Source organism: Clostridium cavendishii DSM 21758 (genome assembly GCF_900141845.1).
GTDB lineage: Bacteria > Bacillota > Clostridia > Clostridiales > Clostridiaceae > Clostridium_AG > Clostridium_AG cavendishii.
This window is the reverse complement of sequence record NZ_FQZB01000008.1, coordinates 173,014-230,684: the sequence shown is the minus strand read 5'-3', so window position 1 is coordinate 230,684 and position 57,671 is coordinate 173,014. Positions and strand designations below refer to the sequence as shown.

The following is a 57,671-nucleotide window of genomic DNA, read 5'->3' as shown; positions in this document are numbered from 1 at the left end:
ATAAAACTCTACACCTAACCCACTGTAAATTATCTGAGTCTGTATATTTTCTAATTATCATGCTTTCTCCCCCTAAACTCTAGCTAGAATTAATTTATTACAACACCTTTAGTTATTTTAAATATATTTAAGTGTAAAATATTATATTATACATCATATCAATTAATTGTATATAATTCCATATTTTATGAACACTATATTTATTTTTCTTTAATTTTAAATAATATATTACATTATATTATTTCTCTTTTTTAAGAAGTTTACTTTGCAGAAAAAAAACTCTTTGCAAAAAATTAATTTTCTTATAAAAAACTTTAAGGGTATATATAAAATTTATAGTTTTATATATACCCTTGATTATAATCTTTATTATAAACTACTTATTACCTGAATATATTTTTGATTAATACTCATTAAATATATCTTCTATAAATCTTTCAAAATTTTCTCTTTGAGAATATCTATTTCCTTTATATACTTCATTTGAAGTTAGTACACTATTTAACATTTCAGCATCCAATGAATCCACTTTTTGAAATCTACCATTCTCATATAAATATCTTAATCCCTTTCCTATTTCTAAAAGAACGTTCTGATGCATTCCATTTGAAAAACCCCTAATAGTAGAACTATCTTCATACTTCCTAGAAAAAAATAATGATTTAGCAAGCCATCCTTCACTAGCCCTTCCCTTTCTTGTAGAATTCTCTAAGACATAATTTATATAGTCCGAAAACTCTGTAAAGCTTCCTGTATGAGTTTTTATTCCAACGATAGGATACCATAATCCTTTAATTTTCCCACTATTAGTTCCTGAAGATCTAAAATATGCTAATGTTACTCTTTCTGTTCCATAAGTATACTTAATACTTACATCTATTAGCCCAATCATTCTAAAATGCTCAATCGAATACACATTAGCTCTAAAACTTTCAGGATATATTGTTAATATATCAATTGAATTTGGCACAATGTAGACCTCCCATATTCAAATCTTTAGAAATAAACCATGTGATATTGGAGGGAAACTTTAGGATCACATGGTTTACTTTTAAGATCAGTTCATATTTTTTATCTTTTCAAGTTGACTTCTTATTTCTTCAATATTTTGATAACTACCTTCAACACCCATGAGCTTTTTTAGAAAAGTTTTTTCTTCTAAATTTAAATCTAGTTCTTCAAACCAAGGTTTTTCTTCTTCATCAGTTGCTTTATAAGATGAATAATACAGACGGATTAAAAAGTCAGCTATAAACCAATAATCTATCTCTTTTACATATTTTTTATTATCTATAATTCTAGCTAAACCGAAGTCAATTAAAGCTATCTCTTTATTCTTTTTTATTATTACATTAGGAAGCCTAATATCTCGGTGTACTATATTATTTTTTTGCAATATTTCTACTATCTCTAAAAGCTCATCAGCAACTTTATAAATTTCTTCTTTACTAAATTTATATCTATCTTTAACTAATAAATCTTCAAACACTTTTCCTTCTATATATTCTAATATATAGCCTTCTCTCTTCTTATCCTTAAAAGTTGATATAAATTTGGGAAACTTAGGATCATTTAAAGATTTTAATATCTTCTGTTCATAAAACAATTTTTCTCTAGTTTGTTTAAGCATCTTCCTTTTTAATTGCTTTATTACACACTTTTCATCTTTGTCATTTATGGCTAAATATGCAATTCCATATCGCCCCTGACCTATCATTTTAATAATAGAATATCCATTTACTATTTCCTTAGTTTTGTAATACTTATCCATATCACTAATCCCTATCTTTAAATTTAGCAAAAAGTTTTATTATCTACTATAGGATCTGCTTGAACTATATGAGCCACTTGAGCTACTATCAGATTCGCTATATGAGCTACTATATGATGATCCACTTGAACTACTATCTGATTCACTGTATGAGCTACTATATGAGCTACTTGAATTACTACTTGATTTACTTGAGCTACTATATGAGCTACTTGAGCTACTATTTGATTTACTTGAGCTACTATATGAGCTATTTGAACTACTATTTGATTTACTTGAGCTACTATATGAGCTACTTGAACTACTATTTGATTTACTTGAACTACTATTTGAGCTACTTGAATTGCTATTTGAGCTACTTGAATTGCTATTTGATTTACTTGAGCTGCTATATGAGTGACTTGAGCTGCTATTTGAGTGACTTGAACTACTATTTGATTTACTTGAGCTACTATTTGATTCACTTTCATTACTATATGATCTTTCTTTTACTTTATAATAATTATGACCTCTATATGATTCACTTCTATAAAAACCCATAAAAACACCTCTTATTATTTTTGTAGAAGTAATATAAATTAAGTTATATTACTCTTAATTCATATTATGAGACATGCCTATATTAGGTTACATAATCTTTTTAATAAAATAAAATTTATTTTTTATATCATTAAAGACCAGTTATACAGTTAATGGTAAATAATATACATAATATCAGTTCATTTGGATATTAATGTAATTTAATAAAAAAGCAAACTAGGAAATCTTAATATTAATAAAAGATTTCCTAGTTTGCTTTTTAACTCATAAAAGATTATAAAATTATTTATTTTTATTAAATAATAAAATCAAGATTTATTTTTGAATTATATAATCTATATAACCTTGTTTTATCATCTTGCCTTCGTATATTCTTTCTAAAATTCTATTTTCCTTAAATAATATCTTCATGTCCTTAAAATGTTTTTCTGCTTCACAGATATCATAATAAGTATGTATTACTTCTTCTCCTCTCTCTACTTGCAAAAATTCTCCTCTGCCTTGTTCTATACCACTTCCATAGTCTTCATCATTTATAGAAAGAAAATTTATAAGACAAATTCCACCTGGTTTTAACACTCTCTTTATTTCATTTATTGACTTTTCTATATCTATTTTCTTCATATGGAATATAGTATTATAGGAATAAACATAACTAAAAGCTTCATCTTCAAACGGAAGATTTCTTATATCACCTTTTAAAATATTAAGGTTAATATTATGTTCATCTTCAAATCTTTTAGCAGCCTCAATTTGCTCATCACTTAATTCCAACCCATATGTTTTATACCCTAAACTTGAAAATAAAGCTAGTGGCGGATAGTTTCCCCCTGCTCCACAATCTAGTACACTTTTTTCTAAATTACTTTCATTGCAAAGGTTTAGATACCTATATAATTGTGGTTGTCTAAATATAAAATTCATAAAATCCCCCCTAATTTAGTTAATTAAACTTATTATAAGAATTATATTTGTGCCTCTAATATTTTTCCCATTTTAATATCCTTTTAATTTAATTAAAGTAAAAATTTTAAATATCCTTAACTATATATAATAATACAATAATGATGAATATTTTACCATACTATAAAAATCCTTACTTCTACCTCATACTATCTGATATTTTTATGTTTAAACCAATTATACAATATAACTTATGAATGGACTTTAACCAAGTTCCTATAAAGGTTAACTATATTTAAAATATTATTTGTATTATAATATACATATTATAGGTTAATAGATGATATCAGATTGCCCTACCTCAATACCTTATTAATGAAAAAGGAAGTTATTATTAATGATAAAAAGAAATACATTATTAGAAAACTACAAAACTATAGTAAAAGATATAAAAAAGATTAATTTAACCTCATTAAGTAATAATGAATTATTAAATAAATCACAGGGATTAAAAGAACTAGCCTCTAAAGGAACAGACCTTAATAGCCTTATTGTTGAAGGTTTTGCTCTTGTTAAAGAAGCTGTAAAAAGAACTTTAGGCTTTGAAGTTTTTGATGTTCAATTATTAGCTGCATTAGCACTTAACGATAGAAAACTTATAGAAATGCAGACTGGTGAAGGCAAAACATTAACAGCAGTATTTCCTGCTTATTTAAATAGCTTATTAAAAAAAGGAGTTCATATACTTACCTTTAATGATTATTTAGCTAAAAGAGATGCTCTTTGGATGAAAGCAGTATATGAAATGCTTGGGGTAACTGTTGGGTTTATTCAAGAAAATATGGATAAAAATGAAAAGAAAAAGGCTTATGCTTGTGACATAACTTATGTTACTGCAAAAGAATCAGGCTTTGATTATCTTAGAGATTCTATTTGTTATAATAATGAAGATTTAATTCATAGAGGTTTCCACTTTGCTATTATAGATGAAGCTGATTCTATATTAATTGATGAAGCAAGAATTCCTATGGTAATAGCTACAAATACAGATGAAAAAGATAATGACCTTAAAAAAGTTAGAAAAGCCATAACTATGTTAGATTCATTAGTAGATTATACTACAGATGAATACTCTTTAAATGTATATTTAACAGATAAGGGTATAGACCATATTGAAAAGTTGCTTGGATGTAAAAATCTCTATTCTAGTGAAAACTTTAGTCTATTAAGACAAGTAAATAGCGCTCTTTATGCTGAAGTACTTCTCGAAAAAGATATAGATTACATAATAAAAAATAATAAGATTCAAATGGTAGATGAATTTACAGGTCGTATTGCAAAAAATAGACATTGGCCTGATGGACTTCAAGGTGCATTAGAAACAAAAGAAAACTTAGAAGTTCAATCAAGTGGAAAAATTATAGGTCAAATAACTCTTCAGCATTTTATTAGCTTATATGAAAATTTAGCTGGAATGACAGGTACAGCTATTGATTCAGAAGATGAATTTTTTGAATATTATGGTATGGAAATTGTTATAATACCACCTAACAAAAAATCTATTAGAAAAGATTTACCAAACTATGTATTTACTCATAAGGAAGCAAAATTTAATGCTCTAGCTAAAGAAATTAAAGAAGTACATACTACTGGTCAACCAATCCTTATTGGTACTAGTAGTATTAGAGAATCCTCGCTTCTAGCAGATAAACTCTTAAGTATGGGAGTTAACTGCCAAGTATTAAATGCTAAAAATGATGAGCTAGAAGCCAAGATTATCGAAAAAGCAGGAGTTTTAGGTGCAGTTACTGTTTCAACTAATATGGCTGGACGTGGTATTGATATATTGCTAGGTGGACCAAATGGTGAAAATAGAGAACAAATCAAAGAATTAGGTGGCCTATATGTTATAGGTACTAATCTTTATGAAAGCTTACGTATTGATAAGCAACTAAAAGGAAGAGCTGGTAGACAAGGTGACCCTGGAATGACTCGCTTTTTTGTAAGTTTAGAGGATGAACTTATTGTAAAATATGGAATCCAAAATATTATACCTGATAAATATATACCTAAATTACAAGATGAAGCTCTAGAAAATGGTGTATTTAACCAGAAAATAAACCAAATTCAAAGAATTGTTCAAGGTAAAAACTCTGATTTAAGAAAAGAATTATATAAGTTTTCAATTATATTAAATGATCAAAGGCAGTATATGTATAACATGCGTATAAAAATAATTACTAATAAATTTAATGATGAAGTTCTGAGCGAGTTTTTTCCAAACTTATATGAAAAATTTAATAGTATATATACTATTAATGAGATTGAGGAATTCAAAAAGAATCTTAGATTATTTTACATTAATAAATATTGGGCAGATTATCTTAATATAGTATCTAATATTAAAGAAGGAATTCATCTTAATATAATAAATGGAAGAAATCCTTTAGCTGTTTTTCATATGAGATTAATAGAAGAGTTTGAAACTTTACAGCAAGAAATAGACGCTGCTATAAAGGAAGACTATAGGAAGTTAGAAGTTTCAGAAATTTCCTTTGAAGAGATTAACAAAAGAAATACTCCTCCACTTTCAACTTGGACATATTTTGTAAATGATAACTCTCTTGATGGTTTTATAACCCTTATACCTATTGCTGCACTACTAGATGTAGCTAAAGTATTCAATTTAAAAATTTTAAGAGATTATATTTCTATATTTTCATTTGCTATGGAATCAGCATATTATAAGTTTTTTAAGAAAGATGCCTAATCAAAAACATAAGGCTATTGGTAAACTTAAATATACCAATAGCCTGCTTTAGTTTGTGCTCTAAATTACCATTTTACCAAAAATGATTTTGATACAAACTCAACTTATTATTAACTTATTTTTTTAGTTTTTTATATGCTAAAAATGAAATAAATATAAATGATGCTCCTATGAAAATTTCCCATGCATTTGTACCTTTAGTTATTGTTATAGGCTTTTCTGGCGCCCAATCAACATTAGTCAAAGGCTCGAACACCCCTGATTTAAGCATAAGCTTCACATCTCTATTTGCGCCATTAAGTCCAACATAATGAAGTGGTAACTTTATTTCAAATTCCTTACCATCCTTAGAAACACCTGCTACATTATCAAAAATAACAGTTGACCCGTGCTTTCCATCATCGAAACTTGCTTTTACATAAAAATTAGACTTAGGATAGTCATCTTTATAATATACAGTTATATCGTATTGCGGAGCTTTAAAGGATACATATTTAGTGTTATCAGGATTCGTACCTTGATTAGGATATCTATCACTTTTATTTGGATAATATTTATGATCAAATAGAGCCCCTTTCCTTCCATTTACTATTACAGCTTTTAAATTCCAATAAGTATACTTATCTTCACCTACCCTTTTTATGTGTAAATAAAGATCATTATTATCTGCTGCACACTGAACAAATTCAATATCTTCATGAGGTTTTGGAGTATCTCCTATATCATCCTTTATCATAGGATAACCTTTCCAATCATTAAAATTACCATCAATACTTATTTCCTTAAGGTTTCCTGGAGTTGCATAAGCCATAGTATTAAATAATAACAAACAAATTACAGTCCCAAAGAAAATTTTTATTTTTGCCATCTGTTTCCTCCTAATGTATCTTCAAAATACCTGTTTTATATACTGGTATAATTTAAATTGTTTTTTGTATGCTTATTATAAGATCTTATATTTAGCAAAACTGTTAAGCTTCTTAATACAGTTCTCATAACTTTCATCTTACTTGCCCCACCTTTTAGCTGATACTTAAGTATAAACGGAACCTCACCAATTTTATTTCCATTAATGTGTATCTTATATAATAATTCCATCATACAAGCAAAACCTGTTTCTACTACAATAGTATTTCCATATATATTATTTAAATCGATTATAGATTTCTTAGTATAAATTCTATATCCGCAAGTATAATCTCTTACATTAGGTATCCTTAATGCTAAAGTATATATAACTCTTGCACCATAGGATAAAAGTTTTCTAAATCTAGCTAAACCTTGTACTTCTGAACCATGTCTATATCTAGATGCAATTACACAATCTAGTTCATCTTTTCTCATTTTTTCTAACATTGCTTGTACATAGCTTGGACTATGGGTTAAATCTCCATCCATGGTACATATATATCCATCTTCCCTTTGATTTATTGCATATAATAAACCTGTATTAATGGCTTCCCCTAAGCCTTTATTTATATCATGATTTATAATAAATATATTATCATAACTTTTACTTAACTCTTCTGATATATTTAGTGTATTGTCTTTACTTCCGTCATTAACAATGATAATTCTTAAATCTAAATTTAACCCCTTTAATTTTTCTCTTTCTTTTTGCCATTCATTAACTAAGGGCTGTATATTTTCTTGTTCATTATAGCAAGGTAATAGCACCCAAAATTTTTTATCCATTGTTTATCCACCCTTTCACCCTATAAAATATAGAGAATTTCCTTTTAAAACCATTAGATAAAATTTCTTTTTCTTCAGTAAGTGTTTTAGTGTTCCATTTCGAATATTTTTCTATTGAGTTTATGATTCCTGCTACCCTCATGAAAAATATAACTAATCTATAAAAAGGTAATAATAAAATGCTGTATGCATGTTTATTCATATATTTTTTTACTTCTTTCTGATCCTTTAAATATAGCTTTGATACAAAAAAGGATAATGCTGAATTAAAAACATATGCTAAATACAATAATATATTAGCCATAATTACTAGCTCCAATGGATAATCTATGAAAACTAAATAAACCATAGCAAACATCCATATTAATCTTGGAAATACTAATGTATGATCTTTAATAACTGTTCTTTTAAGTACTTTCCTTGTATTTCTGTTTCTTCCACCAATGAATTTTCTAAATAGTGATGCTACTTCTATTTCTCCTCTTTGCCACCTTTGACGTTGTATATATAGCTTATCCATACTGTCTATTGGATCTACATAGAAAAATGCTTTCTCACATAAAGCTATTTTCCCATTTTGAAACTCTCTAATTTGAGAAGTTATATGAGTATCTTCTCCTAATGTTTCACTATTATATAGCTGAGTTTTTTGAATAACATCCTTTCTAAAGCAAGAAAAAGCACCAGCTAAAGTAAATAAACTATCTGTATAGGATTGAAAACCCCTTCCTACCAAAAAAGCCTCACTATATTCAAATAGCTCACATCTCCTAAATAATCTTAATAGTAAATTTGAATTAGTATTTATTAAACTACAATCCGTTAATACTACCCCTGTCATGGCATGAATATTAGTATTACTTTCAAACTTTTCTACTATTCTAAGCACAGCATTTTTATCAAGTATTCCATCCGAATCTATGTTTATAATATATTTACCCTCAGCTGCATAAATCCCCTTATTTAATGCCTTTGATTTACCTTGATTTGAATCAATCCACCAAATCTTTAAATTTGGATGCTGCTCTTGTATTTTACAATATATATCATAAACTCCATTCTTTTCTCCATTATTAATAAGTAAAACTTGAATATTTTTAATAGGATAATTTTGATCTAAAATTGACTGTATGCAATTAGCTAATGTTTTTTCTGAATTATATACAGGTATCAATATTGTTATATATGGCAGATATTCTAGCTCCACCTTTTCTTTCCTGAAGTACTCCTTCAAAATTACTATTAAACTAACTATTCCAGACAGTATATCAATTAATAAAGGAATAAGTAACCAGATACCCCAAAACAATAAATCTCTATATAAATCTTTATTCACTCATGTCACCTACCTTTTGTAACTTTAATTGCGTCGATGTAAATACAATATAGTAAAGTAATATAGTTAGGCCAAAAAATATAATTCTTGCAAAAATAGTATGAGCTAAATAAAATGAGCTAGCACCAAAAATTTTAACTACTACAATAATAAACATTAATCTTATAATATTTGCACCAAATAAAAATACATTTCCAAGTATTAACGATATTACTTTTCTCAAAAGGCTTCCAAAAGGAAAGAAAAGACACAATGCAGTGAATACCATAAGTTCAATTATTCCTGAACATTCATAATTTATAGCCATAGATATTATTCCAGATTTTGCTTCAATAACTATAATAGAAAATTGCTCATATACGTTAAAATATGAAGTTTTATCTGCTATTATTTTCAAGATATAACTTATTGCATCAATTAACTTTCCCTCTAAAGGAGTCATGAAAAATATCATTGATATAGTGAACAGTCCTAAACTACCTACTAGAAATTTTAAAAAATGCATTTTATTTTTATTTAAGCATAATAAAATTAATCCCCATATTAGCGTAATTATTATACATAGTATTTGATTGTTCATTGTTCTTCCCCCATATTTTTGCATCCATTAAATTCACTATTATTTTGATCTTCACTTTTACTTCTTGACTTCTTTGAGGTAATTTTAATAGTTAAAATTGCTACTATAAATATAATAAGATTTATTATTGATAATACAATTCCCGTTTTAAAATATGGATATATAACCTTAAGCTCAAGTTCCTTTGAAGATAACTTCAATAAATTATTCTCTTTTGAATAGTCTCCATTTACTATATGAAAAGCATCTATCGCAGCTATAGGCACTACTACACCAAGCTTTTCACTCTTTATATTTATAGAATTTCCCTTAACTTCTACATCTATTGGTTCAACTGTTTTTTCAGGTAAACTATATGATTTAATCCCTAAAGTATCCTCTAAAATTTTAATCATTTTATCGTCCTTAGTTAAGAATGTATAGTATGGTATATTTAATGAAATAACTTTAATCTTACCTAATTTACCTATATACTCTATCCCTCTGTTACCTAATTCTCCATAAGCACCACAACTCTCTAAACTAGTACCGTAACTAGTTTTCCAATCTTTGAGTTCTGAAGGGAAATCATCTAGCTCTATCTTTTCTTTCTTGTAATACATATTGGAATAATTATTTTTTACTGTAATTGGTTGAACATTAATATCTAATAAATCATTGCTTTCAAGTCCAGTTGTATCTACTACAACATTAGTAGTTGTGTTAGATAAATCTAATAAAAGCTTATTTGCCTTGTCTTTATCCTTATAATAAGCTCCAGAAATATATATAACCTTATATTTTTTCAGCTCCTCTAATGAATAGTCATCTATATAATCACTATTTCCTTCTTTTAAGCTCGGAAAAATATATACTAGATTATTAGAGTATTTTCCAATAGCTAGTCCATCATATTGAGTTATAGTTCCAAACTTATGGTTTACGGGATATTTCAAGATAATCGAAAATTCAAATTCATTAACCTTTTTATATCCTACAGCTTCATATGCTTTTTCACATTTGTTTAAATCTTTAATAAATGATTTTTTTAATATTAAAGTATCTGCCCCTAAGCTTAACGCTCTATCAAACATATACTCATAATATTCATTTTCAAGTGCTGTATTAAGTTCCATAATATTTTTACTAGTAGTAGCTCCCTGCCAAGCCCAACCAAAAACTTGATTTTTACAACCATCTTGTCCGTTATAACTAATATAATAACTAGGCACAGAACCCATAGAAGAGCTATCTAGCACTGCTACTCTTTGAGATGCTATCTTGCTTGCAAATTCTGCTTCTGTAGTTTTTGATATTGGTTTTATTGCATTATTTCCAACTAAATAAAATGATGCAAATGAATCTACTGTCATTATTAAAATTAAAAACATTATCATACTTGGTCTTAATTTTTCCCAAGTTATAATTCCTACAAATATAAGTCCTATTGATATTGCAGTAAATCTATTCATCCAAAATAATTGGTTTAAAGGTAAGTTCTTTAAGAATGAAACAGCTACAGTATTAGTTCCAATTAGAATTATTAAGGCAACTAAGAAATATGATCTGCTTCTTTTTAATGAAAATAACACTCCTATAATTATTACAATTGCAAAGGCCAATCCATAATAATATATTTCATAATTTTGAAATCTACAAAATGGGTTTAATGATATTGAAAATGGATGTGTCTGAGCCTTCATAACATTTTCAACAGCCCCTTTATCTTGACCAAGTAAGCCTCCTTTAAGTGCTGGATAAAGCCAGTATAATGAAGTCATTACCCCAAAAAAAGCTGAACCTAATGCCATAATATTTTTCTTTATTCTTTTATTAATTACAACATCCACAATAACTAATAAAAATAGTGATATTCCAAACATAGCTGAAAGCATAGCATGGGATATTGTCATTAGATGCATTACTATCCCTAAAAATATATAACTACTTATTTTTCCTTCTTTTACGCTTTTATAAAAGAATAATAGTCCATATGGAATTAATGAATTAATTAATGCAAATGGTAAATTCCCCTCTGAAAATAAAATTCTTAAATTATATGGTACGAAAAACCAAAGTATAGCTAAGGTCAATCCAACAAATTGCCTCTTAGTCTGCTTACCAAATAACAACCATCCTGTAGCACCTATTATATAAACAAAAAATACATATACATTAAATGTAGTTATTATATTATTCGTTACTAAATTAATTGCTGCAAGTATATAATAAGGTAGTGGCGCCCAATATCTAAATGGCTGAACCCCGTTATACCAGTATTCATTATAATTAACAAAATACTTACCCTCTTTTATAGAATCTGATAATATATTTCCTTTAAATAAATGTCCATAAGTATCTGAGCCCCATGGGAAATTACCAGTCTTATTTATAAAAACTAAAACCATAATTCCAATAAGAGCAATTAATATGAAACTATACACAGATATAGTGATATCTGAAATTTTTAATTTTATGGTTTTATATTTTTTATTATCTTTTTTCTCGTGTGAATTTTCCAAATTCCTTCCTCCTATATAGTTTCTATAATATATGTTCTCATTGGGTTTTCACTTATTTCAATCTTTTTTAATATTAAAACTTCATCATCTACTAACGCTTTTATATCTTCACAAAGTATCTTCCCCATATTCTCCATGGTAGGATTTATATCTATAAATTCATCTAATTCATTTAGATATTTTCCTTCATAATTTGAAAAATACTCTTCTAATTTTTTCTCAAAAATCGTAAAATTTACTTCCTCATCAAGTTTTGTCTTCATTATTAATACAACTTCCCAAGTATGAGGATGTATATTGGACTTATTAGTACCAAAGGTAACTGAATGCCTTCCATTTATATAGAATTTAAATTTATAATAAGTATTCATAATTAAAACTCCTAACTAAATTTTTTATATAATATTTTTCTCAGATAATACATAACAAAAAATGGAATCCCCATAGAAAATATTTTTGATATTAAAAATCCTAAATTATATTTATCAAAGCTAATCCACATAGTTATATTTGCTAAAATTAATCCTATGAAAAAGGTAATTATATATATACTAAAATTTTTGATATTGTTTTCCTTTTTAAATACAGCCTTTATAGAAGTAATATAATGAAATATAAGCCCTGCTATAATTCCTATATTACATGCTACTAAATAATTTACATTTAATATATTAAATAATACATAACCTATAATAATATCAATAACACTTGAACCACAGGACAATAAAAAATATACTATAAGTCCATTTTTGTTTTTTAACACTAAATTTCTCCCTTCTATTTTAGATAACCAAAATTTTCTTACTGCCCCTATATTTTTTTAATGAAAAATTATAAATATATATTTTCTTAAATTTATTTATTTTTAATTTTTACATTTTATGTAACGTAATTAGAATATAAAAGCGTTTTTCGACACAAAAAGACATTATGTTTTATTTTATCACATCTTATAAATTTTCGCACCTTAATATAACGTTTTTTCTAAAATTCCTTAATTCATAAATTAAAATGTACTCCAGGTTAAATATATTTTTTAGATTTTAAATATATAGTACATTTTCATTATTCATTTCTAAATCTACAATTTATATTAAATCTTCATATCATTATTTAACATTTTAAAAGGCTGAAAGCTAGATTAAATCTATACCTTCAGCCTTTTAAAATTATCTTATTTTGAAATTATTTTTTAATTAATTATATTTTTTGATCTTCATATATTAGATTTTCTCCACATCGTGGGCATTTTAAGATTACTTTTCCTTCAGTTAAAAACTCTTCTGAAACCCTATTAATATAAGTTTTCATTAATAAATGTTTCAATATCATTTTCTTTTAATTTAACCAATAGTTCCCTAGCCATTACCCTGCATTCACACCATTGAACCTCATCAAGTTTATCCCTTGCCCATATATCTTTATCATCACTCATTTTATCCAAATTATCATTAATCTTCATTATTAAGTCAAATTGCTCGCTAGTTATAATATTGGCTTTTAGGAAATTATTTGCATGAATTGTTACATCACTATCGAATGTTAATGCAATATCATCTACTGAGATTTTCCCTAAATATTTATTTTGTTCCTCTGAGCTCAGTTGCATTAGCTGTACTGCTTTTAACATTCTTTCATATAACAGTATGAAAGTTTCATTATCCACATATTATTACCTCATTTCACTAGAATCTATCGCATTTTCCCAGGCTTTCTTGGTGTAATATATTCGTAATTCCATATTCCATTATCATAATAGAATTTTACTTCTCCATTAGGTTCAGAAGATACTTTATAATATGGAATTTCTCCATGATGGCTACTTCCATGATGATTTATTTGCTAAATCTGCTAACTTATTAAGCTTTAATCTAGTTATCAAACTTGGAGTATCTATGATATCCGCCATTGAATTAACAGCAGTTTCCCATTAAACATTTTCTGCACCATAAGCTTCTCTAAAATAGTTGTTCCACTCAGAGCCATTTAATAATTGTCTTTCAGCTTTAGACGCCCCCTGAGGCAGGGTCTGTCTTTTCTATCACCCTAGTATTTTCAATACTTCACATCACTTTTTAACTTTTTTCTATTCACTTATCATTTTTAATGTTCTGTAGCTATTTTTTAACCTTTTTAATTTCTACATTAATTAATGTATGTAAACAAAAAAATACCGTTATAATTGAAGTATTTATATTTCACTCTTCTCCATTTGCCCATATTCACTGCATTATTAATATTATGCAGTAAAATATTTTTTAGCATTGATTGATATTTATACATATTATAAGATTTATTATTATGCAGTTACTGTCGCTAATAATATGCATTTAGATTTATTTTTCATTTTGTTCAATTTCTTGTATTATGCCCCAATCAACTCCATCTTCCAATTCATTTTCAATTTCCCTTAATAACTTAAATCCTTCTTGTTCTATACCAGCATCATATCCAACTACTTCAAAGTACCTTTGTTTATACTTGGTATACCAATAATATTTACTATACATTATACTGATTTTATCTTCTTCCAATACTAATTTTTCAATATTATTACTTATAAAATCATAATACACTAAAGTTTTTTTAAGTTCTTCATCACTTATATCAATAATATTCATATTATAATCTTTTTCCAATTTAATTATTTTTTCTAACTCAATCTCATTAATTATTTCCACTTTACTCTCCTCCTCTATTCAAGGTAATATCTTACCGTTATATCAATATTTTCTTTTTTAAACAACCTAGTTAACTGTTCGACTGCTTTTTCATCTGATACTAGCCACTCTACTTTATAACCTGCTACACTAGATGACTCAATTTGTCTCATTGCTTCTATGTTATTAATTTCCCATTTTATTGTAGTCGTATATTCAGGGTTAGTCGCCCCCTGGTAGATTCTGTCTTATTACATTATATTGCTACAAGCTAGTATTTCCAATTCTTATCTCCGAAAAAGCAGAAACTAGCTTACTTTATTTTGTAGCTAGTTCCTCTGACTTAATCACACTGCATTAATACAATTATGCAGTAAATTTTAATTGTATTTATATAGCTAGAACTATATATATTAGTAATTTCACATTTATGCTAGTATATTACCGCTTGTTTTGCAGTCAGCTTTATTATAGTTTTGCAGTTAATATAATAATTCTAAATTAGTCTTAGTAATGTAATTCTCTAAAATGCTTTGCAAGTAGTACAACTTCGTTGTCAATATTAGGATTAACCATAACACCCTCTAACACATTTATAAAATATTCTTTGCTATCTCCTTGAGAACCATTAATAATTCTATTTAACATCCATACTGTATGTTTAGTAGGAAATCTTTTAAGTGATTCAACAAGTTTTTCTTCATATCCGTTTTTATAAAATTTTTCTGCGAAATGTACTAATGGTCCGGGTTTACCAAAATCAATATTAGGATTTTTTTCAATTAACATAAGGATAGGTTGTATAGCTTCAAAAGCATCTTCTCTTTCCTCTATTTCTTCTACAACATCATAACTAATATCAATAAAATCGTCATTTGTAATATACGCTTCTAACTTACTTATTAATTCATTCAATTCTTTTTCCATTTAATCCACTCCTATTTTAATGTATTTTTCAGTTATTTATTCAATTGAATTATTTTATTATTTATTAATTGATTGGTTATTTAATAAATTTTTGTTCATTGATTAGGTTTTCTTTAACTGATACATCTATTACTTCTTCTTAATCAATTCCATTAACTTTTAAGTGGAGTTATTGAGCCTAGGATTTTCTAGCTTATCAAGCTACACATCTCTTATATGCTAGTTTTACTGGCATATAAAGTCACTAGACTTAATTAGCTAGGAAGTCCTTAATCAGATACTTATATATAACTTCTTAAAAAAAAATAATGAAACAGCCTACTTAAATTTCAGCTGATTCATTTCATCTTCTCACTGCTTTATTAATATTATGCAGCAGATTTCTCTTTATCGACAACTTACTTTTGCTTAATTTACTATTGCAGCTAACTGACTCATTGTTATGCATCTAGTAATACGTAAGTTTTGTAGTTAGCCTATTATTAAATTTGATATTCAAATGACTCTATATTCTCCAAGTTAAACCAGGGTTGAAATTTCTCATTATCATTTCCAATCCATCCACCATATTCTTTTAATACATTTTTTATGTGAGGCATAATTATCTTTAAATTCCTTGGATGATGTGAAATGCAAAAAACTGCTTCTATCTTATTATCATTTAGAAATTTTTCATCCTCTGGTTCCTGAAACTCACATAGACTCATATTAAACCAACTTGCAGTAATACCATCACAATACTCTATCTCTAAAACATCTAATGTTTTAGGTATAAACGTACTCTTAACATTTACTTTTTCAGCAATTTTATTAATGTCTTTTACGTTAATCTTTTTAGTACTCAAATAGAAAATATCTTCCATTTCACTTCTCCCTTATTATTTGTCTGGCTTAATCAACTCTAAAATTAAGTCTATATCATTTGACATCAATCCACCAGCATTTTCAACATCCCTTTGTGCAAATCTACTCATTTTTGAACCTGGAACACCTATTACAACTTTTCCATTTGGATTAATTTTGGGGTCTAATCTGTCAGTAATTTGTCTTGTAAGTCCCCTACCATTTCCTCTCTTGGATTCTAATATTGCATTATCTGTTTCAAAATCAATCTCAATATTGTTTCTGCCATCAGAGTGTTCAAGCTTATGACCAGATTTGTACTCTCTCCCTGGATATTTCTCTTTAAACTTTTCTATGAAACTCTGTACTTCGGGTTCTGGTGCACCATCAACAGCTTTAGTCTCCCCCTTAAGAAAGTTACCCCTATTGTCTCCAGCAACTCCACCCTCAGGTATTTCGAACATATTCCTACTCATTTTACCTTCAAGTGTTCCAAAAACTTCTGAGCTTTCTTTTGAGAAGACTGATTTCAATGGATTTCTAAGTGGTTGGATAACCGACATGAAATAATTCATACCACCAAACATGACACCTGATTTTAAAGATGTTTTTGCTAAATCGTATCCACTTTCTCCCTTTGAATATCCATCTATTCCTCCTACTACCATTCCTAGTATTCCATCTAGTGCTGTTTGTTTAACAAATGCCTTTGATCCAAAGTTTATTCCTGATGTAGCACCTTTAAGTGCTGCTCCTCCAGCATACTTAAACATAACCTCAACAGCAAAAAATGAACCAGCCTACTTAAATTTCAACTGATTCATTTCATCTTCTCACTGCATTATTACAATTATGCATTGAAATATTTAAATTAAACCTATTAATTTGCTCAATTTATTACATTTCGTATTTTATGAAGTCAGTTAATTTATAATTTTGCATTTAACTTATCTCTTTAATTATCTTTAGTGTTTTAAAAAATGATGTTGGATTAGCCTTTGATGCATAAATTAATGGTGATTCATATCTATCCATTTCATATATTTCTCCATGTCCATTATCAACATATTTGCTTAACAGTTGTAATAATTTTTGTTCATCTATTTTATTAAAATCACCTTTATTAACTGTTAATGTTGTAAACTGAGAATTCTTCACTATCATTACATCATAATCAAAAGAAGCACTTTGAAAATCTTCTGGTAATGAAAACATTGAAATGTATTTAATTTCTTGACCACTTTGAATTTCATTAAGAACCTTTTTTTCATTTCTACTCAATTTCATTACTTTTCCTGAATTAAGTTTTTGAGTTCTTATACCTACATAATTATAATCATATCCTAATGATTCAATTATTTTTTTAGCGTCTTCATACCAGTCTTCCCACTTAAAATCATTATCAATGTTCTCTCCATATATTGTAATTGATATTGTTTCTTTCTCCATATTCATATTCTCCTTATTATTTTATAGGTTTCACTTTTATTGTACCAGCTCTATCTCCAATTATTCTTTGATTGTCAATCATTCTCTCAAGTAAATCTGCTGGGTCATCTGTTTTACTCGGAACTTCAACTTGGTCTATTATACCATCATGTCTTACACCCATTACATCTGGTCTTCTGTTAGGTTTTGCTCCTGGAATTTCATTGCTAAGACCTTTATTTACATATACCTTTTTATAATCACCACTATTTTTCATGACATCTACTTCATCAAGTATTGTTTCCCAATGACCTTGAGTTCCATTTGTATGTGTTTTACTTGGCAATACAATTTTAGGTTCTCCTACCCCCTCACCAACACTACTAACAAACCCGTTTCCAGCCCCATTTACCTCTCTAAGTTCTTCAGAAATTGTCTTAACATTATTTTTAATACTTGCCTTAGAGATAGTTTCTGATGCTGTATTCTCTGGCATTATTACTTCAAATAATCTACCTAATGTTGAATAACCATTACCTTCATATGCAAAATTAAGCCTTGGTCCAAAATTGAATCCTTTTGCAATATTATTTGAGACTTTTTCAAAACTACTTGTTACTTTTTTGCTTATAGATGCAGTCTTTTCTGCTAATTACTTAGGTAGATTCTTTAATTTTGTTACTGCTTTATTTATAGTATTGTTAAATAGATTATCTGATTTAAATATTTTACCTATCGCACCATGTGTTATTCCTGTAAATAGTCCAGCTATGGATGCTTCTTTGAAATCAACTCGCCCTTTACTTATATATTGATTTGCAGAATTTCCAATAAAACCTGCCCCTGCCATAATAAGTGCTTGTGCACCTAGTGACATTCGTCCTGTAGCTGCTGCTATTGCTCCTGTTATTGCACCTTCTACTGCTGCACCAATAGCTATGTGTAGCCAGTGCCCTGTAGGATCATCATATATTAAAGGATTATTTTCGCAATAACTATAAAGATTTAAACTTAGTGGGTCTTCTATTTTCCCTCTATAGCTATCTTCCTGCATAAAGCTTGCTGTACTTGGATTGTACATTCTACACATTAAGTAGTAAGTCTTTGTTTCTTTGTCATATTGATAACCTGCATATCTATATGGGTTATCAAACTTTTCTTTTTCTTCGGTTATATTTCCAAATGCATCGTAGTAATATGAATTTAATTCTTCTCCTATTTTGGATATTAGCTTTGTTACATTTCCATGTCCATTATATAAATAGTAATCTATTTCTCCATTTATAGTTTTTGAAATTAAATTTGTTCCATATACATTTCTTGCTTTTACATTACCATTTTCATCTAGTTCTAATATGACTTTATCTTTTTCATAAAGATATTTAGTTATAGCTCCATTTACAGCTTTGGCTACCCTTAAGCCTTCCCCGTTATAAATATGATTTATCTTTAATCCATAAGCATTTGTAGTTTCTATTAATTGATTGAAATGATCATATTTATTTGTTGTTGCCTTTTGTGTTTGCTCTTTTCCTTGAGTATAAATAATTTCTGTAGAAGATATCTGATTTCCATTATTATCATAGCTATAAACTATCTTATCTACTACATCTCCGTTTACGCTAGTTAATAGATTATTATAATAATTACAGATATCAGAAATGTCCTAATTATATACCACCATTAGAGCATAGAGAATATTTACTGAAATCTGTAGTATAAAATATAGCCAACCACAAGAGTGATTGGCTATATAAAATATTTTTATTTTTTAATTGTCTACTTGACAGGAAGCAGTTTATTCTTTAGTTATGAAGTGATAATTTAATTTTATAATTCTAAAAAACTATCATTATCATCATAGTAATTAACTGCTTCCATTAATTCTTCATTTGATGCATTCTCTTTTCTTTTTAATGCTGAAACCACAACATCTTGTAATAGTTCATCTCTAAATACAAGTTCTAACTCTTTTTTAAAAATAAATTCTGGTAGCTTCTCTTCATAAGTATCATCATCAATTTCTGGATATTCATCTATATAACAATTAGAATTCAAGTAAATATCATCATTCTTTGCATATACACACCAATTATTATCTTTATATAATTCTTTCTCTCCAATTTCAATATATTTTTCTCTTAACTCATTTATTACTTCATAAAATTTATACTCCCTATTTTTTTCTAACATATTACCAACCTTCCTCACTATTTTGTATTTCCATACTTATCCAACTTACCTTTTCTTCCTAAATTTCCACCTCCCCAGAGTCTTCTGCATGATGCCATGTAAAACCTGTTGGACTATTAGATAAATTAGGTTTACTATCTAGCCATGTTTTTAATTCAGGATTTCTTTTAAACATATCCTTTCTAAATTTAGCATCGCTATTTAGCCTATCTATTAATGACTTATTAGCCTGCCTAAATTGAACTGCGTCACTAGCATATAAGAAATCACTATCTAAATTAAATTCATGGAATGTATGATATTGCCCTGAACTTCTAGTGTTACTTCCCCCCTTTAGAAAGTTACCCCTATTGTCCCCAGCAACTCCACCTTCAGGTATTTCCAACATACTCCTACTCATTTTACCTTCAAGTGTTCCAAAAGCTTCTGAACTTTCTTTTGAAAATACTGATTTTAATGGATTCCTAAGTGGCTTAATATCTGACATGAAATAATTCATACCACAGAACATAACACCTGATTTTAACAATGTTTTTGCTAAATCATATCCACTTTCCCCATTTGAATATCCATCTATTCCTCCTACTGCCATTCCCAGTATTCCCTCTAATGCTGTTTGTTTAACAAATGCCTTTGAACCAAAGTTTATTCCTTCTGTGGCACCTTTAAGTCCAACTCCTCAAATACATAAACATAAGGTCGCCAGCTAAAAATAAGCTAGCATACCTACATTCCAGCTGATTCATTTCATCTTCTCACTACATTATTACAATTATGCAGTTATTCACCAATAATATTTTCAACTATACATTTACTGATTATGGTATAATCTTCTGATTTAAATGGTAATTTAGTTAAACATTCAGTAATTACCTTAAAAACTTCATCAATTTCATTATCTTGAATAAATACCATTGGTAATATCATAAATAACTTAAATTCCTTATACTCCACATTTAACAATAATTTTTTCAACTCATTCCAAGATATTTTATGCAATTCAAAATGTGGTCCTGTACAGCCAATGTTTTCTTTATTTAAGTAAAATATGGTATCCCCAGGGTGAAATTCTATCTCCAACAGATTATTATTTGCAAAATCAACAATAACCTTTCTAGGATTTTTTACATATCCATCTTCTTCATCAAATACTCCAGCATAATATTTTGTAAAATCATCAACCCACTCTATAGGTAAACAATATTTTCCTCTAATATACTCTGCTAATTCAATATCCTCTTTCTCAAAATAACCATTAGGATAGCATTTACTGAAAAAGAATGGCCAAAATGTTTCACATTCATTAAATAAATCATCTAAAGTCAATATATTGTTCATTTTTCTACCTCTTTCATATCCTTTAATTTTTCCAGAACATTCTATATGGTGTTTTATCAGCCCTTCCTCTAAATTCAAGTCCACCTAATTGCATACCTTTGCCTTCAATCAATGGCTGGCAAATACCTTTGCAGACATTTCTAGAACTTCCACCTTCTATAAGTGTGTATCTGTCTCCAGCATTTTTAATAATTGTTTCCTCAGCGTGTCCCTTTCCTCCAATATAGATTTCATTTCCCATTAAATTACCTTTAAAATCTGATATAATTGTCTTTTTCGGACTATTTGTAGCTACTAATAATACCTCCTCACCTGTTTCATTATCAATAGCTCTCATTACTGCTGTAGTTCCATTTCGTCTATCCCAATCATTTCTTAATCCCTGTAATTCTTGTGACCTATTGTATAACTCTTCTGAAGTTGTTAGTGAGCCTTTTAGTTCAGGTTGTGTAACCCCCTGGTATGATAAGCTTATAAAGATTAGACAATAACTTATCAAAAACTCTAATTATTTTTCTTAATAATCTCTTGAGTTATTTATTCTATTTTTATTGTTTAATCCCTCTAATTTTGAGACAATATTCTCGTATAGATAGAGGTTTACGTCCGCCCCCTTGAGGCATCTTTGACCTCGTGCCTAAGACTGTTACCTCATCTCTGCGAGATATTGCGTATAAGCTGGATGTTGATTATATTATTATAATTCTTCGTACATCTAACCAGGATGTAGCTTGCATTGTATAGAGGATTCTATCTAGTATTTAAAGGAGATGTTTTTAATGTATATTGTTGGTATTGATATTGGTAAAAATAATCATGAAGCTACTATAATCGATAAAACTGGGGTCATTATAGGTAGGTCCATTAAATTTACCAATTCACATGATGGAGCTAATAAACTTATTGAACAAATTAAAAAAAGCATTGGTGATTCAAATGTTATTTTTGGTCTTGAAGCTACTGGTCATTACTGGCTTTCCCTTTATTCTTTTCTCTTAGAAAAAGGATATGTAATTAATGTTATAAATCCTATACAATCTGATAGTTTTAGAAACTTATATATTCGTCAAACTAAAAATGATACTAAAGATTCTTTTATTATAGCTGAAGTTATTAGATTTGGGAGATTTACAACTACTCAATTAGCTGATGAAAAAATTCTTTCTTTACGTCAATTATGTAGATATAGACTGTCTTTAGTCGATAGTGTTTCTGAACTTAAATGTAGGATTATTACTGTACTTGATCAAGTTTTCCCTGAATATGAAAAGCTTTTTTCTGATACATGGGGTATAAGTTCTAAAAAGCTTTTAGAAAAATATTCAACACCTGAAGATATTCTTAGGATTGATATTAATAACCTTGCTGAATTTCTAAAAGAACATAGCCGTGGTCAGCTTGGCCTTGCTAAAGCCGAGAAAATACAAAATGCTGCTAAAAATACTTTCGGTATAAAATTTGCTCAGAATGCTTTTAAATTTCAACTTAAACAACTTATAAATCAAGTATTATTTATAGAAAGTCAGATTAGTGATTTAGATGATGAAATAGAATTTTACTATTCCCAATTCGATAGTCATCTTGAATCTATTCCTGGAATAGGTAAAGTGACTGCTGCTATTATACTTAGCGAAATTGGTGATGTTAAGAGGTTTAAAAGTGCTTATGCCGGAATTGATCCAACAGTTAAACAATCAGGCCAATTTTTAGCTAATAACAATAAAATGTCCAAGCGTGGTTCTCCATATCTTAGAAGAGCTTTATTTCTATGTGCTTCAACTTGTACTTTACATGAAAGTCCACTTAATGATTACTACATAAAAAAACGTAATGAAGGTAAGCACCACCTCACTGCCGTTGGAGCGGTAGCTCATAAGCTTACACATATTGTTTATGCTATTTTGAGAGATAATAAGGACTATGAATCTATATCCTAATCCTTATAACACCAACTGTTAATTTTTATCAATTTAACAGTTTATTTATTGTGCCTTTAAATAGTTACACTACCCATTTGAAAATTTAGAATATCTTTTATTAAAACTATTGACTTCACATAGCTGGTCTTAGGGCAGAGAGTCTGTCTTATTACATTATATTGCTACAAGCTAGTATTTCCAATTCTTATCTCAGAATAAAAAAAGTGAATTCGAAACTGAATTCACTGTATATATCTTTTATTCAATAATAATTCCACATTCTTTCATAGGCTCTAAAACTTTTTCATCTGCCATGCTTATATAATCTACAGATTTTAAATTTTTAATATGTTCAAAACCCTTTACTGAGTTAATATCAAAAAATGAACCTTCTCCATCCCAATCTGGCTTAATATAAAAATAAATTTCATTTCCCCCATCAAAACATAACTCTGTAACCTTTTCTAAATCTTTTTGTTCAATATTTAATTCTGAAAAGAACTCTAACATCTCTTTAATAGGCTCTTTTCCACTATACCACTCATAATTTTTTGTATACTTTTCAGATAAATCTTCTAACTGGCTTTTAAAGGAAGGCTCTTTATCTAATAAAGCATCTATTACTACTAATTTAAAATTAAAATCTTCAAAAAGACCCGTTTTATCAATATGCTTATCCATTTTTTACTCCTTATTATATTCTTTTAAATAATCTTTCAATAACTTAATAGCTATGCTTGCGTCTTTTAGATTCACTAAAGCTTCATCAATGGAAAACCATTGTGCTTCATCTACTTCACTAGATATATTAAAGCTATCCTTTTTCACCTTTGACACAAAGCCTAACATTAACATGTCCTTTTTTTCATAATAGTAGCTTTTTATATATCTAGCATTAACCACATCTAAGCCTAATTCTTCTTTCACTTCCCTAATAACTGTATTTTCAGCATCTTCACCTGGCTTAATATGACCTGCAACACAAACATAATTTGTTTTAGATATATACTCTTGTCGTATTAATGCTATTTCATTAAATTCATTTATAACTAATGTTAAAATACAGGTATACATTAAATCAAAAATTGGCATTTCGCAGTTATTACAATAAGGTACCACTCCCTCATCACCAATACTTTTTTTATCTAACTTTTCTCCACAATATGGACAATGAATAAATTTCATATTTTTCTTCTTCCTTTATATATACTTTTTAAAAAATTATTAAATTACACCCTCTGTTTCATCTTTAAACTTCCCTATTATCTTATGTTTTTCAGTATGATATATAGGCTCTACAAGCTTCGCCCTATACCCTAAATCTATAGTCTTTAAATTAGGGAAACTTTTATAATCACTTAAATGCTGAGCTTCATGCTTTAAAAACCATACCTGAAAATCAATAGAATTTGTATCTATTTCCTTATTTTCATTGTTAACATAATATAATCCTTCTGGCTTAGCCCATCCCCCTGGATAATGTTTTCCCATTGTAGCAAAATGTAACCATCCTAACATCAAAAAATCAGAAATAAAATATACAACTACATTTTGCCTATTATTAGATATTGATACTTTAAACTCTTTTTTTATTGTAGTCTTCCAAATATATGGGCCCCTATATGGAGTAGTTACTCCACCTAAAAATGAATATCCCTTTTCTTTAAATATACCTTCTAGTTTTTCTTATATCTCATCTAAAGTAGAAAGCCTTTTATCTCCAACTAATTTTAAAAGCTTTAAAAATAAATCTTCCTCAGCTTTTTCCACCGAATTACTAGTTAAAACATAGCGAAAATAATCAAAATAGCAACTTATTATGTCTTTAATCCAATGATCCTCCGTTGCAATTTTATACTTTTCACTTGCATCTATAAAACGCTTTTTATACTTTTTTTCTAGAGTAATAAGCTCATCATCTTTATTAAGGCTTTCACTTAAATACTCTATAGCTTTAAGCAAATTTCCATTCTATATTTTACTTATAATTTGTCAATTTTTATTATTCTTTTATGTATAATTTTATCACATTTTTACTTATTGTTATATATATTATATTTTCTACTACAGTTGAAAAAAAACTAAAAATAGATAAAGCATATCTACTTTTAGTTTTTATAATTATTTTACTTCATATCTTATTTTATTTGGCTTTATTCAAATCAATATTATAAGTAACATTCCCTTTTAGCCACGAATTAACATCATTATTTACAACTCTTTGTCCCCCAATATAAACCAAAGCCTTTTTAAGCTTTAAATCATCACCCATATATTTTTGTTTACGAATATAAACTTTTTCAATATCAGATACGATTAAATTAGGATCTTCTATATCAAATTGATAAGAACCAGTAGTTCCTGTCTTAAAGTCGTTTCCTGGTAGATTACATTCAAACTCTACATTTTTACCATTTTTAAAGTTGATACCAAAATAAACATAATCATCTGTTCCAGAATCTTTTTCGGAATCTGTAGTTAAAACTACATGGAATTTACCTATTTTATTATTTACAACAGATGTTGTATTCTTAGATACTTCTTCTAAGAATCTATACACCATAACCGCCATACCTTTTTGGGCGTTACTTAAAGATATACTTGCAGCATCTTCCCATTCAGTATAGGAATTTTTCATAGAAACCTTAGGAGCTAAACTCTTAGAAAGTCTAGCATACTTATTAGCTTGAATAGTTAAAAATTCTAATATAGGCTTATCATTGTTTAAAGTATACTCTGATTTATCATTACCAATAGTATTTATTTTAAATTTATCTTTTACACTTTCAATATAACCTTCAAAATTTGTGTGTGCGGTTCCAGGACCGCCTGTCCAATTTAATGCATGATGTGGTTGATTAATGTCTCCAAAATAGTGTATAGCTTTTCCTAATAAATAAGATGCTTGTGCATAATCTCCATCTTTCCAAGTTGCTAAAGCTTGGCTAAAATAATTTCTAATTTGAGATTCTGCAGTATCCGGAACTTTGTAAAATGGATAAGTTATATTAGCTGTAAAATTATCACCACTATCTGGATCATAAAAATGATCTTGATATAACTCATAATCCCTATCAACACCAACAACTCCAAAGTCTGGAGCTATTGCTCCCTTTTGATAACTCAGGATATTCTTTTTAAGCAATTCCAAATTAGCATTTACTTTTGTATCCGCTTTCATATCATTTTCAATAAGTTTTAAAGCTTGTACCGCAATCATCTTATGTGTATCCATAACTGTTGCATCTTCCCTACTATCCCATGCATTAACAATAGTACTACAATTAAGCATTGAAATAGTAGTTAATGATAAAGTTAAAAGTTTTAGTTTTTTGTTCATAATTACATCCCCCTCGTTTTTTAAATATTTATAATTAGTTAATGAATCTTAAAAATATCTTATAAAAAAAAACTATAAAAATCGATAAATATATAATAAACGCTCGATTTTTTGTAATAAACGCTTATTTGTAAATTCCTTACACAACATAATAAGTATTATAAATATCTAATATCAAAAATAAACCACTGTATTTTTCATACACTGGTTTAAAAATAATTATGAGTAAGTTCGCATTAACCAAATCTAAGATTTGGATGTATACCTAAAGGAAACTCCTTCTCATATTCATTCGAATGAGTAAGTTCGAATACCCAAATTAAAATTTGGATTCTCACTTAAAGCGTTTCTACTACAAGTACCTCATATCCGGCATTATCAATAGCAAACTCTATTTCTCCATCCCTTACATTATCCGCTGCTTCAATAATTGCAAAATTCCCTTTTAAGTTTACCTCTATTTTTGTGACTCCTTCAAGTTTTTGCAATACCTTCCTAACATGATTGACACAATGCTCACAGCTCATACCCTCAATTAAGATTCTTTTTTTAATCAAAATATTTCACCTTCTCATTAAATATTTAAGATTCAATAACTACATATAAACTTTAATAATTCCTATCTATTATATTTTATTTTAACAATTCACAATTAGTACATATTAAATTGCATTTAAACTTAGATAGCTATAACATCTTGCGATGAAATATTTTTTATTGAGGTGCATTATAAAGAAAAAGGTTCTTCCTATATCTCTAACTGATAGATTAAATATCTATTAACTTAAATGTCTATTTTTTTAATTTTATATAATCTCTAAACTAAATTTTTTACTAATCCTACAACAATAATAATCATCAGTCCAATAAATACACCTATTAAAACTTTTTGTACTGTTGGATATTTATATTTATGATCCTTGTTTGCTATCTTATTTTCAACTTCTTTAATAGCTTGAATACTTTTTTCTTCTTGTTTTACTTCTAAAGTATAGTATTTACCATCATTTAACTCAATAATTATGTTTTTTGGTGTATCTTCTCTATCTACTTTTATAGCTTTAATTTCGTTATAATCTATAATAGTAATCCCTGTTAATAAATTCAAATATCCAACTTCACCAACTAAAATAACTCTTTTATTTGTTAAAATAATTCTGTACTCAAGAGCTGTACCATCATAGCTTGTCATAACTCCAGTTAATAATCCTATAGCAGTAGCCGCTCCCCTTGCTCCCATATTCCTTGCAAAAATATCATTTGTAATTACTTCTTCCTTTTCTAAAACACTTTCTACAACAGCCTTTACATCTGCAATATGCATATCCTTTTCAATTTCTATCTTTTCCATCTTTATCCTCCCCAAATTATCCCTTTATATATAGTATATAACAATCCATTTTATTGTTTAATATGTTTCTTTTAAATACATATATTTATCTTTTAAAATGTCATTTTTAATATACGAACTGTCACTTAGTTTTTTATATTTTAATTAAATCAATAAAGGCAATTATATTAGCACATATTTTTAATATAAACATATCAATATAATTTTCAAAAATAATTTATTAATATATTTATATTAAAACGTATTGAAATAATATAAATATATTATTATAATATATTTATATTAAGGGGGTGTATTAATATGGAAACCAATAAAACTTTATTTACTGAACAATTATCTAATTCAAATAATGAAACTGCAAAAAATAATACTAATATGGTGCAAAATTCTCCTAATAAGGATATACTTAAAGAAAGAGATTCTGTAAAAAAGGATTTAGATTATTCTGGTCCTATATTTATTAATAACTTAGATACTATATCCTTAGCTTGGATTACCTTCCCAGGTTATAGGCTTTAGAATCCTAATACCTACTCTTTTTGTAATTATTATAGGAAACATTAACGCTTTAAATGATATTGTTTTTATTTATATCATTTTTGTATTATCTTTAAAATGTAAAAATATTTATATATAATATTTAATATATAAATTAAAATTCTATAGATAGGATGTGGCATTATATGAAATATGAATTTTATTATGAAAGTAGTAAAATTTATGACTTTTTAAACTTTCCTAAACTTTCATTATATACTAAAAAAGATTTTGACGACTGTAATCTTGAACTCCTAGAAGATGCCCTAGAAAGTAATTTAATCTTAAATATTCAAAATCAACTTGAAAAATATAAAAAAGATATAGAAAAATTTTATATGAATGACTTTCCCTTTAGCTTATGCTTAATTAAAACCTATGATATTTTAAATTATAAAAATATTGATGACTATATAAAGCTATTAGAAAGCCTAAATGATAACCAGATAGTTACGTCTCTTATTTACCATATATTAATAAGTGAAAATCAAAGTTATTACGATGAAAAATTAATGGCTTCTGCCTTAGATATCTCACAAGATAAAAATAGTGTTATAGAAGTTATAAACTCATCTTCTCTTAATGGTGAAACAAAGTGGAATTTATTTTGTATAGTTCAAGAACCTATAAAAAAACTAAAATCTTATATAAACTTAATGAGAAATATAGAACCAATTTTTAATGAATTTTATAAGCAATATGAAGCTAATGTAAAAACTTGTGGCGAAAGACTTATAGAAATTCTTGAAACACAAGGAATAGATGGCTTAATTAGTATTACTAATGGGGTTTTAGGAAAGAATTTATTAGATAAAAATGAAATCAATCTAGTAGTAAGTGCCTTTTTTAAGTATCAAATCTGTTTAATTGGAAGTTCAAAAATTCCATATTTAGCTTGGGGACTAAATTCAGAAGAGATATGTAAAAAATTAAAAGAAGAAGATGAAAATAAATTAAAACAAAGAATAGCTATATTTAAAAACCTTGGTGATGAAACAAGATATAAAGTTTTAATTCATATAATAAATGGAACTAAATCTTTAAAAGAAATATCAGAAAAAACTAACGTTTCAATAAATACAGTATCTTATCATGTAAAAAACTTATTAGCCTGTGACATCATTAAATTAAATAAAATAAATAATTCTCTTGTATATGAACTTAACACAGAATTATTACAAGATTCTATTGATAGCTTAAAGTTAGATTTGAACTTTTCTACTGAAAACAATACACTTAAATAGAGTCCAAATTTAAGTTTGGCCAATTTGAACTTAAGTGAAATTCTAAAGCTTTGATTTTAAGTGAAAATCTAAATTTTAAATTTAGTAATTTGAACTTACTCCTATGAACGTTAGTGAATAGGAGTTCCCTTAATAAATAAGCACTTAAGTCATTCTTTACACAACTTAAGTGCTCATTAAATAAATTTATTTATTCTTCATTTCTAATATTATCAACTATACTAAAATTTTTAAGTTTTCTAATTGGATGAATAGTGCTTAAAATACATATAATTATTGCAGCAATTATAGTTAAAGGTATAATTATCGCAAATATAACATGAGTGTTTTTATTTAAATTTTTCATGCTCATTTGAGAAAGATAAGCTGGTAATGCTCCAAGTACTAATCCAAATCCTGATGCTGTTAATGCCAAAAATACAGTTTCTAATAATAGCATCTTATCGAGCTGCTTCTGAGTAGTTCCTATAGCTCTTAACGCTCCTAATTCTTTCCTCCTTACTAAAATATTAGCATTAAATGTATTTATAATATTAATAATAACTATGATTAATATATTTATTTCAAAATTAATATCCCAACATAAAGATTTATTAGTATCCTCTTTGAACTTTACTTTTTTAGCATAAAAATCAGTATATCTATCATAATTACTAGCTGCATACTCCCTTATAGAATTTACTGTTTTTTCTCTATCTCCACTAGCATTAGTTTTAATATCAATCTCATTTGATCCATTAACGTTATTTTTCAAAAAAGCCTCATTTGCTGTTATAAATGTTAACTGTTCTCTGGTTAAATTCTCTACATCTTTATCATTAATTGCATCTAGTAACGAGTCTTTATTTACTATACCAACTACAGTAAACTCCTTAAACTTTGATGTATAAACCTCACCACTATTAAAATAACGACTCATATCATCACCACTAGTAAATTTTTCTCTTAATGGTATTCTTACTTTATCTCCTACTTTTACGTCTACTACTTTTTCTACGTCATTAAACATATACTCTATTCCAGTCGCCCCTCTATTTATAGCAACTTTTGAAGTACCTGAACTTACAAGAATTATTCCATCTTCTTTAAGCTTACTATAATTAAGTTCTCCAACCTTCAAATTATCTTTATATGCATTTAATGTATTTTCATCTACTGACCTAAATAAAGTTTTCAATATACAATAGTTTTTATATTCACTTTTAGGAAAGCCTAAAGTTTCACTAAAACTTTTAATCCCAGCTAATATTTCATTGTTAATCTTATTCTTTTCCATTGGTAGTCCGATTGAAATTATTCTATCAGTATATACATTCTCAACCCCAGAAATACTTTTCAAATTAGAAATATCTTTATCAAGGATTGGTTTATTAAACTTTGAATATTTAATATCCCAATTATTTGATGGCATAATATTATTTTCTTGAATTTTATAAAATGACATTTGTCCAAAAAAGAACATTATTAATATCATACTTATAGCTATTGATTTTAAACATGTCTTATTTCTTATTCTATTTCTTGAAAGATTTTTATAAGATAATTCTCCTTCAATGTTAAATATCTTATTTATCCTATTTATTTTTTTATTATTTTCTATACTAGTTATTTGTGCAGTATCTAACAATATACCTTCATTCATAGATTGTATTGGTGATAATTTTATATCTTTAAATAAGGCTCTATACGCTGCTAACATTACAATAATTAGCATTGTTAGTAAAATAAAAATTATTTTATAAAAATCCAACCCTACTTTTATATAAGAAAAATCTAGTTTAAACACTTTCTCAAATATCGCTAGTAATACTTTTGTATTTATTAAACCCAAAGTTACACCTAATATAATTCCTATTATATACTCTACAATTGCCTCATAAAAAATAATTACACCTATTTGTGATCTTTTAGCACCTATAGCCCTAAGCATACCAAATTGTTTTAATCTTTCAGCTATAGATATGTTAAATGCATTGTATATAATTCCAAACACAAATATTAAAACAATAGACATTACAAGAATTCCACCCAAAATACCTATACTTCCATCTATTTTAGCACCATCAGTATTAATAAATTTAACTTGAGACTTTATATATCCTTGAGGTAATGGTGTAAACATGGTTTTAGCACCATATCTAATTCCTAAATCGTTAGCTACAGATCCTTCTATACCTGTAATTTTAACCGAAGCAAATAAATCTAATTTACTCATAGACTTAATATCTTCATCATTTAATTTGGTAAACATATTAGTAGCTTGATACTTATATTCTTCTGATGATTGAAAAATCCCTACTACCTTATAGGTTTTCTTTTCTCTTTTTTCTATAATAGATTGCATTTTATAAGGAATTGGATTTGTCTTATACTCATTAACAAAATTTAAATCATCTACATCAACTTGTCCAGACATAACATCAATATCAATATTATCACCTATTCGTATATTACCCTTAATCGTTGTGATAACAGAACTATCAACAAGAATTTCATTACCATTTTCAGGTATTCTTCCAAGTATGATGTCTAATTTAAATACATTTTTATACGCATCATCACTTAAAGCTAATACGTTATAGCATTTCTTACCACCACTTTCTGTATGCATTTCAGAAACTCCTATTTGCTTATAAAGAGCAGTATTGCTAAGCCTTCCATCATGTTTTAATTTTTCAACTTGATCTTTATTAAGATCTACAAATTTAATGTCATAAAGACCTATAGCACTTTTTAGAGTATCTGAAAATGTATTCCTTTCAGCATTATAGATTATACTAGTAGTTGTCATAATTATTGCACCTATCATTATTCCTATAATGCATACTAAAGTATTTTTCTTATGCCTTATTAAATTTCTATTAGCTAACCCCAAATATCCCTTCATTCTTTCATCTCCCTCTAAAGATACTGAATATTGTAAAAAACTAAATGATTACAATACCTCCTCTACATAGTTATATTCATCACTAAAGATTTTCCCATCTGATATTTTTATTATTCTATCTGCCTGTTTTGCTAGATTTAAATCATGTGTTATAATCACTAAAGTTTGATTAAATTTCTTTACTGACAATTTTAAAAGTTCTAATATTTCCTTAGAATTCTTTGAATCTAAATTTCCTGTAGGCTCGTCCGCTAATATTATTGAAGGTTTATTTGCAAGTGCTCTACCTATTGCAACTCTTTGCTGTTGTCCTCCTGAAAGTTGAGAAGGAAGGTGATTTTTTCTATCCTGAAGTCCTAGTACTTCCATAAGTTCTTCTATGTATTCTGCATCCTCTTTCTTATGATCTAACAAAACAGGTATCAATATATTTTCCTTTGCATTTAAAACTGGTATAAGATTGTAATATTGAAAAATAAATCCTATCTTTCTTCTTCTAAGTACAGATAATTCATTTTCTTTTAATCCATATATATCTATACCATCAATATAAACCTTACCTTTAGTTGGGTTATCAACTCCACCTAATAAATGCAAAAGAGTACTTTTACCAGAACCACTAGGGCCTACTATAGCTACAAATTCTCCTTTATTTATAGTTAGATTGATTCCATTTACGGCGTTTACCTTCGCCTCATTCTTTCCATAACTTTTAATTAGATTTTCTGCTCTCAACACTTCCATATTATACTCTCCATTCTTTTTTATAGTTTTTCAAATATTCTGTATAGTTTCTCAATTAATCTATGTGTCTTTTTTTACTTTTCATTTCTATCCCCAAAGTTATTTTTTAATATATATGTTGTAATATGCTTTCTATAAATTAAATTTAATATCAGCTTTATTTTTGTGCTTAATAAGGTATTAATATAAATGTAGATTTTAAATTGCAATATATATGTAAATGATAACATAATTATACTATATTAAAAGCTTTGTTTTCAAAATAATACATTTTTTCCACTAATATGTCGTTTTTATCTCATAAATTGTCATTATTAAATTTTATATGTATTATTCAATATTTTCACCAATATGATTCAAGTTTTATTTATATATGTTACAAAATTTAAAATTAATTCCTCTACCTAAAACTATACAAATCTAAATTTGAAATAGATAACCACATTTTTTATTGTTTATTACAAATAATTATGTAAAATAGAATCATAGGTAATAAAAAGTTTTAGGTGTATCAAAATTTGATACACCTAAAACTTTTTATTCTATTTAATTAGATTATTATAGATACTTTTTAATCTCTTCTGTTGTTAGAACCCTTCCATAAGATTTAACCTTTTCATCAATTACAAGTGCTGGAGTTCTCATAACTCCATATTTCATAATATCCTTAATATCTGTAACCTTCTCAATAGTGGCATCTATATTTAATTCTTCTACTGCCTTTTTTGTATTCTCCTCTAATCTCTTACAATTTGTACATCCTGATCCTAATACTTTAATTATCATATTTACACAACTCCTTATATCATTATATTTTATTCTTATTATTGCTCTTTAGATTTATATAAGTAAATATCCAAAAGCATTAAATAAATATCCTATTATCATTATTCCTACTGCTACAATTGCAACAAATATTCCTAGTAGTTTTGGTTTTACAACCTTACTAAGCATTATAATTGATGGAAGTGAAAGTGCTGTTACAGCCATCATAAAGGATAATACTGTACCAATTCCTACACCTTTGTTAAATAATGCTTCTGCTATTGGGAGTGTACCAAATATATCTGCATACATTGGTATTCCAACTAAAGTTGCAATAAGCACTGAAAATGGATTGTTTATGCCAATAGAATTTTCAATTATAGATTGTGGTATCCAATTGTGTATTGCTGCACCTATTCCTACGCCTATAAATACATATAGCCATACCTTCTTAACTATTTGACTTACTTGATCCTTTGCATAGGATATTCTTTCTTCTCTAGTTAATTCTATTATCTCAGCATCTACATTTTCTATTTCTTTTACATAGCCTTCTACATACTTTTCAAGTTTTAACTTATCAATAATAGTTCCACCTATAACTGCAAGTATTAAACCTACAATTACATAAGCAGTAGCAATCTTTGCACCAAAGAAAGACATTAATAAAAGAAAAGAAGCTAAATCAACTAAAGGTGAAGAAATCAAAAATGAGAAAGTTATTCCAATAGGTAACCCAGCTGATGTAAAACCTATAAACAAAGGAATACTTGAACAACTACAAAATGGTGTGATTGTACCAAGTAATGCACCTAATATATTTCCTTTTATCCCCTTTATGTTGCCTAGGATTTTCTTGGTTCTCTCTGGAGGAAAATAGCTTTGGATATAAGATATTATAAGAATAAGTACCGATAATAATATAAATATCTTTATAGTATCATATATGAAAAAATGTATGCTTCCCCCTAGTCTTTCTTTAATCGATAGACCAAAAACATCTTCTACTAACTTTCTTACTAATTCCGATAACCAATTCATCTTCAATAATTGATTATTAAGAGCTTCAAATATATTTGATATAACCTCCATTATTAATCACATCCTTACTATTTTTTATCTCATATTTATAAAAGAAAGTGTTTAATGTATATTTCTTTATAAAATATTTGTTGTTCTTCAATTAATTATTTACTAAAATATTTCTTTCTCCAATGCAATGCTACATTTACAAGCCCTATCATGACAGGAACTTCTACTAAAGGTCCTATTACTGCTGCAAATGCTTCTTTTGACTCTATTCCAAATACAGCTACTGCTACCGCTATTGCAAGTTCAAAGTTATTACTTGCAGCTGTAAAAGCTAAAGTTACTGTTTTGTTATAATCAATATTAGATTTATAGCTTATATAAAAGGATACTGAAAACATTATTATAAAGTAAATTAATAATGGAATAGCTACCTTTATAACTTCTAATGGAAGCTCTATTATATATTGTCCTTTATAAGTAAACATTACTACTATAGTAAATAATAATGCTATTAAAGCTAAAGGACTTATTTTAGGTATAAATTTTTCCTTATACCACTCTTTTCCCATTTTAGGCTCTAAAAATAATCTAGTAAGCATTCCTAAGAAAAATGGAATTCCTAAATATATTGCTACTGACAAGGCCACATCAGCCATAGATATATTAACCTTATAGCCTGTTAATCCAAATATAGGTGGCAGTACTGTTATGAAAATATAAGCAAATATAGAGTAAAATACAACCTGGAATATTGAATTAAAGGCAACTAAAGCTGCTGCATATTCACTATCTCCATCTGCTAAGCTATTCCAGACTATAACCATAGCTATACATCTAGCAAGACCTATAAGTATAAGTCCTGTCATTAAGGCTGAATCCGCTCTTAAGAAAACCATAGCTAATATAAACATAAGTACTGGTCCTATAAGCCAGTTTTGAATTAAGGATAAGCCTAAAATCTTAGGATTTTTAAAAACCTTATGAAGCTCTCTATAATTTACCTTCGCAAGGGGTGGATACATCATAACTATTAAGCCAATAGCTATTGGAATTGAAGTAGTACCTATAGATAACTTTGATAAAAGCGTTGCTGTTTGAGGTACTAAGTATCCAATCCCTATGCCTAAAGCCATAGCTATAAATATCCAAAGTGTTAGATACCTATCTAAAAAGGATAGTCTTGAATGTCTATTTCCCAAGCATACTCCCTCCTTGTTTGTTTAATATTTTTATTTTAAATTAATCTTATTATTTTGTATTCTCATTGCTAAATCTTTAAGCTTTTCTTCAATTGTTCTTGCAGTTTTTATAAACTCTTTATCATCTTTTCCTGTAGGGTCTTCTAATCCCCAGTCTTCTATATGCCTTGCAGGTAAAAATGGACATATTACGTTACAGCCCATTTTTATAACTATATCTACCTCTGGAATTTCTGTTAAAAGCTTTGATTTATGAGTTTCATTCATATCTATCTTATATAGCTCTTTTATTATTCTAGCAGCATCTTGATTTATAGTATCTCTAAGCTCCGTTCCAGCTGAATAACTTTCAAAAATCTCACTATAAAAAAGCTTTCCTAGTGCTTCTGCCATTTGAGATCTACAAGAATTATGAACACATATAAATGCAACCTTTGGCTTCATAAAATATCTTCCTCTCTAATCCTTAATTTTCTTTTGTTATTTTACTAAATCTAAAAGTTTTTCACCCTTAATGTCTTCTGCTTTCCACTCAACTAAGGCAAAATTTCCTTTAGATATTTCATTAACCTTATTAATCCACTTAACTTCATTACTAGCTTTAGCTTTTAATATTTCATTAGTAGTATTTGCTGCATACATGCTTGAATTTATTATCCACCATTTGCTACTAATACCTGCTCTTTTTAAATCAGCTTCTAATCTCATAGCTTCATATACTGGTGTAGCCTCTGCTAAAGTTACGATTATTACTTCTGTAGAATTTTCATCCCTTAACTTTGGAAGTAATTTTCTAACTGACTCTGGAATATCACCTTGAGAACGTGATATTTCTCTATGGTAGCTTTCAGTAGAATCTAACAACAGTAAGGTATGCCCTGTAGGCGCTGTATCTATAACCACTATTTCATTTTCTGACCTTTCAACTATTTTAGAAAAAGCTCTAAACACTGCTATTTCTTGAGTACATGGTGATCTTAAATCTTCTTTCACATATTCAATATCTTCTTCTGTCATAGTCATCCTAGCTTTACTTAAAACTTCTTCTTTATAGTTTTCTAGCTCTTTCTTTTCATCTATATGACTGAAACTAATCCCCAAGCTTTCATCTAAAACAAATTTTAAATGTGCTGCTGGGTCTGTAGTTGTAAGATGAACCTTTTTCCCTTTTTTAGATAATCCTAACGCTATGCTAGCAGCAATAGTAGTTTTACCAACTCCACCTTTTCCCATTGTAAATATAACTTTTTTATTTGTATTATATAAGTCATCTACTATATCTTTAAATTCAGGTATTATTTCTATCTCTAATTTTTCATCACTGAGTATAATATTATCTTCCTTCAAAAATGCTCTTACATTTTCAAGTCCTGTTATATTATAAGGTCTTAATGGAATAGTAAACTGTTCTAAAGCTTTTAACCCCTGTGGCATCTCTGAAAGAGCCTTTTTTTGCTTTTCATATAAAGCAGTTGATAAGCTATCGTTAACTTCTTTAAGAACTCCATTAATAACTAAAATTTGATTATCTATTCCTAAATCTTGTAGTTCCTTAGAAGCCCTTTCTGCCTCATTTAAAGGAGTAAGCTCTGGTCTAGAAACTAATATTAGTGTAGTCATAGCACTATCTGCTAAAGCTTTTACTGCATTTTTATAAACTTCTTTTCTCTCCTCAAGCCCTGAAAGTTGCCCTAAACAAGATGCTCCATGGGTACTTTCACTAATAAAATTACTCCAAGCTGATGGAAGTTGTAGCATTCTAAGAGTATGACCTGTAGGTGCTGTATCAAAAATTATATAATCAAATTCATTTTTTATCTTTTCATCAGTTATAAAGGTTGAAAATTCATTAAATGCAGCTATTTCAACAGTGCAAGAACCTGAAAGCTGTTCTTCCATATTATTTATAACTACCTTTGGAAGTTTTCCTCTAAAGGGTCCTACTACGCTTTCCCTATACTCTTTTGCTGCATCTTCTGGATTAAAATTTGCAACTACAAGATTTGGAACTTCTTCTATTTGAACCCCTTTATTATTAAGAGTTCTATTAAAAACATCTTGTAAATTTGAAGCTGGATCCGTACTAACAAGCATTACCCTTTTCCCAACATCTGCTAAGTTTATAGCAGTCGCACAAGCTGTTGAAGTTTTTCCAACTCCACCTTTTCCAGTAAAAAATAAATACTTTGTTAAATCTATATCCTTAGTATTAAATAACCTTTCCATAAAATCTCACTCTCCTAACAGCATCCGTCTTTACAGCAACATTGCTTCTTTTTTATTTCTATAGTTGTTTTTAAATAAGTTTCAGGAACTTCTAAAGCTTCACAAAACTCTTTATTAGTTAGATAAGCTTTAGTCTTTATTACCTTTCCATCTACTATAGTTACAGGTAATATATCTATACCTTCTGAATTAAGTAACTCATTTATAATCTTATTATCTACAAACATTTGAGGATTACTTGTTAAATTGTATCTTTCAATACTCATCCCATGTTTCTTTAAACTGTTTAAAACGGTAGCTACTCTCAATAATTCAGTGTCTATACTAGGCCCACATACTCCTGTAGAACAACACATAGCCGGATCAAATATAATCATTTTTTTCATAATCTTAAATCTCTCCTTTTATATCTTAATATTTTTAAGCTTTGTTACAATTACCTTTAGACTTATCCTTACATATACAGTCATCAGTTTCCGTCATAAGATTCATAATAGACAAGACTAATTTATTACAGTTAGAGCTATTTAAAGAATAATGACTCCATTGACCTTCTTTTCTAGAATTTACAAGTCCACATTCCATAAGCACCTTCATATGATGTGAAAGTGTTGGTTGCGTAAAATCAAAATATTCCAAAATATCACAAGCACATCTTTCACCACAAGATAGTATATCTATTATTTTTAGCCTATTACTATCAGAAAGTGCTTTAATTATTTTTGCCATATACTCATAATTAGTTTTCATTTAACCACCTCTTATATAGATATTCATCTATATATAATATAGACCATTGTCTATATAAAGTCAATAAAACAAACCATCTTTATTATTTAAGTGTATTAATACATACACAAATTTCTATATATTAATATTATGAAGTTTATCGTTTATTGTTACAATAAATAATATTAATATACCCAAATTATTAATATCTATAATTCAAGAAGAACACAAAACTATAAATAATTTATTAATTTTAGGCTAAATAACAAAATATTAATTTAAAATTTTATCCCAAAATTATTTTCCATATATTTACATTTATTTATTTTTATGAAATAATTATGTTATCTATTATTGGGGAGGATAACAAAATAGATTATGAAACCTTTTATTATTATTTTATCCATTATTATAATATTGATCTAGGAGGAGTATTTTATGAAAAGAATTACTAAATTGTTGTCTGTTATTACGCTTTCATTTTTAACAACTAGTATGCTTGTTCCAGCAAGTACTGCAAAAGCAGCTGGAAATGTCACCAGTAATTTATCTAGTCCGTATTTTTCAACAAAACAGTTACCTAATGAACAGTATATAGTAACTAATGACTTAAATCCTTATAATAATAACCAATATAAAATTATAGCATATGATATCAATTTCGGTGCTAGCCCAAAAGGTTTTCTTGTTGATATAGGTGATTCTAGCACTAATGATGGGTATGGGGGAGACTCTGGGACTCAATCAAATGACTCTGAACTTCAGATTGAAAATGGAACATTAAATATATATGCTAGTGATGCTGGCCAGAGACAACTTCTTTTCTCTGAGCCAAATTGTGCTCCTGCAAATGGAAAAATAAGAATTGAAATTTCAAATAATACAGTAACTTATTTTAATTATACTACTAAAGTAAGTAAAACTTGGACATCACCTTATATCTTTGCATTAAATGGACAAGCTGACAGTGAAGGGCCTGTTAACTATAAAATTTATGCTGGAATAAATAGAGTTGTAAATGAATATTCTAATCGTACTGGAGTTGGTGTAACAAATACAAAAGTAACCTTTATACCATCATCCGGTGTAACTAGCAATATTGGTTCTCCTTATTTCTCAACAAATCAAAATTTATCTACTACTGACTTATATCCAACAGGTGGTACTAAATTTACTAAAGCATCCTATGAGTTTGCCTTTGGCGCAAATCCTACAGGTTTTCTTGTTAATATAGGTGATTCTAGTACTAACAACGGATATGGTGGAGATGCTGGCACTCAATCAAATGACTCTGAACTTCAAATTGAAAACGGAACATTATCTATATATGCAAGCGATGCAGGTGGTGGAAAACTACTTTTCTCTGAGCCAAATTGTGCTCCTGCAAATGGAAGAATAAGAATTGAAATATATAATAATACAGTGACTTATTTTAACTATACTACAGGAGTAGTTAAAACGTGGACTTCCCCTTATATCTTTGCATTAAACGGCCAAGCAGACAGTGAAGGACCTATAAACTACAAAGTATACACTGCTACAAATAATGTAATTTCTGGTGGTCGTCCTGGAAGTGGTGTTATTTCTTCAAATGTTGTTGTTTATTAATTAAGTATACTACAGAAATTTATCCTCCCTAAATATTCAAATAAATTTACCCTATAATAAAAAGGCCTTGTTCTCACAAGGTCTTTAATTATACTATCTTAAAACATATTTTATTTCTTTATTAAAATTATTACTTTATGTATTTATTCTACTATGATATTTTTTAATTTTTATAAGTAATTATGCTTTTTATTCTTTGTCAATATCATAAAAATGTTAAGCAAAATATTTAACAACGTTTTTATTATTCCATATACTGTATTAAGGACGAAAGTTCATGTATACAAAGGAGAGCTTAATATGTTTAAGAAACTAGAGCTTTGTGATAAAAACGTTTTTGACTCTTTTTTGACCGATTATCCCTTTTTCATTTATGACTATTCATTTACAAATTTGTACCTTTGGAAAGATTTATGCGGAATAGAATATAATATAATTTACGACTGTTTAGTTATAAAAGTAACTAATTCTGAAATTGGTCCTTGTTTTATGGCTCCCGTTTCCAAAGAACCCTTAGATGACTTAGCCTTAAAAAAGATAGTTACCTTTCTAGCTTCTATAAATTCTAACCCTTATCTTTTTGTAACTATAGATACCAATTTTTCAGAAAGACTCAAAAAAATATTTAAAGAAGAACTTCATATTGAAGCCGATCTTGATAATTTTGATTATATTTATAACGGAAATAAACTTAAAACCTTAAAAGGTAAAAAACTAAGCAAAAAAAGAAACCATTATAATAAGTTTAAAACTTCCTATAACTATGAGCTTAAATCTATAGATGATCAACTTACTATTTGCGATGTTTTAGCCTTTTCAGATACTTGGTATAATAAAAAATCAAATAAAACAAAAGAATTAGTATATGAAAACAATGCCATAGGTAATCTCTTAATAAATAAAAACGCTTTAAATTTAGATGCATTAGCTCTTTACGTAGATAATAAGGTAGTAGGTTTTACAATTGGTGAAAAAGTCTCAAAGGATATGGCTATAATCCATGTTGAAAAATGTGATATTGAATATGACGGTAGCTATACATTTTTAAACAAGAACTTTATAGAAATGTTTTATCCTGATATACCTTATATAAATAGGGAAGAAGACATGGGCTTACCAGGTTTAAGAAAAGCTAAACTATCTTACTACCCTGAAAGACTTGAAAAAAAATATTTTGCAAGCTTAAAGATTTAGAATGAATTGTAAATTTAAAATTTCATAGATATAAAAATAACCTTCCTTTTCTTTGAAGTTAAGATATAGGAAGGTTATTTAAAACTTTTTATATTTTGCCTTCTATTAGAATACTTATACTTTTTACCAAATTACAATCATCAGTTAATCTAAAAAATATATTTTGAACTTTAATTTCCAAATTAATGGCTTCTCCCTCTTTATATTCTTCTGGAAGTATTACGAATGTGGAAAAACTCTCCTCTGTATTAAAAAGGTGTATTGACTCAAAATCATTATTTGCTATATACTCTATTTTTTCTTTTAATACACCCCTAACCATTAGCTTATAGCCTGTTAAACTTTCGTTAGAATATGAAGTGTTTTTTATTGTATTTACTATATAATAATTACTTATTTCGGGTTCTACATAAAAATTTGAAATTTCCTTAATAGCTGGTTTTATACCTGATACATCTATAATTTCTTCTATTGAAAAATCTTTAAATGTACTTATTTTAGCTTCTAAGCTTACAATATTTGAAGACTTTTTCTTTAATATATTAGATTTAAAGTTATCCCTGTAATAACCATAGGTTATTATAGCTTGGTTTTCTATATTGACGCTATTATAAACTCTTTTATAGCTGTATCTAGTAGTTATGCACATAAACTCACCAGGCTTCAGTATTCCAGCGTTAAACCCTATACTTGGCTCTACTTCTTTAATACAATTACCATTTATCTTTACTGAATCATTTATAAATATTAGCCCTTGGGGATTTTTATCTTGATAGAAGATTGTTAATGGTAGTGTCCCTTCATTTAAAATATTAACCGAATAAGTTATTACATCATTCTTTAATATATATTCCTTATCCGCGCTCATCATAGGTTCTATCTTCACTTCTTCAACATTTATACTATCGCTTTCTTTTAAAAAGCTTTTAGTAACAAGGATATCATCTATTAAAAAATCAGCTATAGCTTTTACTTTAAAGCTAAAATTCTCATAACTTCCTACTTTGTTTTTAACAAATGCATATCTTAATACTTTAGCTCTATGAGGTTTAATATTACCAAAATCTATTACATCCTCTAAAGCATTACTTTTAATCTTATCTCCATCTAATATTAGAGACTCCCTTATTACAGATATATCATCCCCTATATATTCATTTAACTTTACATTAAAAGCTTCTGTATTTCCTTTATTTTTAATAATAATACTCATATAAGATTTCTCTGAAACTAAAATTGTAGTATCTTCAGGCTTAAAACTTATGTCTAAATAACTTAGAATAAGCTTTAAACTAAGTTCATTTAGTTCATATTCTTTTTCTATAGATATACTATTATTTTGTAAAAAGTAAGAACCTATTATTTTAGATGTCAAATTTACCACATTACTATTTTCTAATGATGTAGCTATTATATAAAAGCTTAGAAAGTTCTCTTCCCCCGCCTTTATACTTGAAAGCTCTATAATATTATTAAATGTAACTTTTATATTTTTACCATTTAAAGTTGCAGTATTTTTTAATATACTAACATTTTTAGGTAAATTTAAATATAACTTTGCTTCATTTAAATCTAAATTTCCAGTATTCCTTATACTAAAACTTACTAATTTTTTTTCTGAAACCTCTAAATACTCCTTATCTATAAAGCACTCTCCCTCTATTAAAGGTACTTTTATACTAACTCCATCCATAATAAAGTTTTTTTCTTCTCTTTGAGGTTCTAACTTTTCTGATACTTTATATTCATAAGAATTATCTAATGAAACCTTAAGTTCTTTATCAGAAATTTTTATAGGTTTAAGCTTAAAACTTATATCTAATTTCTTATTTGGTTCTAATTTATTTATATTTATTATATTCCCTGAAATATAATAGTCTTCTGTACTAACATTAAATTTATCATTTATAAGTAAAAGCTCCTCTGGTATATTTACTCTTAATGCTATATTATAGGCATCTATATTTCCACTATTTAAAATAACAAATCTGCAATTTATAATATCAGAAAGTGATACTATACTTTGAGATACTTTACTTGCCACTTCTAAAACAGCTGTATTGACTCTAGTTATTGCTTCCTTTGAAATTTCAGTTTTTGTGATTTTAGCCCTATTATGATCTACAAAATAGCTATAGCTAATTTTAGATAAACTTCTTATAGGATTTGAACTTGGAAAATCTGTAATCTTTACCTTATATGAAAATACCACACTTTCATTTACTTCAAGATCCCCTATATAGATTCTATCTTCTAAATTTATATCACCATATCTTTCACCATTTATAAGAACACTATATTTAACAAGTTGTACTCCATCAATATAGTTTTCTTTTAAAAACACATCAAAAGCCTTAGCGTTACCTCTATTAGTTATAGTAACTCTATAGCATAAAATATCATTAATTTTTGCAGACTCCTTATCAACAAACTTTTCAAAAGACGATTCTAATAGTGGACTTATTAAAGCTGCTGATATTTTAGTTTTATCATTTCTAAAACTACTAACATTTTTTACTTCTTCTATATACTCATCTAATTTATATGAATATTTTAAATAACACTTAGACGTTTTTATAGGTTCCTCTAATGATAGAACCTTCACTTGATAACTTACTTCTACTTCATTTGAATTATCTAATAAACCTAAAAAAACTCCATCCTTAGGATTTTCTCTATCCTTTATAATACCATTTATCCTGAAACTATCTTTTACAAAATTTGTTCCTGGAGGCAGTTCATCTCTGAAAAAAATATTATACGCTTTAGTATTTCCAACGTTTTTAAGCTTTATATTATAAGTTAATATGTCATTAATAGTTGCTATAGCCTTATCTACTGTTTTAACTATTCCTTCAGAATTTGATTGTATAACAGCACTTATTATATTTAAGTTAATATCATTACTTCTTAAAAAAACTCTTTCATTCTCATCAGAATTAACAAATCCAAACTCATAGGATAATGTAGATGAATTACAAAATGAAATATCCTTTGGAAGACTTATAACCTTAGCTTTATAAGATATTTTAATCTCACCATTTTCCTCTATATCAGGAAGCCTAATCTCTCTTACATCGGTTAAACCTAATTGTAAATCACCATTTATACTAAATGTACCTTTTACAAACTCTAAATCTTGCGGTAGATTCTCGCTAATATAAACTTTAGAAGCTTTTAAATTTCCCATGTTTTTTATATAAACGCGAATTGTTACTGTATCCCCTAATTTCAAACTACTATTTTCTACAGTTTTTACAAAGCTTCCATCTAAAGCATTTATAATCGGAGAATATATATTAGTCACTACTTTTTTACTTAAAATAGTTTGCTCCTTAGCTTTTACACCTTCTCTATCCTTGTACTTATAATATAAAACGGCTTGATTTTCTATTTTTGAAAACCTAGGTATACTTATAGCTTTAACTTTATAAGTTATATTTATATTTTCATTTGGTACTATACTCTCAAAATGTATACCTGACCTTACTAGGTTATTCTTAGCTTTTTCTCCATTTATAAACAAGCTATTTTTTTCAAATACAGTATTATATGGTATAGGGATAATTAACTTAGCATCCAAAGCTCCTATATTACCTCTATTTTTTAGTGTTAATTTATAAGTTATAGTATCATTAAGTTTTATATTAGTATTAGATGTTGTAACTATAAAATTTTCTCCAGCTTCTCCAAAAAAGTCTACTGTCTCTACCTTAACTACATTGCATTTTGCATCTATAGAAGTTATTTTTGAATCTTCATTACTAAATTTAATTCTTCCTAACATATTGATACTGCTATTATAGACATTTTTAATAAGTCTTATTGAAATATTTATTGTAATTTTTTCAGATGCTTCTATATTATTAAGTGCTATGACATCATTGCATACTAAATTTTCTTGATTATCGCCATTTATAAGTAATGAGCCTGAAACAAAACTAAGCTCCTCACCAAATATAGGCTGAAAGTTAACATTTTTAATAGTCTTGTCTGTATTATTTTTTATTTCAAAATAATAATCAATTACCCCACCTATACTTACAAAATTGCACTCTGTTTTTCCAGTAAAGGATATTTGTTCTAAGGCACTCATACTAGACCCCCTTACCCTAAATTAATTAAATTATGCGTTCTTTACATATCATTTAATTAATTTTATGTTTCAAATACTAGCTTTATTAATTAAATAACTAAAAATATTAGGTTTTAAGAAAATTTATATCTAATAGTATACATAATTGTAATAAGTGTAATAATAATCATGAAAGATTCTGATAATATTCTTCCTATGTTAAATTTTATTTTCTCTCTATTTAATTTATTACTTTGTTAATTTTCTTAAATAAATTTCTTCACAAAAAAAACTATGCTTTTAAATTTAAGCATAGTTTTTTAAGGTTTCCTTTTTTCTCGTGACAATTTATAAAATACTAGACTAAGTATCGAGAAACTTATAAAAACAAATATTTTTACATATATATCTATTGGAGTTAACAAAGCTAATACAGCCATAAATGATGTAGTTATACTCATTAATATAGATGCATCTTTCATAAATTTAGATTTCCTCCTAATATGATTTCGATGTCATAATAATAACAAAAAATCTAAAAATAATAACGCATTTTGTAATAAACGCTCGTTTTTTAGTACTAAACGCTTTATTTAAAATATTTAAATGCCCTAGTTGCTAAAAAACAAGTTTGTCCATCCTCCATATGTATTAATCTATTACTCTTGTCTACTTCTTTTACTTTATCCTTATTTATTATAAAAGCTCTATGGCATCTTATAAATCTATCATCAAGTTTTTCTTCTATTTCCTTCATCTGAGAATAAAACTCAACCTGTCTATTAACTGAGTATAACCTTACCTTATGTTTTATTTCTGTAGTCTCAAAAAATAATATATCCTTATAGTCAATCTTTATTACTCTATCATCACTTTTTATAACAAACTTTTTATTTTCTTCTTTTGCCTTATTTAAATATTTTTTATTAGCAGCTAAAATGCATTTTTTAATATTTTGATTTATACTTGAATAATTATCTTTTATTATATAATCCATAGCTTCTACCTTATATTTAAAAGTTAAATAGCACATTTCAGCATGAGTTGTTATAAATACTATAAACCCATTAGGATCGTATTCTCTTATTTGCTCTGCAAATTTTATTCCATTTTTGTCTTCACCTAAATCTACATCAATAAAATATAAAGAAATCTTAGGGTCTTCTTTTACACTATTAAGCAATATATATGGATTTTCTGTGACTAAATATAGCTCCATATCTAATTTTTCTGCAGCTATAGTCTCTTTTATAAATATTCTAAATACATCTCTTTGTTTTTCGTTATCCTCACACAAATATACCCTTAACATACTTCACCTCAATTTTTAATCTCTATATTTTGAATAAACTCATCTTCATTTATAACAGTGTCTAAGTACACATTCTCATAAGAACTTAATATATTTTTTAAATTATATAATCCAAGACCTCTGTTTTCTCCCTTAGTTGAATAACCCTTTTTAAAGATTTCATGAAGCTTAATAACTTCACCATCATAAGAATTCTCAACTATAAATATAACAGAATTTTTTTTATTTATTAAAGCAATCTTTATTAGTTTATTTTTAGACTTCTCTGCTGAATCTATAGCATTGTCCATTATTATTCCAACAACCCTGCAAAGATCTATTATGTCCATGTTTATTTTATGTACTTCTTCATTTATATCTATAAATACCTCTATGTATCTTTCTTGTGCCATAATAACCTTGGATGTAATTAGTCCCTTAAGCTCTGGTATTTTAATATTACCTAAAAGACCAAATCTTAAATTCTTTTTGTTTAAACTTTCTCCAAGTGGAACTATTTTTTCATTAAAATATTTTCTAAGTTCTTTCATATTATCATCTTTTATGTACTCGCTCATCGAAGTTAAAATGTTTATATAATCGTGCCTAAAGCTTCTCATCTCAGTATTTAAGGTTTCTAAATTCGTAGTATATTCAGTTAGATGTTCAAACTCTCTTATTCTTGCTTCATATTCCTGTTCTTTTCTATTAAAATTCATAAACAAATAGCTTGTAGCTAACATTAACATTAAGTATACAGTTATTATTGTAGTTATTATTCTCATAATATTAACGCTCATATCATAATATCTTATTAACATTGTTATTATGTAGAAAATAGCTGCTGTTAATATGACATTAGCTAAAGCTATAAAGCTTTCTTTACCATTTGATCTTTTATCTTTAAAATTAAATTTAAATCCTTTTATAACTTTTCCTATACCATAGCTTATAATGCTTGAGGCAATTAATAATGTGATATGCATAATAACGTATACAGTATTGTTGTTTTGATAATTTATACAAAGAACATCTCTAACTATAAAAACCTGAACAGTATCTATAAATATACTTATTATTACTGCAAATATGGATGAAATTAGGTTTACTATAATCTTTTTATTCTCAATATATAAAAGTATATTAATAATTATAAAAAATATAGGTAACATTAAATATGTTTTCCCAGCAAATGTAGCAAGTAATAATGTACATATAATTACGTTTAATACAAAATTTTTAATACTTAGTTTTATAATGCCTATTAAATAAATACTTGTTATTAATATTAAAATACTTATAAATAAAAATGCTATTGAATTTATCATAGGTATATCCCCCCTAATTAATACAATAGCATATTTAGTCATATTTATAAATATTTTATATATTTATTAAATCTATTTTTCTTCTTCAATTAATTCCATTGGAAATTCTGTTTCATATCCTCCCCACATATAACACTTTTCAGCACCTTTTTCTGTAAGCTTAATTGCCATGCTTCCAACTGTATCTAATACTTTTTCTCCTAATGAATTAATTAAGTTTTCTTTCATATTGTTCATAATTCTTATACCTCACTTTTAAAATTTTATATATTAATGGTGTTGTCATTAAAGCTGCCTCTAATGTTCCCACCATAATAAACATAGCTATTTGTTTATCTTTTAAAAACATACAAATTATAAATAATACCAAACTTGACCCCAAAGCTTTAAGCTTTAATTTATTTCTTTTTTTCTCTCCTATTATAGGCCTTTTTTCAGTATCTGCTGGCGCATAAATAGATAATATTAATGATGTTAATAAAAATACTCCTATTAACACATAGTTTGTACAATTAATTTGTTTAACTATATAAACTCCTCCTATAGTCATAGCAAAAGTTAAGATTGTGCACACAAAGCTACTTTTAGCATGTACACCAAATGCATAACGTCTAATAACTATCATACCTACACTTAATATAAGAACCTCTTTAAATATTCCAAGGATTAATGCACTTAAAAATACTATCAAAAATTTAGAAATATTTATGAATATAACATCTAGTCCATATTTAATCTTTTTATAAGTTAAATCATCTCCATTTTTAATAGTACAAATTTTAACTGCTAAGTTACTAGTTATTGATTCCACCGTAACCCTCCATTTATAAATTTTTCAAAAGTTTTTCATATTTTCTCTATATACTTATTTTTATCACATTTTGATAATTTTTTCTATATTTATGTACTAAAAATGTCGTTTTTTATAACAAACGATATTTTGTTACATTTTTTTACAAAAATGTTCACTGTTAAATTTTTATTATTTTAAACTGACAAATTTATTCTTAAAATCTCTAATTTTTAGTGTCATATATTAAGCTTTTTAAATATTATAAAGTATGAAGTTTTGTTATTTCTGTAGGACAACCTTCTCGCTACCAGTAGTACTAAGACTTTAGTCTTAGGTTACTGTTTATATAATAACAGTGGCTTTTTAGTCACTGTTCTTATTTTTTATTTTAAAAGTAAGCTATACTGGGAAGCTACTACCCCTATACTTATAATCAATTAATAAGAATAGCTTTTTTAGTTTTGGTTATACTAAATTAGTATAAAGGAGGTTTTTAAAATTAAAAAATTTATAGCTATTCTATTTATAATAATTTTTATATGTTTATGCTTCTTATTAGCTTATGATTTTTTCTTTAAGACAGGTTCTCTAAATTACATAGGTATGTTTTTTATATTACTTGGTATATTTCTCAGCGCTACTATAGGCGCAATAATATCATATAGACAATCTTCTTAAATAATTAATCATAATAAAAAGCCCTAGAATCCTAGGACTTTTTTAATATATAATAATTAACTATGCTACTAACCAATGAATAACCATGAGTACCATAGTGATTATTCCTAATATTAAATGAAACTTTACTCCTATTCTTTTATATCTAAAAAAGCCTGCTATTAATTGAATTCCTATTAATATTAAAGCTGATAATCCTGTAATATAGGTTGTATTCATAATAAAACCATGTTGTAACATAAAATAAGCATGCAATGATATAAAAGCTCCAGCTACTAAAGCTATTGGTGCATGAAATTGTCTTACGTATTTTGCTAAAACCATTATATATTTTTTAAAATCCTTTAAAAAACTAAGTTTCATAACTCTTCTAACTACAAATAATGCAAATGAAATAGTAAAACCTATTAATGCAATATTGCCAGCTAACTTCTTAAAATTTCTTAATGTTCTTGGTGCTATAAAACTTAAATCTATACTCCCTAAGATTAATAGAATAACTATTATAAATGCTAAAATTAAAATTCCTATACCAATATTAACATAAAGTCTTTCCTTAGCATTATTTATTAAATACTTTTTTTTCTCCTTCATATACCCCTACTCCTAATTAAAAATTAAAATATTACTTAATCTTATTTACTTTAAAACTCCAACAACTGGTAGATCCTTTAATACATCTTTTCCATGTGGCGAATTATTTATCTCGTTGCTTAAATCTTTACCAGCAGTTACACCACCTTTATGTTTTCCATTTCTCCATTCCTCTGCATTTGTTACATCATAGACTTTTCCATCAACTGCAACATAAGCTTTATTACCATTTTGTCCATCATATTTTTTAAGTTCTTCTAATGTAAATGTTTTTTGAGTTGTATCTGTTTTATTTTGTTTATTATCTTCTGTTTTATTTTGAGTTTGACTTTGCCCTTGATTTTGAGTTTGACTTTGTGTCTGATTATCAGTATTTTTTCCTTCATTTTTTTTAGTAGAACATCCCATAGCTGTTATAGCAACTGCTAATATAATTCCTATTATTAAGCTTTTTTTCATTTTTATCTCTCCAATCATTATATTTTTAAGTTAGAATCTGAATTTCAATTTGGGTATTCTAAGTTAAATGAACATCCAAATTTTGAATTTGGTTAATATGAACTTACTCAAAAAGAATACTCCTTTGAATGAACATGAAAAGAAGTTTCCTTTAAAAAAATCAAATCTAATTCCATTAATTTTAATAGCTACACGTTTCAATTAAATATTTACTATTCTATAAATAATAAATGTATTTTATGGCAGATTTAAGTCTATTTTGTTAAATAATTATTAACAAATAATTGTTATCGTTGCTGTTAGAGTAAAATAAAGACATCCCTTAACTTTAGGATGTCTTTATTTTTGAAATTTATCCAAATTTTTAATTATTATTTATATATCCTGGTTTTGTAAATTCATCTTTTATATAATCACTAACTTCTTGACCTGATTTCTCCTTTACTACTTCTAGAAATCCATCTAAAGTAGCATTTTTAAACTTATATTTTTCATAATAAGTCTTATATATCTCTAGGAACTTTTCTTCTCCTACTTTCTTTCTTAAATCTTCTATAACAGCTGGTCCTAATTTATATACATAAAGTTCAAGTGTCATCCAGTCATATTTATCTGATTGCCTGTATATAACATCATTAGGTTTTTTACTTGTCTTTACGTAATTTTTAACTGAATATTCATCATCTTCACCAAGCTTCTTTTCAAAAAACAATGCAGTTGAATAAGATGTAAAAGATTCATCTAAAATTGGATCCTTAAATTCGTTATTTCCAACAGTTGAATACCACCATTGATGAGCCGTTTCATGAACTACTGCTTCATCTAAAAAATCCCTACTATCATTACTATATTCACTGGGTAGCTTCTTATAATGTCCCATTTGAGTTATATTGGGATATTCCATAGCTCCTCCACTTAAATATGTTTCAACCACACTATAAGTATTATAAGGATATTTACCAAAAGTTTTATTAAAAAATTCTATAGATTCTGAAGCAAGATTTAGCATTCTTTCTCCAGTTTCTTTATACTTTAAGTAATAACTCTTAATAGTTATTCCGTTTTGAGTTTTAGTTAAACATTTATAATCTTTGCTCATAAAAAAATCAAAATCTCTTATATTAGTTCCCTTACAAGATGCTATATCATGATTTCTATCCTTATTTTTAATTTCAACATTTCCACTGCTTGCAACAACCATGTCCTTAGGAACAATTATATTTACTTCATAATCTGAACAATTGGCATAATTAGATTCACCTACAGGATAAAAAGGTGTTTCATCGAAAGTTTTTGTTTTTTCATCATAAATTGAAAGTATTGGATACCAGTTAGTTATAGAATATTGTTCGTTTTTAAATCCAAGTCTATCTGTTCCCTTTGGCACTTTCAAAGAAAATTTAATATCTAACTCTATTGTTTCCTCTGGCTTTAATGTGCTCTTTAAAGGTACCTTTAAAACTTGATTTTTATCTACAAAACTTAAGTCTTCTCCATTTAAACTAACCCTATCTATATCTATCTTACCATAATTTTCTTCAGTTAATAACATTCTTGGAATAGGCCCTATAGTAGGCATAGTGTCTTTCTTACTATAAGAATCTGGATAAAGATGGAATACAACTTCCTTTAATTCATCCTTATAATTATTTTTAAATTTTACCTTTTCATAGCCATATATTATATTTCTATTCTCATCTAATGCCACATCTAACTTATAAAAGCTTCTCCCATCCTTAAGCTCTATTTGCTTATTCTCATTTCCCTTTAGAATACTTAATAGTTCTTTCTTTTTAGCTTCTGCTTTTGATTTATCCATTGCTTTATATCCATAATACCCAGCAATAGAAACCAGAATTACTGCTAATACACTACAAAGTATAACTAGTATTCTTTTTTTCTTTTTACTCATACTTCACCTCATAAATTAATCTCAAGTCTAATTTTACCATATTTTTATTCTATTTTTTATATTTTATCAAAAATATACCACACAGTACCTTGTAGAACAAAGTACTATGTGATATACTAGTATTAAGGAGGTGGAAAAAATTGAAAAATATAGAATGGATTTCACAACTTCGCCGTGGAATTATGGAATTTTGCATATTAATTTTAATAAGTAAAAAACCTACCTATGGCTATGAACTTGTTTTGAACCTTAGCAAATGGGATTCCCTTGCCATAACCGAAGGAACATTATATCCACTTCTTCGCCGTTTACAAAAGGAACAACATATTGAATCTTACTGGCAAGAATCAGAAAGTGGTCCGCCTCGCAAATATTATAAAATTACCGACTCAGGGAAAGAACTATTGGATTCTATGTCTGTAACTTGGGGAAATTTCAATAATTCCATTGATGAATTGTTAAATCTAAAGGAGGTTGATTTAATTGGATAAAAACAGTTATATAAAAGAGCTTACTAAAAATTTAAGTTCACTCCCAAAAGAAGAAAAAGAAGATGTTCTAAGAGAAATTGAACAAAATATCAATGATGCTTTAGCCGCAGGTGAAAATGAAGCAGATATACTATATAGATTAGGTAATCCTAAAATGCTTGCAAAAGCTTATATGGGTGATTATTATATTAAACAAAATAAATTTTTAAAATGTATCCCCTTCTTTATATTTACAGGATTTTCAAGCCTTTTCATCGTACCTTTTTGTGGCGCTCTAGCCTTTGGTTTTGGAATTGGTTCAATTGCTCTAATTATAGGTGGCATACTACGTACACTTGGTGCTACATGGATAACTATGCTTTGGTATAATGAACCATTGCCTCAAAGTTTAAGTCTTTTATATGCTATTCCACTTGCCATTATATTTTTTCTCATAGCATATTTAAACTTTAAACTTCTAAAAGCATATTTTAAACGCATATCAGCTAGCTATAAGCGTCGTACTATGTTTAATTGAAAATTTTATTTGATTTCTTATATAAAATAACCCTCAAGACTTTAAGCCTTGAGGGATTTCTACTTTTAGTTATATTCTTTTTCTGATATCTTCATCTTAAAGGCTGCTATCATAAACAATGCTACTGCAAAAGCTATTAATATTATTATATTTAAAGCTATATCATTAATTGTCATACCTAATTGAAGCTTTGATATACCATCCATAACCCATTTTTGAGGGGTAAATAAGGCAACCATTTTCACCTTATTTGGGAGCATTTCTTCAGGTACAAAGCAACCTGATATCATACAAGTACCCATTATAATTAAATTCATAAATATTGAAATTGATTGTTCATCCTTAAATAAGGCTATACATAATGTCCCTATACCTACTGCTACTAAGCTTATTAAGAATAATAGTAAAAACATAAGACCAAAGCTTACTCCTGTATCAAGCTTTAATATATACTGCATAGCTATCTGAACAACTAATATTTGAATTACTAATATAACTGCATTTGCTATTATATTTGCACCTAAATATTGCACTGAAGAAACTGGTGCCATAAATGTTCTTGTGTAAGTATTATCCTCTCTTTCTTTCTTAACTAAACTTGATGTAGCTAATGCTCTAATTAATAAGAAAAAGATTAATACTCCAACTGTACTTTTAGTTGCTGAATAATGTGAACCAACATCCTTTATACTTTTAAGATCTACTATATCTTCCTGTGTACTATAAGACTTAACCATTTCATTAAATTTAACATCATTCCCTAGAGAAGCTTTTCCTAAATCATTAAGATTTTTTATTTGAAAATTAACTAAATCCTTTGTGAAGTTTTGAACATTGCTTCCTTTTATCGCTGTTATTTCATACTCTTTTGCCGCTCCCTTTTTTACGCTATTTTCAAAACCTTCATCTACTGTTATAGCTAAATCTAAATCTTTTTGTAATATTTTTGCCTTTAAATCTGTATCTTTATCCGCATCTACAAATTTAATTTTATCTCCTTGTAAGTCCTTTACTGAATTTATTAAAGCTCTTGATGTTAAAGTATTGTCCTTATCTATTAGTCCTATTTTTAAACCTGAACTATACATACTTCCGATTTGCATACAAACCAAAGTAAAAACTACTGGTACTATAAATGCTATTATGCTAGTCTTTTTTAAAAATAGAAGCTTAAAATTCTTTTTCACTAAATTCCATAAAACATACATGATTTAAGCCTCCCTTCTCTTTAATATCATAAATGTTGCTACTAAAAACATTATTCCAAATCCCATATTTATTGATAATGCAGTTCCCATATTGCTGTAATCTGAAGAATAAACTATATTTAATATACTTTTATTTGTCCATCTTAAAGGACTTATTTTTACTACACTTCCTAAAATACCTTTTACGTCATCTGGTATATACATATAACTTCCACCGAAGAAGCATATTACAGGTATTACTACAGAATTTAGTATCATAGACGCAACCTTCTCATCATCAAATAGTGTTGCAAAAAGAGCTCCTATTGTAACTGCAAAAAATATAATAGTTAATAATATTACAAAGATTGAGAAGAAATCATTTCCCCAATATACTTTTAATACAAATCTTGAATATATGATACCTGGCACTAATGTTATTAATGTCAATATAAATTTTGCTACTACTGTTCCCGCAACATAAAATATCTTAGAGTTTCCTGTTTGAGTTAATCTATCTTCTATAGAATGTCTTCTATATCCTTGAAATGCAAATAGAGTAAACATTGAACCATATAATGCCATCATAGTTATTTCAACTATTCCATAATAATCAAAAGAAGTTAAATCTCTTCCTATAGATACTTCATTTATCTTACTATAATCCTTTGAAAAATCATTATCTATTTTACTTATTCCCTGTGGTGAAACCTTTGCTATATTAGAATATATATCATATCTTTGGCTTATTCCTTTTATACAAGAAATAACATAATCAACACTCATAGACTTTAAATTATTTTCATAAACCGAAATTTTATCCTCTGTAAGCTCTAAAAGAACCTTATCATTTTCTCTTTTTACTTGATCTTTACCTTCCTCTAAAGTATCTACTTTTGTAATTTCTACCTTATAATTTTTACTTTCATCTTTAAATATCTTAAATATTTCACTTGTTTTTCCTTTAGAATTATCTACATATATAACTTTTGTTGTATCAAAACTTGTGGTATTTACAAACATATTTTTAAGTGCTACACCTAAAATGGTCATTATTGCTATTGGCATTACTATCATTGAAACTATACCAGCCCTAGATCTAAAATTGGCTAATATATCATAAAAAACATACCTTAAAAACTTCATTTTACCTCACTCCTAATCTCTTAATTTCCTACCTGTTAAGTTAAGGAAAACTGTTTCTAAGTTTATGCTCTTAAAACCTATATCCTTAATCTTTAATTTGTTATCTGCAAAATAATTTATTATCTTATTCAAATTATTTATTTCCATCTTAGAGTTTATAGTTAAAAGGCTTTCTTCATCCTCATAATCTACTGAAACTACACCAGTTATATTATTTATATCATATAATATTTCTTTATTTAAATTGTCAACTTTTATATTTAAGCTTTGAATATCTGTAACTAAGGATATAAGCTCTTCTTTAGTTCCTTCTGCTATTACCTTACCATGATCTACTATAGCTATCTTTGAACATATTTCCTCAACTTCTTCCATATAATGAGTTGTATATATTACTGTACAGCCCTCTTTATTAAGTCTCTTAACCGCTTCTAATATATGATTTCTTGATTGTGGATCTATACCTACTGTAGGTTCATCCATTATTACAAGCTTTGGTTTATGTGCTATTGCACAAGCTATATTTAATCTTCTTTGCATACCACCTGAAAATGTTTTAGCTTTACCCTTTCTATGCTCTAAAAGTCCTGTAAAATCTAAAGCATATTCTACAGCCTTCTTAAGTTCTTCCCCCTTTAAGCCATAAAGACTTGCAAATAATTTTACATTTTCCTCTGCTGTAAGATCCATATAAACAGCTATGCTTTGTGGTACTATACCCATTTGCCTCTTTACTTCCTTAGAAAAACCTGCTGATTCTTTACCTAGGATTGTTATTTTCCCATGATTAGGTTTCAAAACCCCTGTTAACATATTTATTGTTGTACTTTTTCCTGCACCATTAGGTCCTAATAAACCAAATATCTCTCCTTCCTCAACAACTAAATCTAAATTATCAACCGCTATATTATCTCCAAACCTTTTTACTAAACCTTCAATA

General features: G+C 27.4%; 61 protein-coding genes (2 of these 61 only partly in view). 8 read left to right on the top strand and 53 right to left on the bottom strand.

Annotated features, from left to right (window positions below; genetic code table 11):
• The 5 genes from BUB01_RS09695 to BUB01_RS09675 all read right to left on the bottom strand — a co-directional run.
• A protein-coding gene (locus BUB01_RS09695; protein ID WP_072986545.1) for a GNAT family N-acetyltransferase crosses the window boundary here: on the bottom strand, positions 1-61 show its beginning. Its footprint begins 521 nt before the window's first position; only the first 61 of its 582 coding nucleotides appear in the window; the start codon lies at positions 59-61; the stop codon falls past the left edge of the window.
• Positions 62-403: 342 nt separating this feature from the next.
• Positions 404-970 carry a hypothetical protein gene (locus tag BUB01_RS09690; protein WP_072986543.1) on the bottom strand — a complete coding sequence of 189 codons (567 nt, stop codon included), beginning with the start codon at positions 968-970 and terminating at the stop codon, positions 404-406.
• A gap of 87 nt (positions 971-1,057) precedes the next feature.
• Complete coding sequence (locus BUB01_RS09685) at positions 1,058-1,801, bottom strand: serine/threonine-protein kinase (protein WP_242958391.1); 744 nt, start codon at positions 1,799-1,801, stop codon at positions 1,058-1,060.
• Positions 1,795-2,241, bottom strand: coding sequence for a hypothetical protein (locus BUB01_RS09680; RefSeq protein ID WP_072986540.1), 447 nt, complete (start codon positions 2,239-2,241; stop codon positions 1,795-1,797). Before BUB01_RS09680 ends, BUB01_RS09685 begins: the two co-directional genes overlap by 7 nt.
• A 385-nt stretch (positions 2,242-2,626) precedes the next feature.
• Positions 2,627-3,235, bottom strand: coding sequence for a class I SAM-dependent methyltransferase (locus BUB01_RS09675; RefSeq protein ID WP_072986538.1), 609 nt, complete (start codon positions 3,233-3,235; stop codon positions 2,627-2,629).
• A 376-nt stretch (positions 3,236-3,611) separates the two neighbouring features.
• Between BUB01_RS09675 and BUB01_RS09670 the strand changes: the two genes are divergently transcribed.
• Entirely contained in the window at positions 3,612-5,984 is a 2,373-nt protein-coding gene (locus BUB01_RS09670; protein ID WP_072986536.1) for a preprotein translocase subunit SecA, read from the top strand.
• Between the two features lie 115 nt (positions 5,985-6,099).
• Here BUB01_RS09670 and BUB01_RS09665 read toward each other — a convergent pair whose 3' ends face one another.
• The 20 genes from BUB01_RS09665 to BUB01_RS09575 all read right to left on the bottom strand — a co-directional run bounded on the left by BUB01_RS09665 (position 6,100) and on the right by BUB01_RS09575 (position 21,984).
• Positions 6,100-6,852 (bottom strand): hypothetical protein, encoded by a 753-nt coding sequence (locus tag BUB01_RS09665; RefSeq protein WP_072986535.1) that lies wholly within the window; start codon positions 6,850-6,852, stop codon positions 6,100-6,102.
• A 35-nt stretch (positions 6,853-6,887) separates the two neighbouring features.
• A complete protein-coding gene (locus BUB01_RS09660; RefSeq protein WP_072986533.1) occupies positions 6,888-7,679 on the bottom strand; it encodes a glycosyltransferase family 2 protein in 792 nt (263 codons plus the stop codon).
• Positions 7,672-9,015: a TIGR03111 family XrtG-associated glycosyltransferase gene (locus BUB01_RS09655; protein ID WP_072986531.1), complete on the bottom strand. Its 1,344-nt coding sequence runs from the start codon at positions 9,013-9,015 to the stop codon at positions 7,672-7,674. The genes BUB01_RS09660 and BUB01_RS09655 overlap by 8 nt, the downstream gene beginning before the upstream one ends.
• Positions 9,008-9,595 carry an exosortase family protein XrtG gene (gene xrtG, locus BUB01_RS09650; RefSeq protein WP_072986529.1) on the bottom strand — a complete coding sequence of 196 codons (588 nt, stop codon included), beginning with the start codon at positions 9,593-9,595 and terminating at the stop codon, positions 9,008-9,010. Before xrtG ends, BUB01_RS09655 begins: the two co-directional genes overlap by 8 nt.
• A complete protein-coding gene (locus BUB01_RS09645; RefSeq protein WP_072986527.1) occupies positions 9,592-12,096 on the bottom strand; it encodes a DUF6541 family protein in 2,505 nt (834 codons plus the stop codon). The genes xrtG and BUB01_RS09645 overlap by 4 nt, the downstream gene beginning before the upstream one ends.
• Positions 12,097-12,107: 11 nt before the next feature.
• A complete protein-coding gene (locus BUB01_RS09640; protein ID WP_072986525.1) occupies positions 12,108-12,467 on the bottom strand; it encodes a 6-carboxytetrahydropterin synthase in 360 nt (119 codons plus the stop codon).
• Between the two features lie 11 nt (positions 12,468-12,478).
• Positions 12,479-12,859: a GtrA family protein gene (locus BUB01_RS09635; RefSeq protein ID WP_159433226.1), complete on the bottom strand. Its 381-nt coding sequence runs from the start codon at positions 12,857-12,859 to the stop codon at positions 12,479-12,481.
• A 531-nt stretch (positions 12,860-13,390) separates the two neighbouring features.
• Positions 13,391-13,762 carry a hypothetical protein gene (locus tag BUB01_RS09630; protein WP_072986521.1) on the bottom strand — a complete coding sequence of 124 codons (372 nt, stop codon included), beginning with the start codon at positions 13,760-13,762 and terminating at the stop codon, positions 13,391-13,393.
• Positions 13,763-14,432: 670 nt separating this feature from the next.
• Positions 14,433-14,777, bottom strand: coding sequence for a hypothetical protein (locus BUB01_RS09625; RefSeq protein WP_072986519.1), 345 nt, complete (start codon positions 14,775-14,777; stop codon positions 14,433-14,435).
• 14 nt (positions 14,778-14,791) lie between these two features.
• Complete coding sequence (locus BUB01_RS23165; protein WP_159433225.1) at positions 14,792-14,929, bottom strand: hypothetical protein; 138 nt, start codon at positions 14,927-14,929, stop codon at positions 14,792-14,794.
• A 334-nt stretch (positions 14,930-15,263) separates the two neighbouring features.
• Positions 15,264-15,683: a hypothetical protein gene (locus BUB01_RS09620; RefSeq protein WP_072986517.1), complete on the bottom strand. Its 420-nt coding sequence runs from the start codon at positions 15,681-15,683 to the stop codon at positions 15,264-15,266.
• A gap of 482 nt (positions 15,684-16,165) precedes the next feature.
• On the bottom strand, positions 16,166-16,546 hold the full coding sequence (locus tag BUB01_RS09615) for a hypothetical protein (protein ID WP_072986515.1): 381 nt from the start codon (positions 16,544-16,546) through the stop codon (positions 16,166-16,168).
• A 15-nt stretch (positions 16,547-16,561) separates the two neighbouring features.
• On the bottom strand, positions 16,562-17,299 hold the full coding sequence (locus BUB01_RS09610) for a hypothetical protein (RefSeq protein WP_072986513.1): 738 nt from the start codon (positions 17,297-17,299) through the stop codon (positions 16,562-16,564).
• Positions 17,300-17,468: 169 nt separating this feature from the next.
• On the bottom strand, positions 17,469-17,975 hold the full coding sequence (locus BUB01_RS09605; RefSeq protein ID WP_072986511.1) for a hypothetical protein: 507 nt from the start codon (positions 17,973-17,975) through the stop codon (positions 17,469-17,471).
• Positions 17,976-17,991: 16 nt separating this feature from the next.
• On the bottom strand, positions 17,992-18,450 hold the full coding sequence (locus tag BUB01_RS09600) for a hypothetical protein (RefSeq protein WP_072986509.1): 459 nt from the start codon (positions 18,448-18,450) through the stop codon (positions 17,992-17,994).
• Positions 18,451-18,606: 156 nt separating this feature from the next.
• The gene (locus BUB01_RS23685; RefSeq protein ID WP_278337128.1) at positions 18,607-19,173 is read right to left on the bottom strand and encodes an RHS repeat-associated core domain-containing protein; all 567 of its coding nucleotides are present in this window, start codon (positions 19,171-19,173) and stop codon (positions 18,607-18,609) included.
• A 611-nt stretch (positions 19,174-19,784) separates the two neighbouring features.
• Complete coding sequence (locus BUB01_RS09590; protein ID WP_072986505.1) at positions 19,785-20,147, bottom strand: DUF7716 domain-containing protein; 363 nt, start codon at positions 20,145-20,147, stop codon at positions 19,785-19,787.
• Between the two features lie 58 nt (positions 20,148-20,205).
• On the bottom strand, positions 20,206-20,739 hold the full coding sequence (locus BUB01_RS09585; RefSeq protein ID WP_072986503.1) for an HNH endonuclease: 534 nt from the start codon (positions 20,737-20,739) through the stop codon (positions 20,206-20,208).
• 188 nt (positions 20,740-20,927) lie between these two features.
• Positions 20,928-21,485 carry an Imm19 family immunity protein gene (locus tag BUB01_RS09580; protein ID WP_072986502.1) on the bottom strand — a complete coding sequence of 186 codons (558 nt, stop codon included), beginning with the start codon at positions 21,483-21,485 and terminating at the stop codon, positions 20,928-20,930.
• Positions 21,486-21,507: 22 nt separating this feature from the next.
• Complete coding sequence (locus BUB01_RS09575) at positions 21,508-21,984, bottom strand: hypothetical protein (protein ID WP_072986500.1); 477 nt, start codon at positions 21,982-21,984, stop codon at positions 21,508-21,510.
• 280 nt (positions 21,985-22,264) lie between these two features.
• Here BUB01_RS09575 and BUB01_RS09570 point away from each other — a divergent pair, with 280 nt between their 5' ends.
• Positions 22,265-23,422 (top strand): IS110 family RNA-guided transposase, encoded by a 1,158-nt coding sequence (locus tag BUB01_RS09570; RefSeq protein WP_072986498.1) that lies wholly within the window; start codon positions 22,265-22,267, stop codon positions 23,420-23,422.
• 240 nt (positions 23,423-23,662) lie between these two features.
• Here BUB01_RS09570 and BUB01_RS09565 read toward each other — a convergent pair whose 3' ends face one another.
• From BUB01_RS09565 to BUB01_RS09535, 7 genes are all read right to left on the bottom strand, one after another.
• On the bottom strand, positions 23,663-24,085 hold the full coding sequence (locus tag BUB01_RS09565; RefSeq protein ID WP_072986497.1) for a DUF6892 domain-containing protein: 423 nt from the start codon (positions 24,083-24,085) through the stop codon (positions 23,663-23,665).
• A 3-nt stretch (positions 24,086-24,088) separates the two neighbouring features.
• A complete protein-coding gene (locus tag BUB01_RS09560; RefSeq protein WP_072986495.1) occupies positions 24,089-24,589 on the bottom strand; it encodes an NAD(+) diphosphatase in 501 nt (166 codons plus the stop codon).
• A gap of 39 nt (positions 24,590-24,628) precedes the next feature.
• Positions 24,629-24,922 (bottom strand): hypothetical protein, encoded by a 294-nt coding sequence (locus tag BUB01_RS09555; RefSeq protein ID WP_143152478.1) that lies wholly within the window; start codon positions 24,920-24,922, stop codon positions 24,629-24,631.
• A gap of 168 nt (positions 24,923-25,090) precedes the next feature.
• Positions 25,091-25,366 carry a hypothetical protein gene (locus tag BUB01_RS09550; RefSeq protein WP_072986491.1) on the bottom strand — a complete coding sequence of 92 codons (276 nt, stop codon included), beginning with the start codon at positions 25,364-25,366 and terminating at the stop codon, positions 25,091-25,093.
• A gap of 181 nt (positions 25,367-25,547) precedes the next feature.
• Complete coding sequence (locus BUB01_RS09545; protein ID WP_072986489.1) at positions 25,548-26,744, bottom strand: phospholipase C; 1,197 nt, start codon at positions 26,742-26,744, stop codon at positions 25,548-25,550.
• A 338-nt stretch (positions 26,745-27,082) separates the two neighbouring features.
• On the bottom strand, positions 27,083-27,301 hold the full coding sequence (locus BUB01_RS09540; protein ID WP_242958390.1) for a heavy-metal-associated domain-containing protein: 219 nt from the start codon (positions 27,299-27,301) through the stop codon (positions 27,083-27,085).
• Positions 27,302-27,561: 260 nt separating this feature from the next.
• Positions 27,562-28,095 carry a PH domain-containing protein gene (locus BUB01_RS09535; RefSeq protein WP_072986488.1) on the bottom strand — a complete coding sequence of 178 codons (534 nt, stop codon included), beginning with the start codon at positions 28,093-28,095 and terminating at the stop codon, positions 27,562-27,564.
• Positions 28,096-28,395: 300 nt separating this feature from the next.
• On the opposite strand from BUB01_RS09535, the gene BUB01_RS09530 reads away from it, so the two are divergent.
• Positions 28,396-28,614: a hypothetical protein gene (locus BUB01_RS09530; RefSeq protein ID WP_072986486.1), complete on the top strand. Its 219-nt coding sequence runs from the start codon at positions 28,396-28,398 to the stop codon at positions 28,612-28,614.
• Between the two features lie 164 nt (positions 28,615-28,778).
• Positions 28,779-29,876, top strand: a complete 1,098-nt coding sequence (locus tag BUB01_RS09525; RefSeq protein WP_072986484.1) for an ArsR/SmtB family transcription factor — start codon at positions 28,779-28,781, stop codon at positions 29,874-29,876.
• Positions 29,877-30,066: 190 nt separating this feature from the next.
• On the opposite strand, the gene BUB01_RS09520 is transcribed toward BUB01_RS09525, so the two are convergent.
• The 9 genes from BUB01_RS09520 to BUB01_RS09480 form a co-directional block, all read right to left on the bottom strand.
• On the bottom strand, positions 30,067-32,763 hold the full coding sequence (locus BUB01_RS09520) for an ABC transporter permease (protein WP_072986482.1): 2,697 nt from the start codon (positions 32,761-32,763) through the stop codon (positions 30,067-30,069).
• A gap of 48 nt (positions 32,764-32,811) precedes the next feature.
• Positions 32,812-33,507 (bottom strand): ABC transporter ATP-binding protein, encoded by a 696-nt coding sequence (locus BUB01_RS09515; protein WP_072986481.1) that lies wholly within the window; start codon positions 33,505-33,507, stop codon positions 32,812-32,814.
• Between the two features lie 558 nt (positions 33,508-34,065).
• Positions 34,066-34,293 (bottom strand): thioredoxin family protein, encoded by a 228-nt coding sequence (locus tag BUB01_RS09510; protein WP_072986479.1) that lies wholly within the window; start codon positions 34,291-34,293, stop codon positions 34,066-34,068.
• Positions 34,294-34,347: 54 nt separating this feature from the next.
• Positions 34,348-35,364: a permease gene (locus BUB01_RS09505; protein ID WP_072986477.1), complete on the bottom strand. Its 1,017-nt coding sequence runs from the start codon at positions 35,362-35,364 to the stop codon at positions 34,348-34,350.
• A gap of 95 nt (positions 35,365-35,459) precedes the next feature.
• The gene (gene arsB / locus BUB01_RS09500; RefSeq protein ID WP_072986475.1) at positions 35,460-36,503 is read right to left on the bottom strand and encodes an ACR3 family arsenite efflux transporter; all 1,044 of its coding nucleotides are present in this window, start codon (positions 36,501-36,503) and stop codon (positions 35,460-35,462) included.
• 30 nt (positions 36,504-36,533) lie between these two features.
• Positions 36,534-36,947: an arsenate reductase/protein-tyrosine-phosphatase family protein gene (locus tag BUB01_RS09495; protein WP_072986474.1), complete on the bottom strand. Its 414-nt coding sequence runs from the start codon at positions 36,945-36,947 to the stop codon at positions 36,534-36,536.
• 36 nt (positions 36,948-36,983) lie between these two features.
• A complete protein-coding gene (gene arsA, locus BUB01_RS09490) occupies positions 36,984-38,729 on the bottom strand; it encodes an arsenical pump-driving ATPase (protein WP_072986472.1) in 1,746 nt (581 codons plus the stop codon).
• Positions 38,730-38,743: 14 nt separating this feature from the next.
• Positions 38,744-39,115, bottom strand: coding sequence for an arsenite efflux transporter metallochaperone ArsD (gene arsD, locus BUB01_RS09485; protein WP_072986471.1), 372 nt, complete (start codon positions 39,113-39,115; stop codon positions 38,744-38,746).
• Positions 39,116-39,149: 34 nt separating this feature from the next.
• Positions 39,150-39,479, bottom strand: coding sequence for an ArsR/SmtB family transcription factor (locus BUB01_RS09480; RefSeq protein ID WP_072986470.1), 330 nt, complete (start codon positions 39,477-39,479; stop codon positions 39,150-39,152).
• 417 nt (positions 39,480-39,896) lie between these two features.
• On the opposite strand from BUB01_RS09480, the gene BUB01_RS09475 reads away from it, so the two are divergent.
• Positions 39,897-41,066 carry a hypothetical protein gene (locus BUB01_RS09475; RefSeq protein ID WP_072986469.1) on the top strand — a complete coding sequence of 390 codons (1,170 nt, stop codon included), beginning with the start codon at positions 39,897-39,899 and terminating at the stop codon, positions 41,064-41,066.
• Positions 41,067-41,366: 300 nt separating this feature from the next.
• The gene (locus BUB01_RS09470) at positions 41,367-42,260 is read left to right on the top strand and encodes a DUF2156 domain-containing protein (RefSeq protein WP_072986468.1); all 894 of its coding nucleotides are present in this window, start codon (positions 41,367-41,369) and stop codon (positions 42,258-42,260) included.
• Positions 42,261-42,348: 88 nt separating this feature from the next.
• Here the strand turns inward: BUB01_RS09470 and BUB01_RS09465 are convergent, their stop codons facing one another.
• The 9 genes from BUB01_RS09465 to BUB01_RS09435 form a co-directional block, all read right to left on the bottom strand.
• Positions 42,349-46,356, bottom strand: coding sequence for a DUF11 domain-containing protein (locus BUB01_RS09465; RefSeq protein WP_072986467.1), 4,008 nt, complete (start codon positions 46,354-46,356; stop codon positions 42,349-42,351).
• A gap of 299 nt (positions 46,357-46,655) precedes the next feature.
• Positions 46,656-46,817, bottom strand: a complete 162-nt coding sequence (locus BUB01_RS23160; protein WP_159433224.1) for a hypothetical protein — start codon at positions 46,815-46,817, stop codon at positions 46,656-46,658.
• Positions 46,818-46,924: 107 nt separating this feature from the next.
• Positions 46,925-47,647 carry a LytR/AlgR family response regulator transcription factor gene (locus BUB01_RS09460; RefSeq protein ID WP_072986466.1) on the bottom strand — a complete coding sequence of 241 codons (723 nt, stop codon included), beginning with the start codon at positions 47,645-47,647 and terminating at the stop codon, positions 46,925-46,927.
• Between the two features lie 8 nt (positions 47,648-47,655).
• Entirely contained in the window at positions 47,656-48,954 is a 1,299-nt protein-coding gene (locus BUB01_RS09455; RefSeq protein WP_072986465.1) for a sensor histidine kinase, read from the bottom strand.
• 72 nt (positions 48,955-49,026) lie between these two features.
• Positions 49,027-49,191, bottom strand: coding sequence for a hypothetical protein (locus tag BUB01_RS23155; RefSeq protein ID WP_159433223.1), 165 nt, complete (start codon positions 49,189-49,191; stop codon positions 49,027-49,029).
• Positions 49,163-49,765 (bottom strand): accessory gene regulator B family protein, encoded by a 603-nt coding sequence (locus BUB01_RS09450; protein ID WP_072986464.1) that lies wholly within the window; start codon positions 49,763-49,765, stop codon positions 49,163-49,165. Before BUB01_RS09450 ends, BUB01_RS23155 begins: the two co-directional genes overlap by 29 nt.
• 720 nt (positions 49,766-50,485) lie before the next feature.
• Positions 50,486-51,019, bottom strand: coding sequence for a hypothetical protein (locus BUB01_RS09445; protein WP_072986463.1), 534 nt, complete (start codon positions 51,017-51,019; stop codon positions 50,486-50,488).
• 45 nt (positions 51,020-51,064) lie between these two features.
• Entirely contained in the window at positions 51,065-51,478 is a 414-nt protein-coding gene (locus BUB01_RS09440) for a cytochrome b5 domain-containing protein (protein WP_072986462.1), read from the bottom strand.
• A 364-nt stretch (positions 51,479-51,842) separates the two neighbouring features.
• Positions 51,843-53,390 carry a M1 family metallopeptidase gene (locus tag BUB01_RS09435; RefSeq protein ID WP_072986461.1) on the bottom strand — a complete coding sequence of 516 codons (1,548 nt, stop codon included), beginning with the start codon at positions 53,388-53,390 and terminating at the stop codon, positions 51,843-51,845.
• A 140-nt stretch (positions 53,391-53,530) separates the two neighbouring features.
• Here BUB01_RS09435 and BUB01_RS09430 point away from each other — a divergent pair, with 140 nt between their 5' ends.
• A complete protein-coding gene (locus BUB01_RS09430; protein WP_242958389.1) occupies positions 53,531-53,881 on the top strand; it encodes a PadR family transcriptional regulator in 351 nt (116 codons plus the stop codon).
• Positions 53,874-54,398, top strand: coding sequence for a DUF1700 domain-containing protein (locus tag BUB01_RS09425; RefSeq protein WP_072986460.1), 525 nt, complete (start codon positions 53,874-53,876; stop codon positions 54,396-54,398). Before BUB01_RS09430 ends, BUB01_RS09425 begins: the two co-directional genes overlap by 8 nt.
• 65 nt (positions 54,399-54,463) lie before the next feature.
• Here BUB01_RS09425 and BUB01_RS09420 read toward each other — a convergent pair whose 3' ends face one another.
• The 3 genes in view from BUB01_RS09420 to BUB01_RS09410 are tightly spaced (at most 12 nt apart) and all read right to left on the bottom strand, a layout consistent with a single transcriptional unit that may run on beyond the window.
• On the bottom strand, positions 54,464-55,606 hold the full coding sequence (locus tag BUB01_RS09420) for an ABC transporter permease (RefSeq protein ID WP_072986459.1): 1,143 nt from the start codon (positions 55,604-55,606) through the stop codon (positions 54,464-54,466).
• Positions 55,607-55,609: 3 nt separating this feature from the next.
• A complete protein-coding gene (locus tag BUB01_RS09415) occupies positions 55,610-56,731 on the bottom strand; it encodes an ABC transporter permease (protein WP_072986458.1) in 1,122 nt (373 codons plus the stop codon).
• Positions 56,732-56,743: 12 nt separating this feature from the next.
• Positions 56,744-57,671, bottom strand: partial view of an ABC transporter ATP-binding protein gene (locus BUB01_RS09410; RefSeq protein WP_072986457.1) — the 3' portion only. Its footprint extends 14 nt past the window's final position; the window shows 928 of its 942 coding nt (coding positions 15-942); its start codon lies off the right edge, out of view; its stop codon occupies positions 56,744-56,746.

Bases quoted from the DNA above. Each gene is read 5' to 3' on its own strand.
- BUB01_RS09570 (WP_072986498.1), top strand. From the start codon at position 22,265: ATGTATATTGTTGGTATTGATATTGGTAAAAATAATCATGAAGCTACT.
- BUB01_RS09460 (WP_072986466.1), bottom strand. From the start codon at position 47,647: ATGTTAAGGGTATATTTGTGTGAGGATAACGAAAAACAAAGAGATGTA.
- BUB01_RS23160 (WP_159433224.1), bottom strand. From the start codon at position 46,817: ATGAAAGATGCATCTATATTAATGAGTATAACTACATCATTTATGGCT.
- BUB01_RS09675 (WP_072986538.1), bottom strand. From the start codon at position 3,235: ATGAATTTTATATTTAGACAACCACAATTATATAGGTATCTAAACCTT.
- BUB01_RS23165 (WP_159433225.1), bottom strand. From the start codon at position 14,929: ATGAGACAAATTGAGTCATCTAGTGTAGCAGGTTATAAAGTAGAGTGG.
- BUB01_RS09455 (WP_072986465.1), bottom strand. From the start codon at position 48,954: ATGATAAATTCAATAGCATTTTTATTTATAAGTATTTTAATATTAATA.
- BUB01_RS09545 (WP_072986489.1), bottom strand. From the start codon at position 26,744: ATGAACAAAAAACTAAAACTTTTAACTTTATCATTAACTACTATTTCA.
- BUB01_RS09510 (WP_072986479.1), bottom strand. From the start codon at position 34,293: ATGATAATTAAAGTATTAGGATCAGGATGTACAAATTGTAAGAGATTA.
- BUB01_RS09610 (WP_072986513.1), bottom strand. From the start codon at position 17,299: ATGTTTAAGTATGCTGGAGGAGCAGCACTTAAAGGTGCTACATCAGGA.
- BUB01_RS09470 (WP_072986468.1), top strand. From the start codon at position 41,367: ATGTTTAAGAAACTAGAGCTTTGTGATAAAAACGTTTTTGACTCTTTT.
- BUB01_RS09495 (WP_072986474.1), bottom strand. From the start codon at position 36,947: ATGAAGCCAAAGGTTGCATTTATATGTGTTCATAATTCTTGTAGATCT.
- BUB01_RS09505 (WP_072986477.1), bottom strand. From the start codon at position 35,364: ATGGAGGTTATATCAAATATATTTGAAGCTCTTAATAATCAATTATTG.
- BUB01_RS09600 (WP_072986509.1), bottom strand. From the start codon at position 18,450: ATGCCAGAGAATACAGCATCAGAAACTATCTCTAAGGCAAGTATTAAA.
- arsD (WP_072986471.1), bottom strand. From the start codon at position 39,115: ATGAAAAAAATGATTATATTTGATCCGGCTATGTGTTGTTCTACAGGA.
- BUB01_RS09605 (WP_072986511.1), bottom strand. From the start codon at position 17,975: ATGGAGAAAGAAACAATATCAATTACAATATATGGAGAGAACATTGAT.
- BUB01_RS09585 (WP_072986503.1), bottom strand. From the start codon at position 20,739: ATGGCAGTAGGAGGAATAGATGGATATTCAAATGGGGAAAGTGGATAT.
- BUB01_RS09515 (WP_072986481.1), bottom strand. From the start codon at position 33,507: ATGGAAGTGTTGAGAGCAGAAAATCTAATTAAAAGTTATGGAAAGAAT.
- BUB01_RS09445 (WP_072986463.1), bottom strand. From the start codon at position 51,019: ATGAAGGAGAAAAAAAAGTATTTAATAAATAATGCTAAGGAAAGACTT.
- BUB01_RS09535 (WP_072986488.1), bottom strand. From the start codon at position 28,095: ATGGAAAAGATAGAAATTGAAAAGGATATGCATATTGCAGATGTAAAG.
- BUB01_RS09640 (WP_072986525.1), bottom strand. From the start codon at position 12,467: ATGAATACTTATTATAAATTTAAATTCTATATAAATGGAAGGCATTCA.
- xrtG (WP_072986529.1), bottom strand. From the start codon at position 9,595: ATGAACAATCAAATACTATGTATAATAATTACGCTAATATGGGGATTA.
- BUB01_RS09615 (WP_072986515.1), bottom strand. From the start codon at position 16,546: ATGGAAGATATTTTCTATTTGAGTACTAAAAAGATTAACGTAAAAGAC.
- BUB01_RS09665 (WP_072986535.1), bottom strand. From the start codon at position 6,852: ATGGCAAAAATAAAAATTTTCTTTGGGACTGTAATTTGTTTGTTATTA.
- BUB01_RS09415 (WP_072986458.1), bottom strand. From the start codon at position 56,731: ATGAAGTTTTTAAGGTATGTTTTTTATGATATATTAGCCAATTTTAGA.
- BUB01_RS09580 (WP_072986502.1), bottom strand. From the start codon at position 21,485: ATGAACAATATATTGACTTTAGATGATTTATTTAATGAATGTGAAACA.
- BUB01_RS09660 (WP_072986533.1), bottom strand. From the start codon at position 7,679: ATGGATAAAAAATTTTGGGTGCTATTACCTTGCTATAATGAACAAGAA.
- BUB01_RS09670 (WP_072986536.1), top strand. From the start codon at position 3,612: ATGATAAAAAGAAATACATTATTAGAAAACTACAAAACTATAGTAAAA.
- BUB01_RS09435 (WP_072986461.1), bottom strand. From the start codon at position 53,390: ATGAGTAAAAAGAAAAAAAGAATACTAGTTATACTTTGTAGTGTATTA.
- BUB01_RS09555 (WP_143152478.1), bottom strand. From the start codon at position 24,922: ATGTTAGGATGGTTACATTTTGCTACAATGGGAAAACATTATCCAGGG.
- BUB01_RS09475 (WP_072986469.1), top strand. From the start codon at position 39,897: ATGAAAAGAATTACTAAATTGTTGTCTGTTATTACGCTTTCATTTTTA.
- BUB01_RS09520 (WP_072986482.1), bottom strand. From the start codon at position 32,763: ATGAAGGGATATTTGGGGTTAGCTAATAGAAATTTAATAAGGCATAAG.
- BUB01_RS09420 (WP_072986459.1), bottom strand. From the start codon at position 55,606: ATGTATGTTTTATGGAATTTAGTGAAAAAGAATTTTAAGCTTCTATTT.
- BUB01_RS09590 (WP_072986505.1), bottom strand. From the start codon at position 20,147: ATGTTAGAAAAAAATAGGGAGTATAAATTTTATGAAGTAATAAATGAG.
- BUB01_RS23155 (WP_159433223.1), bottom strand. From the start codon at position 49,191: ATGAACAATATGAAAGAAAACTTAATTAATTCATTAGGAGAAAAAGTA.
- BUB01_RS09440 (WP_072986462.1), bottom strand. From the start codon at position 51,478: ATGAAAAAAAGCTTAATAATAGGAATTATATTAGCAGTTGCTATAACA.
- BUB01_RS09480 (WP_072986470.1), bottom strand. From the start codon at position 39,479: ATGAAAACTAATTATGAGTATATGGCAAAAATAATTAAAGCACTTTCT.
- arsA (WP_072986472.1), bottom strand. From the start codon at position 38,729: ATGGAAAGGTTATTTAATACTAAGGATATAGATTTAACAAAGTATTTA.
- BUB01_RS09620 (WP_072986517.1), bottom strand. From the start codon at position 15,683: ATGGAAAAAGAATTGAATGAATTAATAAGTAAGTTAGAAGCGTATATT.
- BUB01_RS09530 (WP_072986486.1), top strand. From the start codon at position 28,396: ATGGAAACCAATAAAACTTTATTTACTGAACAATTATCTAATTCAAAT.
- BUB01_RS09680 (WP_072986540.1), bottom strand. From the start codon at position 2,241: ATGAAAGTGAATCAAATAGTAGCTCAAGTAAATCAAATAGTAGTTCAA.
- BUB01_RS09525 (WP_072986484.1), top strand. From the start codon at position 28,779: ATGAAATATGAATTTTATTATGAAAGTAGTAAAATTTATGACTTTTTA.
- BUB01_RS09465 (WP_072986467.1), bottom strand. From the start codon at position 46,356: ATGAGTGCCTTAGAACAAATATCCTTTACTGGAAAAACAGAGTGCAAT.
- BUB01_RS09565 (WP_072986497.1), bottom strand. From the start codon at position 24,085: ATGGATAAGCATATTGATAAAACGGGTCTTTTTGAAGATTTTAATTTT.
- BUB01_RS09560 (WP_072986495.1), bottom strand. From the start codon at position 24,589: ATGAAATTTATTCATTGTCCATATTGTGGAGAAAAGTTAGATAAAAAA.